At 71.5% G+C, this 57,499-nt stretch carries 49 protein-coding genes (1 of these 49 cut by a window edge); 22 read left to right on the top strand and 27 right to left on the bottom strand.

Annotation, left to right across the window (positions count from 1 at the left end; all coding sequences use genetic code 11):
• Positions 1–229, bottom strand: the 5' end (the start) of a protein-coding gene (gene glnA, locus ACFPQ9_RS41970) for a type I glutamate--ammonia ligase (protein WP_380865094.1). It extends 1,181 nt beyond the left edge of the window; only the first 229 of its 1,410 coding nucleotides appear in the window; it begins with the start codon at positions 227–229; its stop codon lies off the left edge, out of view.
• Between the two features lie 198 nt (positions 230–427).
• Here glnA and ACFPQ9_RS41965 point away from each other — a divergent pair, with 198 nt between their 5' ends.
• Positions 428–895 (top strand): RDD family protein, encoded by a 468-nt coding sequence (locus ACFPQ9_RS41965; RefSeq protein WP_380865092.1) that lies wholly within the window; start codon positions 428–430, stop codon positions 893–895.
• Positions 896–1,001: 106 nt separating this feature from the next.
• Here ACFPQ9_RS41965 and ACFPQ9_RS41960 read toward each other — a convergent pair whose 3' ends face one another.
• The 4 genes from ACFPQ9_RS41960 to lipB all read right to left on the bottom strand — a co-directional run bounded on the left by ACFPQ9_RS41960 (position 1,002) and on the right by lipB (position 4,097).
• Positions 1,002–1,703 (bottom strand): DUF4191 domain-containing protein, encoded by a 702-nt coding sequence (locus tag ACFPQ9_RS41960; RefSeq protein WP_380865089.1) that lies wholly within the window; start codon positions 1,701–1,703, stop codon positions 1,002–1,004.
• Between the two features lie 68 nt (positions 1,704–1,771).
• The gene (locus tag ACFPQ9_RS41955; protein ID WP_380865087.1) at positions 1,772–1,972 is read right to left on the bottom strand and encodes an SCO2195 family GlnR-regulated protein; all 201 of its coding nucleotides are present in this window, start codon (positions 1,970–1,972) and stop codon (positions 1,772–1,774) included.
• Positions 1,973–2,228: 256 nt separating this feature from the next.
• On the bottom strand, positions 2,229–3,194 hold the full coding sequence (lipA, locus tag ACFPQ9_RS41950) for a lipoyl synthase (RefSeq protein WP_380865085.1): 966 nt from the start codon (positions 3,192–3,194) through the stop codon (positions 2,229–2,231).
• 105 nt (positions 3,195–3,299) lie between these two features.
• Entirely contained in the window at positions 3,300–4,097 is a 798-nt protein-coding gene (gene lipB / locus ACFPQ9_RS41945; protein WP_380865083.1) for a lipoyl(octanoyl) transferase LipB, read from the bottom strand.
• Between the two features lie 282 nt (positions 4,098–4,379).
• On the opposite strand from lipB, the gene ACFPQ9_RS41940 reads away from it, so the two are divergent.
• A complete protein-coding gene (locus ACFPQ9_RS41940; RefSeq protein WP_380865081.1) occupies positions 4,380–5,819 on the top strand; it encodes a regulator in 1,440 nt (479 codons plus the stop codon).
• 108 nt (positions 5,820–5,927) lie between these two features.
• Here the strand turns inward: ACFPQ9_RS41940 and ACFPQ9_RS41935 are convergent, their stop codons facing one another.
• Positions 5,928–7,298 (bottom strand): NAD(P)/FAD-dependent oxidoreductase, encoded by a 1,371-nt coding sequence (locus tag ACFPQ9_RS41935; protein WP_380865078.1) that lies wholly within the window; start codon positions 7,296–7,298, stop codon positions 5,928–5,930.
• Between the two features lie 239 nt (positions 7,299–7,537).
• On the bottom strand, positions 7,538–8,446 hold the full coding sequence (locus tag ACFPQ9_RS41930) for a TIGR01777 family oxidoreductase (RefSeq protein WP_380865146.1): 909 nt from the start codon (positions 8,444–8,446) through the stop codon (positions 7,538–7,540).
• A gap of 79 nt (positions 8,447–8,525) precedes the next feature.
• On the opposite strand from ACFPQ9_RS41930, the gene ACFPQ9_RS41925 reads away from it, so the two are divergent.
• Positions 8,526–9,026: a GNAT family N-acetyltransferase gene (locus ACFPQ9_RS41925; RefSeq protein ID WP_380865077.1), complete on the top strand. Its 501-nt coding sequence runs from the start codon at positions 8,526–8,528 to the stop codon at positions 9,024–9,026.
• Between the two features lie 24 nt (positions 9,027–9,050).
• On the opposite strand, the gene ACFPQ9_RS41920 is transcribed toward ACFPQ9_RS41925, so the two are convergent.
• A complete protein-coding gene (locus tag ACFPQ9_RS41920) occupies positions 9,051–10,235 on the bottom strand; it encodes a MarP family serine protease (protein ID WP_380865074.1) in 1,185 nt (394 codons plus the stop codon).
• A 1,492-nt stretch (positions 10,236–11,727) separates the two neighbouring features.
• On the opposite strand from ACFPQ9_RS41920, the gene ACFPQ9_RS41915 reads away from it, so the two are divergent.
• On the top strand, positions 11,728–12,423 hold the full coding sequence (locus ACFPQ9_RS41915) for a peptidoglycan recognition protein family protein (protein ID WP_380865072.1): 696 nt from the start codon (positions 11,728–11,730) through the stop codon (positions 12,421–12,423).
• Between the two features lie 274 nt (positions 12,424–12,697).
• On the opposite strand, the gene ACFPQ9_RS41910 is transcribed toward ACFPQ9_RS41915, so the two are convergent.
• Entirely contained in the window at positions 12,698–13,837 is a 1,140-nt protein-coding gene (locus ACFPQ9_RS41910; protein ID WP_380865070.1) for a lipid II:glycine glycyltransferase FemX, read from the bottom strand.
• 166 nt (positions 13,838–14,003) lie between these two features.
• On the opposite strand from ACFPQ9_RS41910, the gene ACFPQ9_RS41905 reads away from it, so the two are divergent.
• Positions 14,004–14,213: a hypothetical protein gene (locus tag ACFPQ9_RS41905; RefSeq protein WP_380865068.1), complete on the top strand. Its 210-nt coding sequence runs from the start codon at positions 14,004–14,006 to the stop codon at positions 14,211–14,213.
• A gap of 11 nt (positions 14,214–14,224) precedes the next feature.
• Here the strand turns inward: ACFPQ9_RS41905 and ACFPQ9_RS41900 are convergent, their stop codons facing one another.
• From ACFPQ9_RS41900 to ACFPQ9_RS41870, 7 genes are all read right to left on the bottom strand, one after another.
• Complete coding sequence (locus ACFPQ9_RS41900; protein WP_380865145.1) at positions 14,225–14,743, bottom strand: DUF4240 domain-containing protein; 519 nt, start codon at positions 14,741–14,743, stop codon at positions 14,225–14,227.
• Between the two features lie 119 nt (positions 14,744–14,862).
• A complete protein-coding gene (locus tag ACFPQ9_RS41895; protein WP_380865066.1) occupies positions 14,863–15,843 on the bottom strand; it encodes a helix-turn-helix transcriptional regulator in 981 nt (326 codons plus the stop codon).
• Between the two features lie 75 nt (positions 15,844–15,918).
• A complete protein-coding gene (gene aceE, locus ACFPQ9_RS41890) occupies positions 15,919–18,621 on the bottom strand; it encodes a pyruvate dehydrogenase (acetyl-transferring), homodimeric type (protein WP_380865063.1) in 2,703 nt (900 codons plus the stop codon).
• A gap of 261 nt (positions 18,622–18,882) precedes the next feature.
• Positions 18,883–19,512 carry a GntR family transcriptional regulator gene (locus ACFPQ9_RS41885; protein WP_380865060.1) on the bottom strand — a complete coding sequence of 210 codons (630 nt, stop codon included), beginning with the start codon at positions 19,510–19,512 and terminating at the stop codon, positions 18,883–18,885.
• A gap of 366 nt (positions 19,513–19,878) precedes the next feature.
• On the bottom strand, positions 19,879–21,624 hold the full coding sequence (gene sucB / locus ACFPQ9_RS41880) for a 2-oxoglutarate dehydrogenase, E2 component, dihydrolipoamide succinyltransferase (protein WP_380865058.1): 1,746 nt from the start codon (positions 21,622–21,624) through the stop codon (positions 19,879–19,881).
• Between the two features lie 59 nt (positions 21,625–21,683).
• The gene (gene lpdA, locus ACFPQ9_RS41875) at positions 21,684–23,072 is read right to left on the bottom strand and encodes a dihydrolipoyl dehydrogenase (protein WP_380865056.1); all 1,389 of its coding nucleotides are present in this window, start codon (positions 23,070–23,072) and stop codon (positions 21,684–21,686) included.
• Positions 23,073–23,409: 337 nt separating this feature from the next.
• The gene (locus ACFPQ9_RS41870) at positions 23,410–24,951 is read right to left on the bottom strand and encodes a leucyl aminopeptidase (protein WP_380865054.1); all 1,542 of its coding nucleotides are present in this window, start codon (positions 24,949–24,951) and stop codon (positions 23,410–23,412) included.
• 352 nt (positions 24,952–25,303) lie between these two features.
• Between ACFPQ9_RS41870 and ACFPQ9_RS41865 the strand changes: the two genes are divergently transcribed.
• The 4 genes from ACFPQ9_RS41865 to ACFPQ9_RS41850 all read left to right on the top strand — a co-directional run bounded on the left by ACFPQ9_RS41865 (position 25,304) and on the right by ACFPQ9_RS41850 (position 31,116).
• Positions 25,304–27,337 (top strand): hypothetical protein, encoded by a 2,034-nt coding sequence (locus tag ACFPQ9_RS41865; RefSeq protein ID WP_380865052.1) that lies wholly within the window; start codon positions 25,304–25,306, stop codon positions 27,335–27,337.
• A gap of 145 nt (positions 27,338–27,482) precedes the next feature.
• Positions 27,483–29,003 (top strand): GT4 family glycosyltransferase PelF, encoded by a 1,521-nt coding sequence (gene pelF / locus ACFPQ9_RS41860; protein ID WP_380865049.1) that lies wholly within the window; start codon positions 27,483–27,485, stop codon positions 29,001–29,003.
• Positions 29,000–30,469: a hypothetical protein gene (locus tag ACFPQ9_RS41855; protein WP_380865046.1), complete on the top strand. Its 1,470-nt coding sequence runs from the start codon at positions 29,000–29,002 to the stop codon at positions 30,467–30,469. Before pelF ends, ACFPQ9_RS41855 begins: the two co-directional genes overlap by 4 nt.
• Entirely contained in the window at positions 30,466–31,116 is a 651-nt protein-coding gene (locus ACFPQ9_RS41850) for a spherulation-specific family 4 protein (protein WP_380865043.1), read from the top strand. Before ACFPQ9_RS41855 ends, ACFPQ9_RS41850 begins: the two co-directional genes overlap by 4 nt.
• A 17-nt stretch (positions 31,117–31,133) precedes the next feature.
• On the opposite strand, the gene ACFPQ9_RS41845 is transcribed toward ACFPQ9_RS41850, so the two are convergent.
• Complete coding sequence (locus tag ACFPQ9_RS41845; RefSeq protein ID WP_380865144.1) at positions 31,134–31,913, bottom strand: adenosylcobinamide-GDP ribazoletransferase; 780 nt, start codon at positions 31,911–31,913, stop codon at positions 31,134–31,136.
• A gap of 73 nt (positions 31,914–31,986) precedes the next feature.
• On the opposite strand from ACFPQ9_RS41845, the gene ACFPQ9_RS41840 reads away from it, so the two are divergent.
• Positions 31,987–32,751, top strand: a complete 765-nt coding sequence (locus ACFPQ9_RS41840) for a hypothetical protein (RefSeq protein ID WP_380865041.1) — start codon at positions 31,987–31,989, stop codon at positions 32,749–32,751.
• On the opposite strand, the gene ACFPQ9_RS41835 is transcribed toward ACFPQ9_RS41840, so the two are convergent.
• Together ACFPQ9_RS41835 and cobT are read right to left on the bottom strand one after the other, a co-directional pair.
• Positions 32,691–33,395: a hypothetical protein gene (locus tag ACFPQ9_RS41835; protein ID WP_380865038.1), complete on the bottom strand. Its 705-nt coding sequence runs from the start codon at positions 33,393–33,395 to the stop codon at positions 32,691–32,693. The two genes, ACFPQ9_RS41840 and ACFPQ9_RS41835, sit on opposite strands and share 61 nt — an antisense overlap.
• A gap of 62 nt (positions 33,396–33,457) precedes the next feature.
• On the bottom strand, positions 33,458–34,558 hold the full coding sequence (cobT, locus tag ACFPQ9_RS41830; RefSeq protein WP_380865036.1) for a nicotinate-nucleotide--dimethylbenzimidazole phosphoribosyltransferase: 1,101 nt from the start codon (positions 34,556–34,558) through the stop codon (positions 33,458–33,460).
• A 183-nt stretch (positions 34,559–34,741) separates the two neighbouring features.
• Between cobT and ACFPQ9_RS41825 the strand changes: the two genes are divergently transcribed.
• The gene (locus ACFPQ9_RS41825; RefSeq protein WP_380865033.1) at positions 34,742–35,548 is read left to right on the top strand and encodes a class I SAM-dependent methyltransferase; all 807 of its coding nucleotides are present in this window, start codon (positions 34,742–34,744) and stop codon (positions 35,546–35,548) included.
• A gap of 175 nt (positions 35,549–35,723) precedes the next feature.
• On the opposite strand, the gene ACFPQ9_RS41820 is transcribed toward ACFPQ9_RS41825, so the two are convergent.
• The gene (locus ACFPQ9_RS41820; RefSeq protein WP_380865030.1) at positions 35,724–36,926 is read right to left on the bottom strand and encodes a bifunctional adenosylcobinamide kinase/adenosylcobinamide-phosphate guanylyltransferase; all 1,203 of its coding nucleotides are present in this window, start codon (positions 36,924–36,926) and stop codon (positions 35,724–35,726) included.
• A 115-nt stretch (positions 36,927–37,041) separates the two neighbouring features.
• Between ACFPQ9_RS41820 and ACFPQ9_RS41815 the strand changes: the two genes are divergently transcribed.
• Positions 37,042–37,251 (top strand): hypothetical protein, encoded by a 210-nt coding sequence (locus ACFPQ9_RS41815; RefSeq protein ID WP_030967709.1) that lies wholly within the window; start codon positions 37,042–37,044, stop codon positions 37,249–37,251.
• A gap of 37 nt (positions 37,252–37,288) precedes the next feature.
• On the opposite strand, the gene ACFPQ9_RS41810 is transcribed toward ACFPQ9_RS41815, so the two are convergent.
• The 3 genes from ACFPQ9_RS41810 to ACFPQ9_RS41800 all read right to left on the bottom strand — a co-directional run bounded on the left by ACFPQ9_RS41810 (position 37,289) and on the right by ACFPQ9_RS41800 (position 39,887).
• Positions 37,289–38,368: a S1C family serine protease gene (locus tag ACFPQ9_RS41810; protein WP_380865027.1), complete on the bottom strand. Its 1,080-nt coding sequence runs from the start codon at positions 38,366–38,368 to the stop codon at positions 37,289–37,291.
• 56 nt (positions 38,369–38,424) lie between these two features.
• A complete protein-coding gene (locus ACFPQ9_RS41805) occupies positions 38,425–39,165 on the bottom strand; it encodes a class I SAM-dependent methyltransferase (protein ID WP_380865024.1) in 741 nt (246 codons plus the stop codon).
• Positions 39,166–39,248: 83 nt separating this feature from the next.
• A complete protein-coding gene (locus ACFPQ9_RS41800; protein ID WP_380865142.1) occupies positions 39,249–39,887 on the bottom strand; it encodes a DUF3043 domain-containing protein in 639 nt (212 codons plus the stop codon).
• Positions 39,888–40,188: 301 nt separating this feature from the next.
• Here ACFPQ9_RS41800 and ACFPQ9_RS41795 point away from each other — a divergent pair, with 301 nt between their 5' ends.
• The 6 genes from ACFPQ9_RS41795 to ACFPQ9_RS41770 all read left to right on the top strand — a co-directional run bounded on the left by ACFPQ9_RS41795 (position 40,189) and on the right by ACFPQ9_RS41770 (position 48,972).
• Complete coding sequence (locus ACFPQ9_RS41795) at positions 40,189–40,956, top strand: PspA/IM30 family protein (RefSeq protein ID WP_260609300.1); 768 nt, start codon at positions 40,189–40,191, stop codon at positions 40,954–40,956.
• Between the two features lie 42 nt (positions 40,957–40,998).
• On the top strand, positions 40,999–41,277 hold the full coding sequence (gene pspAA, locus ACFPQ9_RS41790) for a PspA-associated protein PspAA (RefSeq protein WP_380865140.1): 279 nt from the start codon (positions 40,999–41,001) through the stop codon (positions 41,275–41,277).
• A 74-nt stretch (positions 41,278–41,351) separates the two neighbouring features.
• A complete protein-coding gene (locus tag ACFPQ9_RS41785) occupies positions 41,352–42,569 on the top strand; it encodes a sensor histidine kinase (RefSeq protein WP_380865022.1) in 1,218 nt (405 codons plus the stop codon).
• An 82-nt stretch (positions 42,570–42,651) separates the two neighbouring features.
• The gene (locus tag ACFPQ9_RS41780) at positions 42,652–43,335 is read left to right on the top strand and encodes a response regulator (RefSeq protein ID WP_380865019.1); all 684 of its coding nucleotides are present in this window, start codon (positions 42,652–42,654) and stop codon (positions 43,333–43,335) included.
• Between the two features lie 145 nt (positions 43,336–43,480).
• Positions 43,481–46,609 (top strand): efflux RND transporter permease subunit, encoded by a 3,129-nt coding sequence (locus ACFPQ9_RS41775; RefSeq protein ID WP_380865017.1) that lies wholly within the window; start codon positions 43,481–43,483, stop codon positions 46,607–46,609.
• A 119-nt stretch (positions 46,610–46,728) separates the two neighbouring features.
• Positions 46,729–48,972, top strand: coding sequence for a serine/threonine-protein kinase (locus tag ACFPQ9_RS41770; RefSeq protein WP_380865014.1), 2,244 nt, complete (start codon positions 46,729–46,731; stop codon positions 48,970–48,972).
• A gap of 21 nt (positions 48,973–48,993) precedes the next feature.
• Here the strand turns inward: ACFPQ9_RS41770 and nadA are convergent, their stop codons facing one another.
• A complete protein-coding gene (nadA, locus tag ACFPQ9_RS41765) occupies positions 48,994–50,178 on the bottom strand; it encodes a quinolinate synthase NadA (RefSeq protein ID WP_380865013.1) in 1,185 nt (394 codons plus the stop codon).
• A 291-nt stretch (positions 50,179–50,469) separates the two neighbouring features.
• On the opposite strand from nadA, the gene ACFPQ9_RS41760 reads away from it, so the two are divergent.
• Positions 50,470–50,826, top strand: coding sequence for an iron-sulfur cluster assembly accessory protein (locus tag ACFPQ9_RS41760; protein ID WP_031487357.1), 357 nt, complete (start codon positions 50,470–50,472; stop codon positions 50,824–50,826).
• Positions 50,827–50,896: 70 nt separating this feature from the next.
• Here the strand turns inward: ACFPQ9_RS41760 and ACFPQ9_RS41755 are convergent, their stop codons facing one another.
• Both ACFPQ9_RS41755 and ACFPQ9_RS41750 read right to left on the bottom strand, forming a co-directional pair.
• Positions 50,897–52,762 (bottom strand): hypothetical protein, encoded by a 1,866-nt coding sequence (locus tag ACFPQ9_RS41755; RefSeq protein ID WP_380865011.1) that lies wholly within the window; start codon positions 52,760–52,762, stop codon positions 50,897–50,899.
• Positions 52,763–52,942: 180 nt separating this feature from the next.
• Positions 52,943–53,152, bottom strand: a complete 210-nt coding sequence (locus ACFPQ9_RS41750) for a hypothetical protein (RefSeq protein WP_380865009.1) — start codon at positions 53,150–53,152, stop codon at positions 52,943–52,945.
• Between the two features lie 130 nt (positions 53,153–53,282).
• Here ACFPQ9_RS41750 and ACFPQ9_RS41745 point away from each other — a divergent pair, with 130 nt between their 5' ends.
• A complete protein-coding gene (locus tag ACFPQ9_RS41745) occupies positions 53,283–54,257 on the top strand; it encodes a carbohydrate kinase family protein (RefSeq protein WP_380865007.1) in 975 nt (324 codons plus the stop codon).
• 58 nt (positions 54,258–54,315) lie between these two features.
• On the opposite strand, the gene ACFPQ9_RS41740 is transcribed toward ACFPQ9_RS41745, so the two are convergent.
• On the bottom strand, positions 54,316–55,692 hold the full coding sequence (locus tag ACFPQ9_RS41740) for a cysteine desulfurase/sulfurtransferase TusA family protein (RefSeq protein ID WP_380865005.1): 1,377 nt from the start codon (positions 55,690–55,692) through the stop codon (positions 54,316–54,318).
• A 288-nt stretch (positions 55,693–55,980) separates the two neighbouring features.
• On the opposite strand from ACFPQ9_RS41740, the gene ctaC reads away from it, so the two are divergent.
• Both ctaC and ACFPQ9_RS41730 read left to right on the top strand, forming a co-directional pair.
• The gene (ctaC, locus tag ACFPQ9_RS41735) at positions 55,981–56,946 is read left to right on the top strand and encodes an aa3-type cytochrome oxidase subunit II (RefSeq protein WP_380865003.1); all 966 of its coding nucleotides are present in this window, start codon (positions 55,981–55,983) and stop codon (positions 56,944–56,946) included.
• Positions 56,943–57,499: cbb3-type cytochrome c oxidase subunit I (locus ACFPQ9_RS41730; RefSeq protein WP_380865001.1), on the top strand; the 557-nt coding region annotated here is incomplete at its 3' end. The genes ctaC and ACFPQ9_RS41730, both read left to right, overlap by 4 nt.

Here is a 57,499-nt window from a genome sequence, read left to right as displayed (position 1 = left end):
CGACACGCGCGGTGGACAGGTCGGCACGGAGCGCCATGTCGGACTCGTGGATGGCCTGGAAGCCGCGGATCGAGGAGCCGTCGAACGCGAGCTCCTCGGCCGGGTCGAAGGCCGCGGCAGGGATCGTGAAGTGCTGCATCACGCCCGGCAGGTCGCAGAACCGGACGTCGATGAACTTGACGTCCTCGTCCGCGATGAACTTCTTGGCCTCGTCGGCGTTCTGGAACATCCAGCTCCTCCTACTCCCGACCCGTCGTGCCGGGGTGGTATGTCGTTCGTGCGGCCAGTGCGGTGGCACACGCTGCACTCGACCCTAGGGACGGGTGATTTCTCGGGCGTGACCCATTTGTTTCGCACACGTTAACCGGACATCCCACACCTCACCCCTCCTGTCCACATCCCAAAACGGGCGCAGTACCGTGGTCGCGTGGACAAGAGGCAAGCAATCGGATCCTGGCTCTCGGGCCCCCGCGCGGCCGCCGAGGACGCCGGTGTCGACTTCGGATACCGGGGTCAGCAGCTCGGTCTTCCGGAGGAGGGGCCGGGCTCCATCTCCCGCCCGGGGCGACGGCTCGGAGCGCTCGCCGTCGACTGGGGTCTGTGTGTCTTGATCGCATACGGTCTCATCACCGACGGCTACGGTCAGGCGACCAGCAACTGGGCCCTGCTGCTGTTCTTCGTGCTGGGCGTCCTGACCGTCGGCACGGTCGGCTTCACCCCGGGCAAGCGCCTCTTCGGCCTGCGCGTGGTCTCCCTGGACACCGGCACGGTCAACCCGCTGCGCGCCCTGCTGCGCACGGCCCTGCTCTGCGTCGCCGTGCCGGCCCTGATCTGGGACCGCGACGGCCGCGGCCTGCACGACCGCCTGGCGCGCACCGTGGAAGTCCGCATCTGACGGCGGTACCGCGAAGACGGCGGTACGACGAAGGGGGCGCCCGGAGCCACGCGGCGGTAGCCGCATATTGGCTGGGTCGGGCGCCCCCTTTCTCGTACAGGGGACATCAGCGAGCCTTCGGCCCGCCCTTCGGCAGCTTCATGCCCTTGGGCATGGGGCCCTTCGGCAACGGCATGTTGCTCATCAGGTCGCCCATGGCCTTGAGCCGGTCGTTGGTGGCGGTCACCTGGGGGCCGGTCAGCACCCGCGGCAGCTTCAGCATGGTGGTCCGCACCTTCTTCAGCTCGACCTGGCCCTCGCCCGTGCCCACGATCAGATCGTGCACCGGCACGTCCGCGACGATGCGGTTCATCTTCTTCTTCTCGGCGGCCAGCAGGGTCTTCACCCGGTTCGGGTTGCCCTCCGCGACCAGCACGATGCCGGCCTTGCCGACGGCCCGGTGGACCACGTCCTGGCTGCGGTTCATCGCCACCGCGGGCGTCGTCGTCCAGCCCCGTCCGATGTTGTCCAGCACGGCCGCTGCCGCGCCCGGCTGGCCTTCCATCTGACCGAATGCGGCCCGCTCGGCCCGGCGCCCGAACACGATCGCCGTCGCGAGGAAGGCGAGCAGCAGGCCCAGGATGCCGAGATAGATGGGGTGACCGATCAAGAAACCGATCGCGAGGAAGACACCGAAGGTGACGATTCCGACAGCCGCGAGTACAAGACCGATCTTCTTGTCGGCCCTGCGGGTCATCTTGTAGGTCAGAGCGATCTGCTTGAGTCGCCCGGGGTTCGCAGCGTCCGCTGCCGTGTCCTTCCTCGCCATGCCACGAAGTCTACGTGGCCGCACAAGCGCCTTCGACGGCAGCGCCCTCGGAGACGGGGGAGCGGGGGTCAGAGACGGGGAGCGGAGGACTGCTCGAGGACGCGCTCGGCCTCCACCCGGTCCTTGGCGCGGCGGCGGTCCTCCAGGACGGAGGTCCAGGCGTTGCGGCGTGCGGTGCGCTGTCCGCCGCTCATCAGCAGCGACTCGACGGCACGGAGTGCATCGGTGAACGACGGGATTGCGGTGGCGCGAACCGGCGCGGCCTGCATGGTGGAGGTCCCCCCTCGGGATGGCGGCTTCGGTGAGCGGTGCACGGGGTGTACAACCAGGGTCACTGATTGGTGTTACCAGGGCGTGACCGACCGGTCAAACACCAATGAAGCCTTAATGCGCCGTCGCAAAAGCTTGACGCGGCCCTGATGACGCCCCTATCTGCGGGGACGCCCAGGACCGCGTCAACTGGTCTTTACTGCGGGGTAGTTGCTTGTGCGCAGATTCACACGCGCACGGTGACACTCCGTGCCATCAGACGGCCTGGGAGGCGACGTACGAACCACGCTTCTCGATGGCCATCTGGTACAGCCGTCCGGCGCGGTAGGAGGAGCGCACCAGGGGGCCGGACATCACACCGGAGAAACCGATCTGCTCGGCCTCGTCCTTCAGCTCCACGAACTCCTGCGGCTTGACCCAGCGCTCCACGGGGTGGTGGCGCACGCTCGGGCGCAGGTACTGGGTGATGGTCACGAGCTCGCAGCCGGCGTCGTGCAGCTGCTTCAGCGCCTCGCTGACCTCCTCGCGAGTCTCGCCCATGCCGAGGATCAGGTTGGACTTGGTGACCAGGCCGTAGTCGCGGGCCTCGGTGATGACCTTCAGGGAGCGCTCGTAGCGGAAGCCGGGGCGGATCCGCTTGAAGATGCGCGGCACCGTCTCGACGTTGTGCGCGAAGACCTCGGGGCGGGAGGAGAAGACCTCGGCCAGCTGCTCGGGGACCGCGTTGAAGTCGGGGGCGAGGAGCTCGACCTTGGTGTGCCCGCCCTCGCGGCCGGCCGTCTGCGCGTGGATCTGGCGCACGGTCTCGGCGTACAGCCAGGCGCCGCCGTCCGCCAGGTCGTCGCGGGCGACGCCGGTGATGGTGGCGTAGTTCAGGTCCATGGTGACCACGGACTCACCGACGCGACGCGGCTCGTCGCGGTCGAGGGCCTCGGGCTTGCCGGTGTCGATCTGGCAGAAGTCGCAGCGCCGGGTGCACTGGTCGCCACCGATGAGGAAGGTCGCCTCCCGGTCCTCCCAGCACTCGTAGATGTTGGGGCAGCCGGCTTCCTGGCAGACCGTGTGCAGACCCTCGCTCTTCACGAGGCTCTGCATCTTCGTGTACTCGGGACCCATTTTCGCCCGGGTCTTGATCCACTCGGGCTTGCGCTCGATGGGGGTCTGGCTGTTGCGGACCTCCAGGCGCAGCATCTTGCGTCCGTCCGGTGAGACTGCGGACACGTCGGCTCCCTGTGCTTCGATTCGTCGGCGTACACCAGGGTACGCCCGTGTTTACTGAGCCCTGCCGTCAGGCCAACCCCATGGCCGCAGGACTGATTCCCGGCCTCAGACGGTCGCCTTCTCGATCTCCCGCGGCTTCAGCTCCGCGTTCTCCAGTACGTCCTTCAGGTGCCGCTCGACGACCGGCAGCACCTCGTCGATGGTGATGTCCCGGCCGAGCTCGTTCGCCAGCGAGGAGACCCCCGCGTCCCGGATCCCGCACGGGATGATCCGGTCGAACCACTTGTTGTCCGGGTTCACGTTCAGCGAGAAACCATGCATGGTCACGCCCTTGGCGACCCGGATCCCGATCGCCGCGATCTTGCGGTCCTCGCGCCGCTGGCCGGCGTTGGAGGGCGCGTACTCGGGGCCGTTCAGCCGCGCGTCGAACTCCTCGTCGGTGAGCCGGGGATCGAAGTCCAGGGCGAGGCCGCCGATCGCGGGTCGCTGCTCCACCGGGTCGCCGAGCACCCACACGCCGCTGCGGCCCTCGACGCGGGTGGTCTCCAGGCCGAACTCCGCGCACGTGCGGATCAGGGCGTCCTCCAGCCGCCGCACGTGCGCCACGACGTCCACCGGGCGGGGCAGCTTCTGGATCGGATAGCCGACCAGCTGGCCCGGGCCGTGCCAGGTGATCTTGCCGCCGCGGTCCACGTCGATGACCGGCGTGCCGTCGAGCGGCCGCTCGTTGTCCGCCGTGCGCCGGCCCGCCGTATAGACCGGAGGGTGTTCGAGCAGCAGGACCGTGTCGGAGATCTCGTCCGCGAACCGCGCCGCGTGCACCCGGCGCTGCTCGTCCCACGCCTGCTGGTACTCGACGGCCTCCGCGCCGAATCCCATGCGGACGAACCGCAACTCACTCACGGCAAGCGCCTCCCTGGAAGAGCCCAGAACGTCGTAAGGCACAAAGCGTGCCTACGCCACTGTACGACCGGCCCGTTCGAGTACGCCCCCGCGGCCCGCGTCAGCCCGGTGGGGCAATCCTCACACGATCGGATGAATGGGCGCCGAAATGTGCGATCGGCTGCTTACTCTCCGCTACATTCGCGCCGTTCGAGAGGCCAAAATGGCTGCTCACCGGCAATCCGGGCACTCGACGGCCGACAAGGCTCCGCGAGGCCCGAAAGGCAGGAGACCGCACCGCAGATGACGGAACGACCCGCGCAGCGCACTCCCAACCGCCAGCTCGCCGCGCTCATCGCAGAAGCGGGATTCTCCAACGCGGGTCTTGCCCGCCGGGTGGACCAGCTCGGTCTCGAACACGGGCTTGATCTGAGATACGACAAGACATCGGTCACCCGCTGGCTGCGCGGGCAGCAGCCGCGCGGCACGACCCCGGCCCTGATCGCCGAGGTCTTCACCCGGCGCCTGGGCCGCCGGCTCACCGCCCAGGACCTGGGCCTCGACGCGTGCGCGCCCGTGTACGCGGGCCTGGAGTTCGCCGCGACCCCCGAGGAGGCCGTCGACATCGTCAGCGGCCTGTGGCGCAAGGACTCCGGCAGCCACGCCGAACTGCGCAAGATCGCCTTCACCCCGGCCGGGCTCGTCGTACCCAGCCGGGACTGGCTGATCGGCCGCGCCGACGAGAAGGTCGCCCGCGGCGAACCGCTCACCCGCATCCCGGCCCAGGCCAGGCCCGGCGTCGTGCCCCGCCAGCGCAATCAGGCCGAGCGCGGCCCCGGGCAGAAGGTCACCGGGGGTGACATCGCCGCCCTGCGCTCGGTCGGCGAGCTGTTCCGCTCACTCGACGACATGTACGGCGGCGGCCACGCCCGGCAGGCACTGGTCCGCTACCTGGAGCACGAGTGCGAGCCGATGCTGCGCGGCACCTACGGCGAGCAGACCGGCCGGCGCCTGTTCGCGGCCGCCGCGGACCTGACCCGGCTCGCGGGCTGGACGTCGTACGACATCGCGGCGCACGGACTCGCGCAGCGCTACTTCGTGCAGTCGCTGCGGCTCGCGCAGGCCGCCGGGGACCGGCCCTACGGCTCCTACGTCCTCGTGACGATGAGCCGCCAGGCCGTCTACCTCGGGCACGGCCGGGAGGCCGTCCAGCTGGCGCGGGTGGCCCAGCAGGGCGTGGGCACGAGCGCGCCGCCGGTCGTCCAGGCGCTGCTCCACGCGTGCGAGGCGCGCGGGCACGGCGTCCTGGGCGAGGTGCGTGCCTGCACCGCCTCGCTGGTCCGGGCCGAGCGGTCCCTGGAGACGGCCCGGCCCGGCGACGACGTCCCGTACTGGGCGCGCTTCTTCGACGAGGCGCAGCTCGCCGACGAGTTCGGGCACTGCCACCGGGACCTGCAGCAGTTCCGGGCGGCGGCGCAGCATGCGGAGCGGTCGCTGCAGCTGCGTGCGCCCGCGTATGCGCGCAGCCGGTTGTTCAGCCGGGTGGTGCTGGCCTCTGCGAGGCTCGGGTTGGGTGAGCTTGATCAGGCCTGTGCGCTCGGGGCGGAGGCTGCGGGGGCGGCGGCGGAGATGCGGTCCGTGCGGGCGGTTGAGTATGTGCGGGACTTTGAGCGGAGGTTGGAGCCGTATCGGGATGCGGCGCCGGTGCGGGGGTATCGCGACAAGGTCGCCGCGTTGTTGTAGGGGGCTCCTCGCCGTAACTCCGACTGGCTGATTGCCGGGTGCGGGCCCGTTGTGGCTGATCGCGCAGTTCCCCGCGCCCCTTGAGGGGCGCGGGTGGACCCGGTGTTTTTATGCCGCTGCTCGTAACGGTTCCGCCCTGTGCAGGGAGCCCGCTGCTCCCAGGTCCGTCAGGATGGCCGCCGCCGCCCTGTGGGCCGAGTGGAGGGCGCCCTGGACCGTGCTGGTGTCGCGGTGGTCGCCGCAGACGTACAGGCCCGCCAGGAGGCGTACCGGGCGGCGCAGATCGTGCGGTGGGCGCATCGCCGGGACGGCCTCCGGGGTGTGCTGGACGGCGAGCGTCTCCCAGCGGGTCGTGGAGGTGCCGTAGAGGCGGGAGAGGTGCATCCGGACGGCCGTGTCGATGTCGGGCGGCGGGGTGCCCAGGACCGTCGAGGAGATGAGGGCACGGCCCGCCGGTGCGCGGGTCGGGTCGACCTGGCTGATCAGGGCCGTGTGGGCCACCGGGCCGCCCCGGTCGGCGTCGAGCAGGAGCGAGGCGCCGGTCGTGGGCGGCTCGTCCGTCGTGTGGTGGACGACCGTCACCGGGTGGAAGTCCGGTACGCGCAGGCCCGGCAGCAGTTCGGCGGCGGTCCGGGCGTCCGTCGCCACCAGCACGGCCCGGCACCGTATCTCGCCGTGCTCGGCGGTGGTCACGGAGGTCGTGGCGATGGACGTCACCCGCACCCCGGTGTGCACCGTGCCCGGTGGCAGCGCACGGGCCAGCAGCTCCGGCAGTGCCTCGGCGCCTCCCTCCGGCACACACAGCCGTCCGCTCGCGAAGGAGCGCAGCGCGAGGTCCGCGCACCGGCTGGACGTGGTCAGCTCGGGGTCGCACAGCAGGGCGGCCAGCAGCGGCCGCAGGAAGCCGTCGATCGTGCGGGCCGGGATGCCCCGCTCCGACAGGGCCCGGGCGGCCGGCAACTCGGGGCGGGCCAGCAGCCGTTCGACGGGGGACGAGGCGATACGGGCCAGCGCGGCGCCGAGCCGGGCCTGGTCGACGGCGGTGCCGAGGGGCGCGCCGGCGCGCACCCTGGGCGAGTTGCCCGCGCGTACGGATGCCGACCTGGGGGCGCTTGCCAGGGCGCGTACCGCGTGCAATGCGCCCCTTGCGCGCCGTGCGCCCATCGCGCTCGGCACCGCGCCCGCGCGCTGCCGGCGTCCGTCGCTGTGCAGCAGCACGCCCGGGGCGAAGGGGCGCAGCGCGAGTGCGTCGAGACCTGGGGTCAGACGGAGTTCCGGATACGACGTCGACAGGAGTTGTCCGATCCGGTCGAGTCGGAACCCGTCGACCTTCTCGGTCGACATGCGACCGCCCGGGTAAGGGGCGGCCTCCAGGACTGCGGTCGTTACTCCTGCGCTGGTCAGCCGATGCGCCGCGGAGAGTCCGGCGACCCCGGCTCCCACGATGACGACGTCCGCCTGGTACGCGGGCTCAAGCACGTGCCCCTCCTCGAGGTTGCGCGGCCGGTGGAGACGTCATGCCCCCAACAGGCTCCGGGGATACCCGAGTTCGGGACGAGGTTAGGGCCGTGATCGGTCAGGAACAGTCGCGCATCGGCAGGGCACGGTCGCACAGCGGTCGCATACGGCCCCGTATGGGCCCAGTCTTGGCCTCGCGCAGGCCTGCGTCGGACCCGCATCGCCCCCCCGGACAGGGAGCGCCGGCTGCCATCGTGCTGCTACCCCGCGGCCGCTGCCCGGATCGCCCCCTCGATCTCCGGGAACGCGAAGCTGAACCCCGACTTCAGCAGCCGCTCGGGCAGTACCCGCTGGCTGCCCAGCACATCCCCCGCCATCTCGCCGAGCACGGTCCGCAGCACCGGCGCGGGGACCGCGAACAGGGTCGGCCGGCGCAGCACGCGGCCCATGGCCTCGGTGACCTCACGGTTCGTCACCGGCTGCGGCGCGGTCACATTGAACGGTCCCGAAAGGCCGTCGGTGTCGATCAGATGCCGGATCGCGGCCACCTCGTCGTGCAGCGAGACGAACGACCAGTACTGCCGCCCGTCGCCCATCCGCCCGCCGAGCCCCGCCTTGAACAGCGGGAACAGCCGCCCCCAGGCCCCGCCCTCACGGGCCACCACCAGCCCCGTACGCGGGAACACCGTCCGTACGCCCGCCTCCTGGGCCGGGGCCGCCGCGCCCTCCCACTCGACGACCAGCGAGGGCAGGAAGCCCTCTCCGGCCGGGGCGCTCTCGTCGACGGCACGCTCCCCGGTCTCGCCGTAGTAGCCGATCGCACTGCCGCTCACGAAGACCCGCGGCCGCTCGTGCGGCTCCAGCGACGCCATGGCCTTCGCCAGCGCGGCCGTGCCCCGCACCCGGCCGCGCCGGAGCTTCGCCTTGTAGGCCTCCGTCCAGCGCCGTGAACCCACGTTCGCGCCCGCCAGATTGACGACCGCGGCGCACCCGGCGAGCCCCGCCGCGTCCACCGAACCGCCCTCCGGGTCCCACCGCACCTCGTTCCTGGACGTGGGCGCCCGGCGCACCAGCCGTACGACCTCGTGGCCGTCGGCCGTCAGGGAGCGCACGAGTGCCTCGCCGATGAGGCCGGAGGAGCCGGCGACCGCGATTCTTGAGAGTTCCATGACTTCCATGACCTCATCCTGCCGCTGACCGGATAAAACCCAGGTCGGGTTCGCGCTGCCGGGACTTAGGGTGGCGCTCATGCCCGAGCCCCACCAGTCGCCGTACATACGCATCGCGCTGCCGGACGACGAGGAGGAGCTGTCCCTCCTCGACCGTCGCACGTGGTCGCACCTGCACGCGGTCACGCCGCGCCCGCAGCCGCCCTACTCGCCGTTCTTCGACGGACGCCACGCCCCCGGCGACCATCTCGTCGCCGAACTGAACCGCCGTGTCGTCGGCTACGTCCGCCTCGGCTTCCCCACTCCGCTCGCCTCGAACGCGCATGTGCGCCAGATCCAGGGCCTGGCCGTCGCCGACGAGGCGCGGGGGCACGGGGTCGGCCGGGCGCTGATCCGCGCGGCCGTCGAGGAGGCCCGCCGCAGGGGCGCACGCCGCCTCACCCTGCGCGTCCTCGGCCACAACACACCCGCCCGCAAGCTGTACGAGTCCGAGGGGTTCGTGGTGGAAGGGGTGCTGCCCGAGGAGTTCTACCTGGACGGCCGCTATGTGGATGACGTGATCATGGGGCAGGGGCTCTGACGGCGGAGCGAGGACCTGGCGCGCTCACGAGGTGACCAGCTCGCCCGTGTCCACCGGCTCGGTCGCGTTCGCCGCGCGGCCCGCGTCGGAGGCGACCTCGGCCGCGGTCAGCACGTAGCCGGTCTCGTCGTCGGAGGTGGAGCGGGCGAAGACCACGCCGAACACCTTGCCGTCGGTGGTCAGCAGCGGGCCGCCGGAGTTGCCGGGGCGGACGGTGGAGCGGATCGAGTAGATCTCGCGGGTGACGGTGCCGTCGTTGTAGATGTTCTGGCCGGTCGCCTGCACGCGGTTCGCGACGGTCGCCGCCTGGAGGTTCAGGTCGCCGTCCTCCGGGTAGCCCGCCACGACCGCCGAGTCGCCGCGGGTGGCTTCGTCGTCGAACCGCAGGACGGGGGCGCGCAGTTCGGGCACGTACAGCACGGCCACGTCCCGTGCCGGGTCGAAGAGCACCACCCGTGACTCGTACGACCGCCCGACGCCGCCGATGCGGACGCTCGGCTCGTCGATGCCGGCCACCACGTGGGCGTTGGTCATCACGTGCCGCGGGGAGTAGACGAAGCCGCTGCCCTCGCGGCCCTGGGTGCCCGAGACGCCCTCGATCTTGACGGTGCTGAGCTTGGCGGCGTTCGTCGCGGCGGCCGTGACGCTGTCGCCGGAGGGCTTGGCGACCTCGGCCGTCGACTCGTTCTCGAACGGGTTGAAGACCTGTGGGAAGCCGGCCTCGGTGAGGGCGGAGGTGGCCCGTGAGAACCAGGCGGGGGTCGTGTCCGGCATGGCGCCCTGGACCGTGCCGAGCAGGCGGGAGTCGCGGATCGCCGAGGTGAGCAGCGGGGAGGAGGAGGCGGCGAGGACGCTGGCCGCCACCCAGGCCACGATCAGTACGGCCACCGAGTTGGCGACGGCACCGCCGACGCCGTCGGCGATCCTGAGCGGCCCGCGGTCCAACTCCCGGCGCAGCCGCAGGGCCAGCCGGCCGGCCAGCTCGTGCACCACCACGGCCGGGACCAGCACCGTGAGCACCGCGGTCACGGTGGCCTGCGTCGTACCCGGTGTGACCAGGTCCATCATCCACGGCAGGATCCATACGCCGATCACCGCGCCGCCGATGAAACCGGCGAGCGAGACGCAGCCGGCGAGCAGGCCGCGGCGGTAGCCGGACGCCGCGTAGGCCAGGATCACCAGCAACAGCAGGATGTCGAGCAGGTCCACAGAGCCGCCTTTCTCTAGGAACCCTTAGTACGCGCGGAAAGCCCCTGTTGATCAGCACACGGGCACGCGCCGCCCGGAACCGGCCACGCCGCGTGCACCTGGAGAAACGCCCCGGACCAGGACGATGGTTCCACGGGGTGTCACACCACACATCGCGGGCGGACCGGATCCGTCGGACAGTAGGACCATGCGTGTCTTCCGACGGGTCACCCGAAGGGTCCTCCGGCCAACACGGGGCAGACGAAGACCTCGCGCCGCACGAATACCGTGGGCTGCGCGGATGTGGGGGTTGGGGCGGGCTGCGCAGACGGTCTCCGACGGCACGGCGAGGGCTGCGGGGACGGATTCCGACGGCACGGCGAGGGCTGCGGGTACGGATTCCGACGGCAGGGCGAGGGCTGCGGGGGCACCGGCGACCGGGGCTGAGGGAGGAGTGGCCGCGCGGGACGAGGTGACCGGGGCTGAGGGGGGCGTGGCTGCGCGGGACGAGGTGACCGGGGCTGAGGGGGGCGTGGCTGCGCGGGACGAGGTGACCGGGGCTGAGGGGGGCGTGGCTGCGCGGGACGAGGTGACCGGTGCCGGCGGGAGCGTGGCCGCGCCGGCCGAGGCTTTGGGGGTGGAAGGGGCGCGGGAGGGGGCTCGCGGGGGTGGGGCAGGGCGTGTGGAGCGAGAGCGGGGGGCCGGGACTGGGCGAGGGGAGCGGGCGCCGGGGGCCGGGACAGAGCACGTGGAGCGGGCGCCGTCGGACATCGGCGCGGCCGGGGGCGAGGGAGAGCGGCCGGAACCGCGGGATCGCTTCGTCCTGCGGGGAGCGCCGACGCGGCCCTTGGCGCCGGAACAGCCGCCTCGGCAGGCCCTCGCGCCGGAACAGCCGCCTCGGCAGGCCCTCGCGCCGGAACGGTCGGCCCCGGAGACACAGCCTCTCGCGAGCGGCCCGCGATCTCCGGAACAGTCGGTCGCGGAGATAGAGCCCCTTGCGCCGGAGCGGTCGGTGCCGCAGGGACAGGCCCTTGCGCCCGAGCAGTCGGCCTCGCAGGCGCAGCACTCTGCGCAGGCGCAGCACTCCGCGCAGGACCACCCGGCCGGGCAGGACCAGCCCCCCGTCGCCTCGCAGGATCGGCCCGTCGCCCCGCAGGGTGGGTCCGTCGCCCCGCGGGGTGGGTCCGTTGCCCCCCAGGCCCGGTCCTCCGGCGTCCTGGCCTCCGTCGAGAGGCGGGCGCGGCGGCGGGTGCTTCGTGGGTGGCGTCGGGGGGCGGTCTCGGGTGGGCGGGTATGGGCTGGGCAGCGGGGGGCCGGCGGTGCGGCGCCCGCTCGGGGGTCGGTCCGCGCTCGTCGCCGGTTGCGGGCCCAGCGGTGGGATCGGATCCGGGCCCAGGGGCGAGCCGGAGCTCAGGGCCGGGTGGGGTGGTGGCGGAACGCTGACGGGGCCCGGATCTCGGGTGTGCTGGTTGTGTTGCTCGCCTGCGTACCCGGGCTTGCCGCCGCTCTGGCGATGCTGTTGAGCACACAGGGCGTCGAGCGGGGTGGCGCCGAGGAGGAACCGCCCGTCGCGGCTCGGCCCGTCGAGGCGTACAAGGCGCCTCGGCCGGAGATCGTGCCCAGGTCCGCCTGGCTGGACGGCGACGTCCGGCGCGCTCAGCCGCCCCCGCGCTACGACGACAAGGTCGTCGCCGTGTTCGTCCATCACACCGACTCGCCCAACGACTACGACTGCGCCGACGCGCCCCGCATCATCCGGTACGTGTACGCGGGCCAGACCGGCTCACGGGACTGGGACGACATCGGCTACAACTTCCTCGTCGACCGGTGCGGCACGATCTACGAGGGCCGTGCGGGCGGCGTGGACCGCGCCGTCACCGGCGCCCACACCCAGGGCTTCAACCACCGCACCACCGGCATCGCCGCCCTCGGCACCTTCACCGCCGGCGTCCCGGTCCCCAAGGCCATGACCGACGCTATCGCCGCGATCGCCGCGTGGAAGCTGGGGCTCTCCGAGACCGACCCCCGTGCGAGGGTCCCGCTGACCTCCAGCAACAGCCTGAGCCGCTACTCCGCCGGCACCACGGCCACCCTCCCGGCCATCGCCGGCCACAACGAGGGCTACATGACCAGCTGCCCCGGCGCGGCCCTCACCGCCCGCCTCCCGGACATCAGAGAAACAGCCGCCCGCCTCCAGGGCAGACCCTGACCGGCCCTGACCACGCGCCGCCCCCGCGCCCACCACCCCTTGACCCGCACCCCAGCTAGCAGACGCCAGCCGCGGGCTCGCCCGGGCCCACCGCTTTCCCACCTGCCCCCAGGAAGCAGGCGCCCACCGCATGCCGCTCCCCGCGCCCACCACCTCATGACCTGCGCCCCAGGAAGCAGGCGCCCACCGCATGCCGCCCCCGTGCCCGCCACCTCATGACCTGCGCCCCAGGAAGCAGGCGTCCACCGCATGCCGCCCCCGTGCCCGCCATCCCTCACCTGCGCCCCAGATAAACCCCCACCGCCCGCTGAAGCGCCTTCCCCTGGCTGCCTACCGGGCGTTCCCACTCGCCGAGGTATTCCACCGCGCGGCCGCCTGCTCCCGTCTTGAACAGTAGGCGGCCCAGCAGTCGGTCCTCGGTCAGGGTGGGGGTGATGGAGCGTAGGTCGTAGGTCCGCGCTCCCGATCGGCGGGCGTCGTCGAGCATGCGCCACAACAGGGCGCTGCTCGGGCGCAGTTCACGCCCCCGGCGCCCGGACGCGGCGTAGGAGTGCCAGATCCGGGAGCCGACGCTGATCATGAGCGCGGCGGAGAGGACCTCGCCGTCGTACTCGGCGAGATACACGCGCACCCGGTCGCCGTCCACGGCGTTCAGTGCCGCCCACAGGCGCTGGAAGTAGATCAGGGGCCGCGCCCGGAACCCGTCCCGTTCGGCGGTCGCGGTGTACAGGCGGTGGAACTCCGGCAGGTCCGCCGCCGTGCCCCAGGAGACCACGACCCCCGCCCGCTCGGCGATGCGCAGCGACTGCTCCCAGCGTGGCGCGAGAGCGTCCCGCAACTCGTCCGTCGAGCGGCCCGCCAGCGGCACCTGACAGCCGTAACGCGGCTGACCGAGGCCGAAACCGCTGCCGTTGCCGTCCGCGCACCGCCGCCACCCGAGCCGCCCCAGCCGCTCCGCGACGTCCAGCGCGTATCCGTCGAGGCCGTCCGCGGGCAGATCGTGCAGATGGCGTATCTCGGGGTCGGCGACGCCCGCCGCGACCGTGTCCGCCTCCCAGTGCCGTACGACCAGGGGCGGCCCCATCCGCAACGAGAACGCCCCGCGCCGCTCCACATGGGCGACCAGGGCGTCCAGCAGGCGGTCCACCCGCGGCGCCTGCCAGTCGATCCCCGGCCCGTCCGGGAGGTAGGCCAGACAGCGCCGGGTGCCGGGCAGCGGCCGGTACAGGACGAGCGCCGACGCGATCAGGACCTCCCCGGCGGGCCCGTCCTCGAACCAGCCGACGCTCTCCGCCCGCCAGTCGGGCTTCACATCGCCCCACTCGGGGATCTGGAGATGGCTCGCGTCGGGATACAGCCGCAAGTGGGACAGATGGTCCTCGCGCGTGATCTCCCGTACGTACGGGCTGGTCATGGACTGGATGCTCCTGTTCGGGGCGGCCACCGTACGCCGCAGATCACGCAACGGGTCAAGAGACCGCAGGTGAACCTTCTCCACAGGTTTCTCGTAACCGGCTCAAGGGCCCTCCCGAGGCGGCCTCCCTAACGTCATGTGCACGCACTGACCGGAGGTGGGGATCATGATCAGCAGCAACAACAGCGGGCCCGGCGGCAAGCGGGTCTGGACGGTCGTGTGCACGGTCGCGGCCGTCGTCCTGGGACCGGCCGCCGTCACGGCGTCCGCGCTGGACCAGGCCAACAAGGCGCCGATGCACCACGCCGTGAAGGCAGCCGAGCAGCCGCAGGGGTACATCCCTTCGGACCCGGGCCGCAGGCGGGTCGTGGTCTGAGCTCCCGGCGCTCAGTCCTTGAACCGCTCCCACAGTCTGGGGAACCGCGTCGCCAGCACCCGCGCGTTCTCGAAGTCCACCGGCGCGCCCTCCGGTTCCGGGGGCGCGGGCGGAATGCCGAGGTCGGGGGCGACGGTGCCGGTGAGCTGTTCGTAGGCCTCGTCCGCGGCGTAGCCGAGCTCCTCGCCGTCGCCGTCGAACTCCTCGTCGAAGTCGTCCAGCAGGTCGGCCAGCGAGTCGGGGTCGTGCACCCCGCCCTCGTACACCTCCCGGCCCTGGCCGATCAGCCAGCACCGGAAGAAGTCGAACGCGTCGTCGCTGGCCCCGTCCAGCAGGACCGAGGCGGCACCCCACAGGTCCCAGGTGTACGCGCGGTTGTAGCGGGCCTCGAAGTGACGGGCGAAGTCGAGCACCGCGTCGGGGTCCAGTTGGAGCAGCCGGTCCACGAGCAGGTCGGCCTGCTCCTCGGGGTCACCCTCGGCGCTCTCACGCGCCCCGTCCACCAGCTCCCAGAACTCCGTCTCGTCCATCACGGGTCAAGCATCGGGCCTGGGCGGGTGGGGCGCACGTGGAGTGTGGCGGATTGTTATGCGCTCACGGCTCATCGCTTACGGCTCATCGCTTACGGCTCACGGCTCACGCTCACCCCTCATCCGCCGTACAGCGCCGCCAGCCGTATCGCGTCGCCCGCGAAGCGCTCCCGCAGCGACCGCGGTTCCAGCACCTCGATCTCCGGCCCGAGCGAGGCGAGCTGGGTGTGGGCGACCTCCTCGGACTCCACCGGGAGCGTCAGGGTCACCCAGCCGCCCCCGTCCGGGGCGCCCGCCGCCTCCAGCGCCTGCCGCGCGGACTGCGGATCGACGGTGTACGGCAGCCTGCGCACCCCGTCCGGGGACACCCGCACCACGACCTCGGCCCGCAGAATGGACCGCGCGAACTGCTCGGCCCGCTCGTCCCAGAACTCCGGCAGGTCGAACTCCTCGTCCCGCTCGAACCGGCCGTCGGCGGCCGCCACGGCCGTGAACCGGTCGATGCGGTACACCCGGTACGACCCGTGCCCGGCGACCCGGGCGCACAGATACCAGACGCCCGCCTTCAGCACGAGCCCGTACGGCTCCAGCTCGCGCTCGGCCTCGCTCTCCGCCTCCCCGCGCCGGTAGCGGGCCACGATCCGCCGGTCGTCCCACACCGCGTCCGCGACCGCGGGCAGCAGCTCGGGGGTCTTCGGGTCCTTGAACCAGTTCGGTGCGTCGAGGTGGAAGCGCTGGGAGGCCGTACGGGAGGCGTCGCGCAGGGACGGCATCAGGGCGGCGGACACCTTCAGCCGGGCGGCGGAGGCGGCATCCTCAAGACCCATCTCCCGCAAGGCCCCCGGCACGCCGGACAGGAACAACGCCTCGGCCTCGTTCCGCCCGAGCCCGGTCAGCCGGGTCCGGTACCCGCCGATGAGCCGATACCCACCGGCCCGCCCGCGATCCGCGTACACGGGGACCCCGGCCTCGGACAGCGCCTGAGCGTCCCGTGTGACGGTCCGCTCGGACACCTCCAGCTCCCGCGCGAGTTCGGCGGCGGTCATGGAGGGCCGGGACTGAAGAAGCAGCACCATTTTGATGAGCCGGGCAGCACGCATGCGGTCATCATGCCGGGGCTCACCGACAACGAAGGGGTACGGCGGTCGCCGTACCCCTTCAGTGAGCGTCAGCCCTTACAGCCCGTACTTCTCCCGCGCTTCCTTCACCGCCGTCGCCTTGACCTCGCCCCGCTTCGCGAGCTGAGCGAGCGCCGCCACGACGATCGACTCGGCGTCGACGCCGAAGTGGCGGCGGGCCGCCTCACGGGTGTCGGAGAGGCCGAAGCCGTCGGCGCCCAGCGACGAGTAGTCCTGCTCGACCCACTGCGCGATCTGGTCCGGGACCTGGCGCATGTAGTCGGACACCGCGAGCACCGGGCCCTCGGCGCCGTGCAGCGCCTGACGGACGTACGGGACGCGCTCCTCGCCGCGCAGCAGCGCGGCGTCCGCCTCCAGGGCGTCGCGGCGCAGCTCCGTCCAGGACGTCGCCGACCAGACGTCGGCCGCCACGCCCCACTCCTCCGCGAGCAGCTTCTGCGCCTGGAGGGTCCAGTGGATCGCCGTACCGGAGCCGAGCAGCTGGATGCGCGGGGCGTTCGCGACCGGGGTGAGGCCCGCCGACTCCGCCGTGTTGAACCGGTACAGGCCCTTGACGATGCCCTCGTCGACCCCGGCCGCCGCCGGCTTCGCGGGCTGCGGGAGCGGCTCGTTGTATACGGTCAGGTAGTAGAAGACGTTCGGGTCCTCGCCCGGCGCGGCCTCGCCGTACATCCGGCGCAGACCGTCCTTGACGATCGCCGCGACCTCGTAGGCGAAGGCCGGGTCGTACGTCAGCGCCGCCGGGTTGGTCGCGGCGATGACGGGGGAGTGCCCGTCGGCGTGCTGCAGGCCCTCGCCCGTCAGGGTCGTACGGCCCGCCGTCGCACCGACGAGGAAGCCGCGGCCGAGCTGGTCGCCGAGCTGCCACATCTGGTCGGCGGTGCGCTGCCAGCCGAACATCGAGTAGAAGATGTAGAACGGGATCATCGCCTCGCCGTGCGTCGCGTACGCGGTGGACGCGGCGATGAAGTCGGCCATCGATCCGGCCTCGGTGATCCCCTCGTTGAGGATCTGGCCGTTCTTGGCCTCCTTGTAGTACATCAGCTGGTCACGGTCGACCGGCTCGTACGTCTGGCCCTTGGGGGAGTAGATCCCCAGGGACGGGAAGAGGCTCTCCATGCCGAAGGTGCGCGCCTCGTCGGGGACGATCGGCACCCAGCGCTTGCCGGACTCCTTGTCGCGGACCAGGTCCTTGATGAGGCGGACGAAGGCCATGGTGGTGGCCACGTTCTGGGAGCCGGAGCCCTTGTCGAAGGACGCGAACGCCTTCTCGGCCGGGGCCGGCAGCGGGGCCACCGGGTGGACACGGCGGGCCGGGGCCGGGCCGCCGAGGGCCGCGCGGCGCTCCTGGAGGTAGCGGACCTCGGCGGAGTCGGCGCCGGGGTGGCCGTAGGGCACGACCCCGTCGACGAAGTCGCTGTCCTTGATCGGCAGCTCAAGGAGGTCACGCATCGCCTTGAACTCGTCCACCGTCAGCTTCTTCATCTGGTGGTTGGCGTTCTTCGACGCGAAGCCCTCGCCGAGGGTGAAGCCCTTGACCGTCTGGGCCAGGATCACGGTCGGCGCGCCCTTGAACTCGACGGCGGCCTTGTAGGCGGCGTACACCTTGCGGGCCTCGTGGCCACCGCGGGAGAGGTGGAAGCACTCGAGGATCTTGTCGTCGCTCAGCAGCTTCGCCATCTCGGCCAGCGCGGGGTCGGCCCCGAAGAAGTCCTGGCGGATGTAGGCGGCGTCGCGGGTCTGGTACGTCTGCACCTGCGCGTCGGGTACCTCGCGCAGCCGGCGTACGAGAGCGCCGGTGGTGTCGAGCTGGAACAGCTCGTCCCAGGCCGAGCCCCACAGCGACTTGACGACGTTCCAGCCGGCGCCGCGGAACTGCGCCTCCAGCTCCTGCACGATCTTGAAGTTCGCGCGGACGGGACCGTCGAGACGCTGCAGGTTGCAGTTGATGACGAAGGTCAGGTTGTCCAGGCCCTCGCGGGAGGCCAGGGCGAGTGCCGCCGTGGACTCCGGCTCGTCCATCTCGCCGTCGCCGAGGAACGCCCAGACGTGGGAGTTGGAGACGTCCTTGATGCCGCGCGCGGTCAGATAGCGGTTGAAGCGCGCCTGGTAGATCGCGGAGAGCGGGCCGAGGCCCATGCTCACCGTCGGGAACTCCCACAGCCAGGGCAGCCGGCGCGGGTGCGGATACGACGGCAGGCCGTTGCCGCCCGCCTCCTGGCGGAAGTTGTCGAGGTGCGCCTCGGTGAGGCGGCCGTCGAGGAAGGCGCGGGCGTAGATGCCGGGGGAGGCGTGGCCCTGGATGTAGAGCTGGTCGCCGGACCCGTCGGCCTCCTTGCCCTTGAAGAAGTGGTTGAAGCCCGTCTCGTAGAGCCAGGCCGCGGAGGCGAAGGTGGCGATGTGGCCGCCGACGCCGTGTTTCGAGCCGCGGGTCACCATCGCGGCCGCGTTCCAGCGGTTCCACGCGGTGATACGGCGCTCCATCGCCTCGTCACCGGGCACGGACGGCTCGGCGGCGGTCGGGATGGTGTTGACGTAGTCGGTCTCGAGGAGCTTCGGCAGCGCGATGCCGCCCGCCTCGGCCCGCTCCAGCGTGCGGCGCATCAGGTATGCGGCCCGGTGCGGACCTGCCGCCTTGGCGACCGCGTCCAGCGAGGCCTGCCACTCGGCGGTCTCCTCCGGGTCACGGTCGGGGAGCTGGTCGAGCGCGCTCGGCTGGATGGCGTTGGGGTCGGTCATGTCGCCGCCTTCCTCAGTCGAAGGGGGTTCCCTCATCGGTAAGGGTTCGGGGGTGCCCTTTGTCTTTGGCAGGACAGGGCGGGGACCTCGGTGGAGGTCCGTCGGCGACAATAACTCGCTGATCGATGATCGATCAAAGGGTTGAGGGTGAAAACCTCTTGATCACGAGAAAGTCGGCACCCGGTGCCTTTCGGGCAGGCACCCGGTGCCGCGTTTTTTCAGGGTTTTCGCAGGTGGGGCTACGTTTGAGCGGGGTCGCGCTCAGGCCTCGTGCCGCGGGGCGCAGCCGAGCACATGCGCCTTGACGATCTCGGCGATCCGGGGGTCCCGGCGCCGGAAGGCCGCCACCAGCTCCTCGTGCTCCTCCGCGTACGACTGCTGCACGGTCCCCAGCCAGCGGATGGACAGCGCCGTGAAGACCTCGATGCCAAGGCCCTCCCAGGTGTGCAGCAGCACGGAGTTGCCCGCGGCGCGGACCATCTCACGGTGGAAGGCGACGGTGTGCCGCACCTGGGCCGTACCGTCGGAGTTGCGGTCGGCGTCGTACAGCGCGGTGACATGCGGATCCAGGGCCGAGCAGTCCTCGGCGAGGCGGTCGGCCGCGAGCTCGGCGGCGATGGCCTCCAGGCCGGCCCGGACCGGGTAGCTCTCCTCCAGGTCGGCGGCGGTCAGGCTGCGGACACGGACGCCCTTGTTCGGCGCGGACTCGATCAGGCGCAGGGACTCCAGCTCGCGCAGTGCCTCGCGTACGGGGGTCTGGCTGACCTCCAGCTCGGTGGCGATCCGTCGCTCGACGATCCGCTCTCCCGGCTGCCAGCGACCGCTGATGATCCCCTCCAGGATGTGCTCGCGGATCTGTTCGCGCAGCGAGTGGATGACGGGGGCGGTCATGAGGGCTCCTTAGGGCGCGTTGACGTTTAGACAATACGGCGGGTGCGCTCCGCTGGGAGGGCCGACAAGGGGGTCTTGGTGCAGGTGAGACGAGACTTACACGGGGTTGGGGTGGGGTGGGCGCCTAATGGGTGGGTTCGACTGGTGTCGGGCGGGTGCGGGTTGTGTGGGGCTGGTCGCGCAGTTCCCCGCGCCCCTTGAGTAGGTGCAGCGGACCCACCTCAAGGGGCGCGGGGAACTGCGCGAGCAACCACGAACCACGCGCACCCGCCCACTGGCGGACCGCACCGAGCTCTCAGGCGCCCCGAAAAGTGACGCCCCGCCCGGAGAAGTCCCGGACGGGGCGTCGTACTGCTTGATCGGCGATTACAGACCGAGCTCGACCTCGAACTCGCCGGCCTCCAGGATCGCCTTGACCGCCGTCAGGTAACGGGCCGCGTCGGCGCCGTCCACCAGGCGGTGGTCGTAGGAGAGGGTCAGGTAGGTCATGTCGCGGACGCCGATGACCGTGCCCTCCTCCGTCTCGATGACGGCCGGGCGCTTGACCGTGGCGCCGATGCCGAGGATCGCGACCTGGCCCGGCGGCACGATGATCGTGTCGAAGAGCGCACCGCGCGAACCGGTGTTGGAGATGGTGAAGGTCCCGCCGGACAGCTCGTCCGGGGTGATCTTGTTGCCGCGGACCTTGCCGGCCAGGTCGGCCGTGGCCTTGGCGATGCCGGCGATGTTCAGGTCGCCCGCACCCTTGATGACCGGGGTCATCAGGCCCTTCTCCGAGTCCACCGCGATCCCGATGTTCTCGGTGTCGAAGTAGGTGATCGTGCCCTCGGCCTCGTTGATCTTGGCGTTGATGACCGGGTGGGCCTTCAGCGCCTGGGCCGCCGCCTTCACGAAGAACGGCATCGGGGAGAGCTTGACGCCCTCACGCGCGGCGAACGAGTCCTTGGCCTGCGTGCGCAGCCGCATCAGACGGGTCACGTCGACCTCGACGACCGAGGACAGCTGCGCCTGCTCGTGCAGCGCCTTGACCATGTTGTCGCCGATGACCTTGCGGATGCGCGGCATCTTGACGGTCTGGCCGCGCAGAGGCGAGACCTCCAGGGCCGGCGCCTTCTTGGCGGCGGCCGGAGCCGCGGCGGCCGGAGCCGGGGCGGCGGCCTTCGCGGCCTCGGCGGCGGCGATGACGTCCTGCTTGCGGATACGGCCGCCGACACCCGTGCCCTTGACGGTGGCCAGGTCGACGCCGTTCTCGGCGGCGAGCTTGCGTACCAGCGGGGTGACGTAGGCGCCCTCGTCGGTCGCCTGGGCGGCGGCCGGGGTGACCGGAGCCGGAGCCGCCGGCGCGGGAGCCGGAGCCGCGGGAGCGACCGGAGCCGGGGCGGCAGCGGCGGGCGCGGCCGGAGCGGCGGGGGCGGCCGGGGCGGCGGAGGCCGGGGCAGCGGCGGCGGGGGCCGGAGCCGCCGGGGCCGGGGCAGCCGCCGGAGCGGCACCCGCGACGCCGATGACGGCCAGCTTGGCGCCGACCTCGGCCGTCTCGTCCTCGCCGACCACGATCTCCAGCAGGGTGCCGGAGGCGGGGGCGGGGATCTCGGTGTCGACCTTGTCGGTCGACACCTCGAGCAGCGGCTCGTCGGCCTCGACGCTGTCGCCGACCGACTTCAGCCAGCGGGTGACGGTGCCCTCGGTGACGGACTCGCCGAGCGCGGGCAGGACGACGTCCGTGCCCTCGGCGGAACCGCCGCCGGAGGTGGCCGCGGCGGTGGGCGCCGGAGCCGGGGCGGCCTGCTCGGTGGACGGGGCAGCGGCCTGCGGGGCCGGCTCGGGAGCCGCGGCGGGCTCGGCGGCCGGGGCCGGGGCGGCAGCGGGCGCGCCCGTGCCGTCGTCGATGACGGCCAGCTCGGCGCCGACCTCAACGGTCTCGTCCTCGGCGACCTTGATGGAGGCGAGGACACCGGCGGCGGGCGAGGGGATCTCGGTGTCGACCTTGTCGGTCGACACCTCGAGCAGCGGCTCGTCGGCCTCGACGCGCTCGCCCTCGGCCTTCAGCCAGCGGGTGACAGTGCCCTCGGTGACGCTCTCGCCGAGCGCCGGAAGGGTTACGGAAACCGCCATGGTTTCGGTTGCTCCTTACGAATTGCGGAAGTCTGTGTCGTCGCTTCGTCGACCGAGGGTCAGTCGTGCGAGTGGAGCGGCTTGCCGGCCAGGGCCAGGTGGGCCTCGCCGAGCGCTTCGTTCTGCGTCGGGTGGGCGTGGATGAGCTGGGCGACCTCGGCCGGCAGTGCCTCCCAGTTGTAGATCAGCTGGGCCTCGCCGACCTGCTCGCCCATACGGTCGCCGACCATGTGGACGCCGACCACCGCACCGTCCTTGACCTGGACGAGCTTGATCTCGCCCGCGGTGTTCAGGATCTTGCTCTTGCCGTTGCCCGCCAGGTTGTACTTCAGAGCGACGACCTTGTCCGCACCGTAGATCTCCTTGGCCTTGGCCTCGGTGATACCGACGGAGGCGACCTCCGGGTGGCAGTAGGTCACGCGGGGGACACCGTCGTAGTCGATCGGGACGGTCTTCAGACCGGCCAGACGCTCCGCAACCAGGATGCCCTCGGCGAAGCCGACGTGCGCGAGCTGGAGCGTCGGGACCAGGTCACCGACGGCGGAGATGGTCGGGACGTTCGTCCGCATGTACTCGTCGACCAGGACATAGCCGCGGTCCATGGCGACGCCCTGCTCCTCGTAACCGAGACCGGCGGAGACGGGCCCGCGGCCCACCGCCACCAGCAGGACCTCGGCCTCGAACTCCTTGCCGTCGGCGAGGGTGACCTTGACGCCGTCGGCGGTGTACTCGGCCTTCTGGAAGAAGGTGCCCAGGTTGAACTTGATGCCGCGCTTGCGGAACGCGCGCTCAAGAAGCTTGGAGGAGTTCTCGTCCTCGACCGGGACGAGGTGCTTCAGGCCCTCGATGACGGTGACCTCGGAGCCGAAGGACTTCCACGCCGAGGCGAACTCGACGCCGATGACACCGCCGCCCAGGATGATCGCGGACTTCGGCACGCGGTCCAGGACGAGGGCGTGGTCGGAGGAGATGATCCGGTTGCCGTCGATCTCCAGGCCCGGCAGCGACTTCGGCACGGAGCCGGTCGCCAGCAGGACATGGCGGCCCTGGACACGCTGTCCGTTCACGTCGACGGAGGTGGGGGAGGACAGCCGGCCCTCACCCTCGATGTACGTCACCTTGCGGGAGGCGACGAGACCCTGGAGGCCCTTGTACAGACCGGCGATCACGCCGTCCTTGTACTTGTGCACACCCGCGATGTCGATGCCCTCGAAGGTGGCCTTCACACCGAACTGCTCGCTCTCACGAGCCTGGTCGGCGACCTCGCCCGCGTGCAGCAGGGCCTTGGTGGGGATGCATCCCCGGTGCAGGCAGGTGCCGCCGACCTTGTCCTTCTCGATCAGGGCGACGTCCAGGCCCAGCTGCGCCCCGCGCAGGGCCGCGGCGTAACCACCGCTACCACCGCCGAGGATCACTAGGTCGAAAACGGTGCTGGCGTCGTTCGCCACGTCACGTCCTCCATGCATGTGCGCCGTACGCCGGTCAGCGTTGACCGGGCGGCGGCTGGTGTCCGGCCGCTCTTTCTTCGGCCCTGTGGTGGGGGCCCTGTCCTGCCGAGCCCCATCTTCGCACTTGTCCACACCGAACGAGACGCCGGGCCGGTGTGTGAGACGTCCCACCTTCAGCTTTCAAGCAAGGGCCGAGGTCACGTCCCAAGGGGCGCGGGGAACTGCGCGACAAGCCACATACGACTCGCAGCCGCCATAAAACGGAATGGACCGAGCTATACGGCGACGGGGCCCCGCCCTACCCGCGCGCGAGGCCCCGTCACCCAACAACCGAACGTCAGCCCAGATCACCGGCCGCCGTCAGCTCGGCCAGCCTGACCAGCGTCCGCACAGCGGACCCCGTACCGCCCTTGGGCGTGTACCCGAAGGGCCCGCCCTCGTTGAACGCCGGCCCCGCGATGTCCAGGTGCGCCCAGGTGATCCCCTCACCCACGAACTCCCGCAGGAACAGCCCCGCGACCAGCCCGCCGCCCATCCGCTCACCCATGTTGGCGATGTCGGCGGTGGGCGAGTCCATGCCCTTGCGCAGGTGCTCGGGCAGCGGCATCGGCCAGGACGGCTCGCCGACCTCCTCGGCGGCCTCCACCACCGCGGAGCGAAACGCTTCGTCGTTGGCCATCACACCGAACGTGCGGTTGCCGAGCGCCAGCACCATCGCCCCGGTCAGCGTCGCCACGTCCACGATCGCGTCCGGCTTCTCCAGCGACGCCGCCCACAGCGCGTCGGCGAGCACGAGCCGGCCCTCGGCGTCGGTGTTGAGCACCTCGACGGTCTTCCCGCTGTACATGCGCAGCACGTCACCGGGACGCACCGCGGACCCCGAGGGCATGTTCTCGGCCAGCGCCAGCCAGCCGGTGATGTTCACCTGGAGCCCGAGGCGCGCGGCGGCGACCACGGCGGCGAACACGGCGGCCGCGCCGCTCATGTCGCACTTCATCGTCTCGTTGTGCCCGGCCGGCTTCAGCGAGATGCCGCCCGAGTCGTAGGTGATGCCCTTGCCGACGAGCGCGAGGTGCTTGCTCGCCTTGGAGTGCGTGTACGACAGCTTGACCAGCCGCGGACCCGCCTGCGAGCCGGAGCCGACGCCGAGGATGCCGCCGTAGCCGCCCTTGGTCAGTGCCTTCTCGTCGAGCACCTGCACCTTGATGCCGTGCTCCTTGCCGGCCGCCGTGGCGATCGCGGCGAACGACTCGGGATTGAGGTCGTTGGGCGGGGTGTTGATCAGGTCGCGGGCGCGGTTGAGCTCCTCGGAGACGGCGGTGGCGCGCTCGAGGGCGGCCTTGTGCTCCTTGTCGCGGGGCTTGCCGCCGAGCAGCGCGGCCTCGGCGAGCGGGGCCTTGCCGTTCTTGCGGTCCCGGTCGCCGTTGCCGTTCTCCTTGTAGACGTCGAAGGCGTAGGCGCCGAGCAGCACGCCCTCGGCGACGGCGCCGATGTCACCGGAGTCGCCCAGCGGCAGCGCGAACGCGGCCTTCTTGGCACCGGCGAGGGCGCGGGCGGCGACACCGCCGGCCTTGCGCAGCACCTCGGCGTCGTAGTCGGCGTCCTTCTCGGGCTCGGCGCCCAGCCCCACCGCCAGCACGAGCGGCGCCTTGAAGCCGGTGGGGGCGGGGAGCTTCGTCACCTCGCCCTCGGCGCCGGAGGCACCGAGGGTCTCCAGGACGCCGGCGAGCCTGCCGTCGTACGCCTTGTCCACGGCCTCGGCGCCCGGCGCGACGACGAGTCCCCCGGACTTGGACGCGGCGTCCTTGGCGACACCGATCACGATCGCGTCGGCCCGCAGGCCGGGCACCGCGGCGGTGCTGAGAGTGAGAGCAGTCACGGTGGTGAAATCTCGCTTCCGATGTGAAGTTGCGATGGCCGAATGGTGTGGGTCGACCGGGCCCGACGGCCGACCCTAGTTCCGACCCATGGGTGCGGTGGCAGCGGGGCCTTCCCCGGTACGGCGAACACTCGGGACGAGCCTACGCTCGTGTGAGCGTTCGCTCATTCCTGCGGACGTTCACCTGTCAGTGGCGTCGCGGCCATTTTCTGATTCTCGCCACCGGTGAGCTGAGTCACACTCGTCTGGTTCCGGCGAGCCATCGCTCGCCGCTTTGCATGATTTCCACGGATCCTCCGCCGATTCACCGCAAGCGGCCACAAGAGGATCTTCTGGGGGGAAGGGACAATCAATGGCGCACACCGCGCACAGATGGAGAAATGCCGCCGCTGTCGCCGCGGCCGCCGGTCTGCTCACGCTGGGCCTCTCGGTGCCCGGCGCCGCGGCCGCCGTGGAACCGCGCGTCGATCTCAGGGTGCTGGTCGTGGACAACGGCGACAGCGCCGTCCGGGCCATCACCGACCAGCTGAAGAGCACCGGCATCCCGTACACCACCGTCGACCTGAACGCCGCGAACCGTCCGACCATCACGTCGGCGTTCCTCAGCGACACGGTGAACGGCAGGCCGCGTGCCAGGTTCCAGGGCGTGGTGCTGCCCAACGAGGCGCCGTTCGGGGCGGGTTCGGCCGAGCAGACCGCGCTGGAGGGCTACGAGCGGACGTACGGCATCCCACAGGTCGACGCCTATACCTGGGCCCACCCGGGTGTCGGCCTCGACTACACCACCGAGGGCGGCTGGGCCGGCACCCTCGACGGGCACGAGGCGGCCGTGACGACCGAGGGCAGGGGCGGGCCCTTCGGCTATCTCGACGGCGCCTTCGCCTTCGAGGACAACGACCCGACCGTATCGGAGAGTTACGGCTACGCGGCCCGGCCCCGCACGGGCTTCACCAGCTACGTCGACGTTCCCGTGCCGGGCGGCTCCGGGCGCGGCAGCCTGGTCGGCGAGTACAGCCACGACGGGCGCCGCGAGCTGGTGGTGACCTTCGCCTACAACCAGTACCAGCAGCAGTTCCGCGTCCTCGCGCGCGGCATCGTCGAATGGCTGACCCAGGGCATCCACCTCGGCCGGGCGCGCAACTACTTCGCGGTGCACGTCGACGACGTCTTCGCGCCCGACGCCCGCTGGGACACCGAGCGCAACTGCACGCCCGGCGACATCGACTGCGTGGGCGGTGGCGGCGAGGAGGCCGCGCCGATCCGGATGACCGCCGCGGACGCGACGTACGCCGCCCAGTGGCAGCGTGAGCACGGCTTCAAGCTGGACATGGTCTACAACGCCGGCTCCGGCGAGGAGTGGAAGACCGAGAACGGCGGCACCGACGCCCTCGCCGACCGGCTGCTCGCCGACAAGGCGCAGTACCGCTGGATCAACCACACCTACACGCACCCGTTCCTCGGCTGTGTCCAGGACACCTCGACCGTGCCGTGGAGCTGCGCGAAGAACGCGAACGGCACGACGCAGTACGTGAGCCGCTCGGAGATCTCGGCGCAGATCAGGAACAACCACAACTGGGGCGTGAGCAAGGGACTTCCGCTCGACCGCACGGAGCTCGTCACCGGCGAGCACTCGGGCCTGAAGACCCTGCCGCAGCAGCCCGACGACAACCCCAACCTGGCCGGCGCCCTCGCCGACAACGGCGTCAAGTGGATCGCCTCGGACAACTCCCGTGAGCCGGCCCAGCGTTCGGTCGGCGCCGCGCTCACCGTGCCCCGGTACCCGATGAACGTGTACTACAACACGGGCACCGCGCAGGAGATGGCCGACGAGTACAACTGGATCTACACCTCGACGGCCGACGGCGGCAGCGGCATCTGTGAGACCAACCCCGCCTCCACCTGTCTGCCCGAGCCGCTGGACACCGCCACCGGCTACGCCGACCACATCGTGCCGCAGGAGGCCCGCATCGCCCTCGGGCACGTGGTCGGCAACGACCCGCGTCCGCACTACGCCCACCAGTCCAACCTGGCCGAGGACCGCATCCTCTACCCCGTCCTTGACCGGGTCCTCGCCGACTACCAGGCGCTCTTCGCCGCGAACACCCCGGTGGAGAACCTCGCCCAGAGCGCCCTCGGCACCGAGCTCCAGCGCCGCGCAGCCTGGCAGAACGCCGTCACGCAGGGCTCCGTCACGGCGTACCGCATCGGCAGGACCGTCACCGTCACCGCCCCGACCGGGACACAGATCCCGGTGACCGCACCGGAGGGCACCGTCAAGCAGCTTCTGCTCGGCAGCACGGCATTCGGAACCCCGTACGCAGGCAGGCGCTCGGCCTGGACCACGCCGGCGCTGCTGCAGTCGGCCGTCACTTTGAAACTGCCGTAGCAACAACGCCCCGAAAGGGGCGCGGGGCTGTATTCGATCTGCGGCTGCCGCCGCGTGGGCGCGACCAGCCACGACGCGGCGGTAGCTGGAGTCCGCGGCGCAGTTCCCGCACATCATCCGCATCACAGGGGGGAGCCGGGCTGCGATGCGCCCTGGCCGTCACGTCACCATGCTCACCGAAGGCACCTATCCCCATGTCCACGGCGGCGTCAGCACCTGGTGCGACCAGCTCGTCAAGGGCATGCCGGAGGTCGACTTCCACATAGTCTCGCTCACCGGGACGGGCCGCGAACCCGTCACCTGGGAGCTGCCGCCGAACGTCCACCGGCACACCTCGGTACCCACCTGGGGCCCGCGTCCGGGCCGCAGACGAGCGCCGTACGGCCGGGCCCGGCGCCGTTTCACCGACTCCTACGAGCGGTTCCTGCTCTCCTTCCTCGACCCCGAGGCCCGCCGCGACTTCGGCGAGACGCTGGACGAGCTGGCCCAACTCGCCCGCGACGGACGCCTTTCGGCGGCCCTGCGCACGGAATCCGCGCTGCGGTCGCTGATGTGGATATGGACGATGCCGCATCTGCCGACCGCGGCCGCCCGCCCCACCGTGCACGACGCCCTGACCGCCACCGACCTGCTGGAACACGCCCTGCGTCCGCTGGGGATCCGTATCCCCGTGGACTCCGTCGCACACGCCGTCAGCAGCGGACTCGCGACCCTCCCGGCCCTCGCCGCCCGCAGGCTCGACGGCGTCCCCTTCCTCCTCACCGAGCACGGCATCTATCTGCGCGAGCGCTACCTCGGCTACCGCAGTGACGCCCAGCGCCGGCCCGTGAAGGCGTTCATGCTCGGCTTCTACCGCGCACTGAACTCCCACGGATACCGGACCGCCGACCTGATCACCCCCTGCAACCAGTACAACCGGCGCTGGGAGGAGCGCGGCGGCGCCGACGCCGACAGGATCCGCACCGTCTACAACGGCGTCGACCCGCACGCCTTCCCGCACGCCGGCCCCGAGCCCGAGGTCCCCACCCTCACCTGGTGCGGCCGCGTCGACCCCATCAAGGACCTGGAGACCCTGCTGCGGGCGTACGCCATGGTCCGCGCCGAACTCCCCGAGACCCGGCTGCGGCTGTTCGGCCCGGTCCCACCCGGCGGCGAGGCCTACCGCACCGAGCTGGAGAAGCTCGCCGCGGAACTCGGCGTGCGGGACGGCCTGACCTTCGAGGGTCGTATCACCGAGGTCTGGCGCGCCTACGCCGCAGGCCACCTGGTCATGCTGTCCTCCATCTCCGAAGGCTTCCCCTTCTCCATCATCGAGGCCATGTCCTGCGGCCGTACGACCGTCTCGACGGACGTCGGGGGAGTGCGCGAGGCCGTCGGCGACACCGGCCTCGTCGTCCCGCCGCGCGAGCCGGAGAAGATGGCCGCGGCCGCCCTCACCCTCCTCAAGGACGACGAACGGCGCCTGGAACTGGGGGAGTTGTCCCGCCGGCGGGTCATCGACCGCTTCACGCTGCGCCGCTCCGTGGACAACTTCCGGGCCATCTACGAGGAACTCGCGGGCAGCGCCGAGGTGTACGAGCCCACGCTGGAGACGGTCACCGACTGGACCCGCGAACTGCGTGACCCCTGGTACGAGAAGGTCGCGACGGACGGAACCGGCTGGTGAGCGGAAGCCTCTGGACGCCGCCCGGCGCCCACGCCGACGCCCTGCCCGCGATCCCCCGGCGGCGCGCGAGTCCCAGCTGGGCGCGGCCCGACCCCGTCGACGAACTCGCCACCCGCCTCGACGACTTCATAGCCGCCGCCGTCCACCCGGACGAGATCGCCGCGCTCCTGGAGTCCGACGGCCTCTCGGACGACCGGATACGCGAGCGCTACGGCGTGCGGGACTCCTTCGCCCTCGCCGAGGAACTGTACGAGCGGGTCGAGCGGCGCCACCCCGAGCCGGACGGCCCGGCCCACGACCCGTGGCGGGTGGGCCTGCTGGGCTGTCTCCTGCGGGGACTGGTCTTCGCCCTGCCCGGCCTCGGCTACGTCCTCGGGGCGCCGCTGCTCACGGGCACCCTGCCCCTGCTGGCCGCCGCCCTGGTCGGCTGGACCTGGAACCAGGGGCTGGCCCATCGGGCGTACTCCTGGCTGGGCCTGGGCGACCGGACGGCCGCCCGCCGCTCGTTGCTGCTCGGCGCGCCGGTCGGTGTCCTGCTGGGGGCCCTGGCCGCGTTCGCCGTGGCCGGCCCGGGTCAGCCGACGGCGGTGGCTTTCGCCGCCGGTCAGTCCTGCTACCTGGGCGCTGCGACGGTCCTGCTGGTCCTGGGCCGCGAACGGGCCTTGCTGGCCGCTTTGTTGCCGATGGTGGCGGGTGCGGGCTTCGCCCTGGTGGAACCCGTGCCGGACACCCTGAGACTCGTACTGCTGCTGTGCTCCATGCTCACGGCGGCAGTCCTCGGCCTCCTCGAAGTCGCGGCCGCAGTGCGCGTCCCAAGGGGGCGCGGGGCTGTTCTGAATGTGCGGCTGCCGCCGCGTGAGCGCGACAGGCCACGACGCGCCGGCAGTCGATCAACGACAATGGGCCGCACCCTCCCCGCATCCCTCCCCTACGCCCTGTTCGGCCTCGCCACCGGCGTCCTGGTGCTCCACGCCGCCCTGGGCAACGCCCCCGCCGGCGAGGCGACCGTCGCCCTCACCCTCAGCATGGGCCCCGCCGAGTGGCTGCTGTACCGCTTCCGCAGCCGTAGCCTGGCGGGCCTGCGCTCGACCAGCACCGCGCGGGCGTTCCGGCGGACGACGGTGCGCATGGCCGTGGAGTGCCTGGCCGCCTACCTCGCCGCCCTGCTCGCGCTCGGCCTCGCCACCTCGGCACTGTGGCCCGGGGCCCCCGGTGTCAGCGGCGTCCGCCTCGCCGGACTGCTCCTGCTGGGCGTGGTGTTGTGGACGGGCCTGCTGCTCCAGTCCTTCGGCGCGGTGCTCGGCGCGGCGGTGATCTGCTCCGCGGCGGCCCTCGCCCAGACACTCGCGCTGGTCACGCACACCGGCGGCACGCACTGGACAGGCCCGATCGTCCACGCGGCGGCGGCACTGGCCCAGGCCGTCCTCGTCTGCGTCCTGCTGGGGAGGGCGACCGCCCACCGATGAACGATCTGCTGATCCCGTACTACGAGCATCCGTCCGTCCGCCCCGCCGAATGGGACGCGATCATCGCGGCCGCGCCCCGGCTCCATGGGGTCGTACTGAACCCGGCCAGTGGCCCCGGCGACGCGTCCGACCCGGCGTTCGCCGAGGTCGCGGCCCGGCTGCGGGACGTGGACGTGCGGGTGCTCGGCTACGTCGACACCGACTACGGCCGCCGACCGCACGCCGAGGTCGTCCGTGACATCGCCCGGCACCGCGACTGGTACCGCGCCGACGGCGTCTTCCTCGACCAAGTCGCCACGAGCCGCGCGGAGTTCGCGGACTACCAGCGGCTCGCGAGGGCCGCCCGGAGCGCCGGCTGCGGCACGCTCGCCCTGAACCACGGCACGGAACCGGACCCGTCCTACGCCAGGATCGCCGACCTCCTGGTCACCTTCGAGGGCCCCTGGGCGTCGTACACCCGACTCGTCCGGCGGCACCGGCGGACGGCCTGCGGAGTGCGGCTGTGCCATCTGGTGTACGGCGTCCCGGCCGGCGTCGACCTGACGGAGGCGGCCCGGTCGCACGGTGCCTCGGTGCACTGCGCGGTGCCGGGCAGGGGCGCTCATCCATGGGGCACGCTGCCCTGTGCCGTGCACCGCCCGGGGTGAGCGGGGCGCGATCCCGGTCAGCCCAGGCAGAGCACGACGAGCGCGGTCGTCGCTGCCGTCTCCGCGAGGCCGCCGAAGACATCGCCGGTGACTCCGCCGAAGCGGCGCGTGCAGTGCCGCAGGAGCAGCTCGGCGGCGGCGAGGGCGGCGAGGACCGCGAGCGCGGTGCGGGCGAGGTCGTCCGTCCCGAGCAGTGCTCCCGCCGCGGCGGCGGCCCCGGTCACGGCCAGGGCGACGGCCGCCGCACCCCGCACCGGAACGACCCCGGCCACCGCCGCGCCCAGCCCCTCCGGCCGGGCCGCGGGCACGCCGGTGCGCGCGGCGAGGGTGAGGGCGAGGCGGGCGGCGACAGCCGAGACGACGGTGGCGAGGGCGCCCCGGGCCCATGAGTCGTCGTACAGCCGCGACAGCGCGGCCACCTGCGCGAGCAGCACGAACAGGAGGGTGATCACGCCGAACGGCCCGATGTCCGACTGCTTCATGATCCGCAGGGCGTCCTCGGCGGGCTTGCCGCTGCCGAGGCCGTCGGCGGTGTCGGCGAGCCCGTCGAGATGCAGCCCCCGGGTGAGTACGGCGGGGACGGCGGCGGCCGCGACGGCGGCGAGGAGCGGGCCGGCGCCGAGGAACAGCAGCACCAGCGCGAGCAGCGCGGCACCGCAGCCGAGGACCACCCCCACCAGCGGGGCGCAGAGCATCCCGCCGCGCGCCGCCTCCCGGTCCCAGCGGCTCACCCGGACGGGCAGCACGCTCAGGGTGCCGAAGGCGAAACGGAGACCGTGCAGGTGCGGCGGGGTCATGGACACGCCCGCAGAGTAGCCCGGACGTCGTCTCCGCCAGGCAGCCCGCCCCTGCCGGGAAGACACTGAGTACATGGGCGAGTGGTGGCAGGTCAACATCATCGAGCCGGGCAAGCTCCCGCTGCTCCTCGCCCTGACGGCGTTCGTGGTCACCTTCTTGGTCACCCGCCTCATCACCCGCCTCATCCGTGCGGGCAAGGGCCCCTTCCGCAACATCGAGACCGGCGCCGTCCACGTCCACCACGTCGTCCCCGGCGTCGTCCTCACCGTCATCGGCGGCTTCTGCGCGGTGGCCGGCGGGCAGCGCGGCTTCGGCTCGGCGGCGGCCGCCGTGATCTTCGGGGTGGGCGCGGGCCTGGTGATGGACGAGTTCGCGCTGATCCTGCACCTCGACGACGTCTACTGGACCAAGGAGGGCCGCAAGAGCGTCGAGGTGGTCGTGCTCACCGTCGCCCTGGTCGGCCTGCTCCTGATCGGCTTCGCGCCGTTCGGGGTCAACGATCTCAACGACAACGAGATGCAGAACCGCGGGACCGTGCTCAGCACGATCGCCGTGAACTTCCTGATCGCCCTGATCGCCCTGTTCAAGGGCAAGCCCAAGATCGCGCTCTTCGGGGTGATCATCCCCTTCGTCGCGCTGTTCGGCGCGATCCGGCTGGCCCGCCCGACGTCCCCCTGGGCGAAACGCTTCTACCGCCGCCGCCCGCGCGCCCGCGCCAAGGCGACGCTGCGCTCCTACCATCACGACCGGCGCTGGCTGGGCCCCAGCCGCAAGTTTCAGGACTGGATCGGCGGCGCCCCCGACGTGGAACCGGAGCGGGCCCTGGAACGCCGCTGACGCACCGCCGACACCGCGCACAGCACCAGCACCGCCGTGACGGCCGCGAGGTGCTCCTTCCCGGCCAGGTTCGGCTTCAGCGCGACCTCGACGACCATCGCCGCGATCACCACACCGGCCGTGACGTACGCCCCGTAGCGCCACCCGAGGAACACGGCCAGTCCCACGACCGCCGCCGACGGCCCCGTGTCCACGACCCGCGCGTCCGAGGCGGGCAGCCCGAACGGGCTGCCGGGTCCGATGGCGATGGCCACGCGCGCGTACAGGGTGCCGGCGAGGGTCGCGACGTAGGCGATGACGAGCGTGCGCCACCGGCCCAGGCACATCTCGGCGATCCCGAACGCGATCAGGACCTGGGCGAGCGCACCCCACACCGGCAGATCGAGCGCGGGCACGAACAGCGACAGCGGCGTCCGCAGCAGCGCCAGCCACAGCGGGTCCTCGGCCCGTACGGCGCCGAGATCCTGGACGATCCGGTACCCCCAGGACCGGTTCTGGACGACCTGGGTGAGCCCGGTCAGACAGACGGCCCCGACCGTCATGGGCGCGGCCCGCCACCGCCGCTCCACCACGGCCCGACGCACGGCGAGATACAGCGCCCCCCACTCGGCACGGGCCCAGCGACCGAGGGTGTCAACCGTCACAAGTTGGGATCATATGTCCACTCTCGTCACGATTCCCGGCGCCTTTCCCCTGACGTAGGGCTCTACTCGGCTTCCGGCGCCTCGGAATCCTCCGGCTTCGCCGGCTCCGCCACCTCTTCCGGCCGCTCCGGCAGCTCCGCCGCCAGCGCCGCGGCCGCCTGGACCGTCGGCAGCGCCAGCAGACCCCCGGCGCCCTCGCCGACCCGCACCCCGTGGTCGAGCAGCGGCTCCAGGGCCATCCGGTCCAGCGCCTTGGCCTGCCCCGGCTCCCCGCTGTCGTGCGCGGCCAGCCACCAGTCCGGCGCCCGGAACGCGATCCGCTGCCCCACCAGCGCACAGGCGGCCACCACGACCCCGTCCAGCACCACCGGCATCTTCCGCACCGCGGACTGCAGCAGGAACCCGGTGATCGCGGCGAGGTCGGCCCCGCCCACCGTCGCTAGCAGCTGGAGCTGGTCCCCGAGCACCGGCCGGGCCCGGCGCAGCGCGTCCCGGATCGCCGCGCACTTGCGCATCCACACGAGGTCGTCGATGGCGAGGCCACCCCGCCCGGTCACCACGGACGCGTCGGTCCCGCACAGCGCGGCGACCAGCACCCCCGCCGCCGTGGTCCCGCCGACGCTCACATCGCCCAGCACCACCAGATCCGTACCGGAGTCGCCCTCCTCGTCGGCGACCGCGACCCCGGCGCGGAAGGCCGCCTCGGCCTCCTCCGGCGTCAGCGCGTCCTCAATGTCGATACGGCCGCTGCCGCGCCGCACCCGATGCCGTACGACCGTCTCCGGGAGCGAGTCCGGATCGCAGTCCAGCGCCATGTCGACGACCCGCACCGGAACCCCGAGCCGCCGCGCCAGCACCGACACGGGCCGCCCGCCCGCCAGGATCTCCCGCACCAACTCCCCTGCGCCGCCCGCCGGCCGCGCCGACACGCCCAGCTCCGCGACGCCGTGGTCACCGGCGAACAGCACGACCCGCGGCCGCTCGATCGGCCGCACCGGCACCGCGGACTGCGCCGCCGCCAGCCACTCGCCCAGTTCGTCCAGGCGGCCCAGCGCCCCGGGCGGCACGATCTGACGCTCACGGCGCGCCTCGGCGTCACGGCGCACCCCACCGTCGGGGCGCTCGATCAGGTCGGAGAAGTCGTCGAGATTAAGCGAGCTCATTCGCCGAACAGTACCGGCACCGGTCGAACAGAACGCCGCCACATGGCCACCGCGGGCTTCGCCACGTCACCCCCGTATCCACGCCACGTCGTTGCACCCAAGATCTTCATCCCATACGTTCCGTTTTGCAATGGATTGTCGGGGCATGCTCGCACCGCCCTCGCCGTACGCCCGGGAGCCGCCATGACCGCGACCGCACCCCCCGAACGCCCCCACGCCGACTGCGCGTTCACCCCCGCCGGGTGCCGGGAACACACCTACGTCCCGCGCCACCTGGGACTCACCCGGCGCGGGCCGCGCCGGCTGCGCGCCGCGGCCCGCCTGGCGCTCGCCCTCCCCGAGCCGGAGAGCTGGCTGGATGTGGGCACCGGATACGCCCGCTTCCCGGAGACGGCGAAGGAGGTCTTCCCTTACACGTCGTTCGACGGCCTGGACCCGACCTACCGCGTCCTGCACGGGCGGCTGGCCGAACGGGTCGAGGAGGCCCATGTCGGCAGCCTCACCGACCCGCGCGTCACGGCCCGCCTGCGCGCCCGCTACGACGTCGTCAGCATGTTCCGCCACCTGGAACACGCCCGGGACCCCCGCGAGGAACTCCGCGCCGCCCTCGCGGCCCTGCGCCCAGGCGGCCACCTCATCCTCGAACTCCCCAACCCGCACTGTCTGTTCGCGGCCCTGCTCGGCAGACTCTGGGTCCCGCACAGCCCCCCGGGCCACATCCACCTGCTGCCCATGGACACCCTGTGCGAGGAACTCACGGCCCAGGGCTGCACCATCATCGCGACGGGCCACCGCACCGCGCACATCCCCTACGACCTGGCGGCCACGACCTCACTGATCCTGTCCCACCTGCTGCCGTCACTGCTGTCGGGCCTCGGCTCGCCCCTGGTGGCCGCGGCCTGGATCCTGGACCACCTCCTGGCCCCGTTCCTGCGCGCCACCCGCTTCTCGAACGCCTACAGAGTCATCGCCCGCAAGGACCCGACCTGAAACCCGAAACACCGCCGGCCGGGGCGCCCCTGAAGGGGCGCGGGGCTGTATCGATTTGCGGCTCCGCCGCGTGGGCGCGACAAGCCACGACGAGGCCGCAGACGCACGACGACAATCCGCGGCACCCTCCTCGGCGAACCCGGCGAACCCGGCGAACCCGGCGAACCAGTAGACGTCACCCGCGAAGCACAACCGCCTGTCCCGCCACCACCAGAACAACCTGCTCGCACTCACCCGCGAACGCGGCGTTGAGCCGCCCGAGCTCATCCCGATACCGCCGCCCCGACGCCGTGGCCGGCACGATCCCCGACCCCACCTCGTTCGACACGGCGACAACAGTCCGCCGTGTCGCCCTCACGGCCTGCGTAAGGGCCTGGACCCGCTCCCGGAGCGCCTTCTCCCCGCCGTCCGCCCAGACGGCGTCGTCCCACGCCCCGACGGAGTCCATCGCATCCGTCAGCCACAGCGACAGACAGTCGATCAGCAACGGCGCCCCACCCTCGGAGAGAAGCGGTACCAGGTCGCACGTCTCCGCCGTACGCCACGACCCCGGCCGCCGCTCCCGGTGCAGGGCCACCCGCGCGGCCCACTCGTTGTCACCGCCCCGCGTGCCCCCGGTCGCCACGTACAGCACATCCGGGAACGACTCCAGCCGCCGCTCCGCCTCGACCGACTTGCCCGACCGGGCACCGCCCACCACCAGGGTCCGCCGCGGCACGTCCGGCACGTCCTCGTACGCCCCCACTTCCAGCGTCGTCCCGTCCGGCACGGCCCGCGCGCCCGCCGCGGCCAGCCTGCGCCGCAACTCCGCGCCCGGCGCCGCGTCATGGTCCAGATGGACGGCGACGACGTCCGTCGTCGGCCCGACGGCCCCCACCGCCCGCAGCTTGGCCAGGGCGTCCGGCCGCCCCACCACATCGGCGACGACCATGTCGTACATCCCGTCGGACCCGTTCTCCAGCCCGGCCGGCGCACCCCCCGGCGGCAGATACAGCAGCCGCTGCCCGTCCGGCCCGGTCACCGCGTACCCGGTGCCCGGCGCGTCCATCGCCACCGCCCGCACCCGATGCCCCGTCAGCAGCGCCAACTCCCGCCCGTCCGGCACCCGCCCGGGCTGCGGCAGCCCGGCCGGCACCTCGACGGCGGGCCCGTCGTGCGGATGCGACAGCAGCACCTGCCGTACGTTGCCCAGCGAACGCCCGGCGCGTGCCGCCGCGAACGCCGCCCCGGGCGTCAGATCGAGCAGCAGCGCCCCGTCCACGAGCAGCGCTGTGGCCGCACGCGCGGCCCCACCGAGCGCACTGGCACACGCCGCGCACGGACAGTCGGGGCGGGGGAGTCCCGCGGGGGCACCGGTGCCGAGGAGAGTCAGTTCCACGCACTGATTTTCGCCGCTCGCCGTCCGTCCCGCGTGATGGAGGCCCCCTAAGGAGCAGACGCACACGAACCGCATACGCTGGTGCACTCAACGTGCTGACACCTTGGAGGCGTACATGGCGGCATGGACGTGGCGGTTCGAGAAGGCCGACGGGGCGGAGATCCAGCCCGCGGTGCAGCCCGAGGAGTTCACCACCCAGGGGGACGCCGAATCCTGGATCGGGGAGCACTGGAAGGCACTTCAGGAGGGCGGCGCGGACCAGGTGCGGCTGTTCGAGGACGCCACGGAGATCTACGGGCCGATGAGTCTGCACGCCGAGGCGTGACCGGACGGGGGGCGAGGGGCACACCCCTTCGCCCCCGTCACTGCTCACCCAGCGTCACATCGGCCTTGTTCTCGTCGCCGTCGCGGGTGTAGGTGACCGTCGTCCGGTCTCCCGGCTTGTCGCCGGCCAGTGCCTCGGACAGCGAGGTGATGGTGGTGATGTCCGTGTCCCCCAGCCGGGTGATGATGTCCCCGGGCCGCAGACCCGCCTCGTCGGCCGCCCCGCCCTCCTCCACCTCGACCACGGCCACGCCCGCCGCCTGAAAGTCGTCGTCGACGACCGTACGGCCGGTGATGCCGAGCGCCGCCCGGCCCGAGTCGGTGACCCTGCCGTCCTCGATGATCTGGTCGGCGATGTTGCGCACGGTCGACGCCGGGATCGCGAACCCGATGCCGGGCGCCGCGCTGTCCCCGACGTTGGGGTCGACGGCGGCCAGGGTCGGCACGCCGATGACCTCACTGTCGAGATTCACCAGGGCGCCGCCGCTGTTGCCGGGGTTGATGGCCGCCGACGTCTGCACCATGTTGGCGATGGTCGCGCCCGTACCGCCGTTACCGCCGCCCTCGGTGACGGTCCGTCCGGTCGCCGAGACGATGCCCTGCGTCACGCTGGACGACAGCCCGAGCGGCGAACCCATCGCCAGCACGATCTGCCCCACCTCGACCTTCGAGGAGTCCCCGAACTTCGCCGCCTTCAGCCCGTCCGGCGGGTCGTCCAGCTTGACCACGGCGAGGTCCTGCTGCGGGTAGGAGGACACCAGGTGCGCGGTGAGCTCGTTCTCGTTGTTGGCGGTCGTCACACGGAAGGTCTTCTCGTCGCCGACGACATGCGCGTTGGTGACGATGTGCCCCTCGTCGTCGTAGACCACGCCCGACCCCAGGTCCCGTCTGCCCTGGATCTGCACGACCGACGGCAGCACGTCCCTGATCACCCGCAGATAGCCGTCCTGGAGGTCGTCCACCGCCCGGACCGTCCGCGGCAGGGCGGCCTGGGTCGTCGAGTCCCCCTCGTCATGCGACGCAGGGGAGGACGAACAGGCGGAGAGGAGGCCGAGGCAGCACAGCAGGGCGAGGACCGCGACGACCGGTCGCCGGGTACGCAAACGGCGAGCATCCATGCCCCGAGTCTCGCCGCGGGGCAGGCGTCCGGCGCGTGCTGCTCACCCGAACGGGATCAGCCGCGCACTCCGCACAGATGCAGCAGCGCCGCCACGCTCCGATAGGGATCGGCCTTCCCGGCGCGTTCCTCGACCGCCAGCAGCGCCGTTACGTCCGCCGGGATCCCGGCCTCGTCCGCCGCCGTGTCGGTGAACACCCGCACCCCGTACCAGGCGTGCAGCGGCGCCCCGATCCCCGCGAGCGTCGCCGTCAGGTCCGACAGCCGGTCCGCCCGCACATCGGCTCCGGGCCGCACGGGGCTCCCGCCGTCGTCCGAGGTCGCCCGCGGATGGGGCAGCTGGGCGGTGGCGTCGAAGGCGGACAGCGCCGCGGACCAGTCCCCGGACAGCCCGGGCCGCATCGCGAGCGCGTCGCCGTTGCACACGAGCAGCGACAGCAGCCCGCCCGGCGCGAGCATCCGGGCCAGCCCGGCCAGCATCGGGTCGGGCTCCTCGATGTGCATCAGCACGCCGTGGCACAACACGACGTCGAAGCTGCCCGGCAGAAAGTGGACGCCGGTGTCCCGGCCGTCGCTCTGGACCAGCCGCACCCGCTCCCGGATCCCCTCCGGCTCGCCGGTCAGCTCCTCGCGGGCCGCCGCGATCAGCGTCGCGTCCTGCTCGACACCGGTCACCTGGTGCCCGGCGCGGGCCAGCCGCAGCGCCTGCGTACCGCCGCCCATCCCGACGTCGAGCACCCGCAGCCGCTGCCCGACCGGGAAGCGCCCGGCTATCTGCTCGTCGAGCTGCCGGGCCACCAGCTCCTGTCGTACGACTTCACGCAGCCCACCCGGCCTACTGAGCCGGGCATCGGCCGCGCCCCCGGGGACAGCAGCTGCGCTCAGGGCCGCTCTCCGCGCTTGACCTGCGGCTTCGGCAGCCGGAGCCGGCGCATCTGGAGGGAGCGCATCAGCGCGTAGGCGACGGCGCCGCGCTTGTTGTCGTCCGGGAAGCGCTCGGCGAGCCGCTTCTTGATCCGGAAGCCGGTGACGACCGAGTCCAGCACGATGAGGACGATCACGACCAGCCACAGCAGCAGCGCGATGTTCTGCAACGCGGGCACCTGCACCATGCTCAGCACGAGGATGACCACGGCCATCGGCAGGAAGAACTCCGCGATGTTGAAACGCGAGTCGATGAAGTCACGCGCGAACTTGCGGACCGGACCCTTGTCCCGGGCCGGCAGATACCGCTCGTCGCCCCCGGCCAGCGCCTGGCGCTGCTTCTCCAGGGCGGCACGGCGCTCCTCACGCCCGCGCTTGGCGGCCTCCTTGCGCGTCATCGACGTGTTGGCCACGCTGCGGCGCTGCGACTGGGCCGCACTGCGCTTGGGCGTGGGGCGGCCCTTCGGGGCCTCGGGGTGACGGGTCTCGTTGGAGTCGGTCACCAGCGCCTTGTCGGCGGACTGGGCCTTCTCTTCCTTCGCACGGCTACGGAACACAAAACCCAAGGGTACGGGGTGCCCGGGGTTGGACCCCAGCCCCGTGGGGAACGATCCGGCAACACCAGTCGTCGTAAGGGGACAGAGGGGACGTCGCAGACGGTTCGTCCGGCGGCCACGGGGGAGGCACGTGGGCGGCACCGGGTGGGCACCCGGGAGTCACCTACTCCTTACGCCGGAGCGGGATCGTGGGCAGTCGTCCTTGGGGATGAGCGCATCCGTCCCCGAACAGTGCGTCAATGGATGCAGGGCCCGTACTGTGGGTTCTGTCGCAGAGCTGGAGCTGGACGTCAGAAGGGGGCGCGCGAAGCCCATGAGCGGTGTCATGAAGCGTATGGGGATGATCTTCCGCGCGAAGGCGAACAAGGCCCTTGACCGGGCCGAGGACCCGCGCGAGACCCTCGATTACTCGTACCAGAAGCAGCTGGAGCTGCTCCAGAAGGTGCGCCGCGGCGTCGCCGACGTCGCCACGTCGCGCAAGCGCCTGGAGCTCCAGCTGAACCAACTCCAGCAGCAGTCGTCGAAGCTGGAGGACCAGGGCCGCAAGGCGCTCGCGCTGGGCCGTGAGGACCTGGCCCGCGAGGCGCTCTCGCGCCGCGCCGCCCTCCAGCAGCAGGTGACGGACCTGGAGACCCAGCACGCGACCTTGCAGGGCGAGGAGGAGAAGCTCACCCTCGCGGCCCAGCGGCTCCAGGCCAAGGTCGACGCCTTCCGCACGAAGAAGGAGACGATCAAGGCCACGTACACCGCGGCCCAGGCCCAGACCCGGATCGGCGAGGCGTTCTCCGGCATCTCCGAGGAGATGGGCGACGTCGGCCTGGCGATCCAGCGGGCCGAGGACAAGACCGCCCAGCTCCAGGCTCGCGCCGGAGCCATCGACGAGCTGCTCGCCTCGGGCGCCCTGGACGACCAGTCCGGTATGCACAAGGACGACATCCAGGCCGAGCTGGACCGGCTCTCCGGTGGTACGGATGTAGAGCTGGAACTGCAGCGCATGAAGGCGGAGCTGGCGGGAGGCCCGTCGGCCGGCCAGCAGGCCATCGAGGGCGGCTCGGGCCAGCAGTCCCAGCAGCAGCCGCAGGACACCCCGCGCTTCGACAAGCAGTAGCCGACGTCCGGGGCCCACGCCTAGGAGGGCGCGATGGGCGACATGATCGTCCGGATCATGGGTGAGGGGCAGGTGACGCTGTCCGACAGTCATCTGCCCGAGCTCAACAAGCTCGACGACGAGCTCCTCGCGGAGATGGAGAACGGCGACGGCCCCGGCTTCCGCCGCACCCTCACCGCACTCCTGTCCAAGGTCCGTGAACTGGGCGCGCCCCTGCCCGACGACTCCCTCGAACCGTCGGAACTGATCCTGCCGTCCCCGGACGCCACCTTGGAGGAGGTCCGGGAACTGCTGAGCGACGACGGTCTGATCCCGGGGTGAGCCCCTCCGACGTGAGAAACCTCCAGTTCGACCCCCGTTCCCACCCCCGCGGGCACGCCGTACCGTAATTCAGCGTGAGCACCCTCGAACGCGCCAGGCGGCACCTCAAGGCGCACCCCATGGCGCTGGACACGGCGCTGGCGACGGGTGTGCTCGCCTGCATGGTCGCCGGTTCGTTCGTGGACCCGCACGGGAAGTACGGGGTCACCTGGGCCCTGCGCACCCCGGACCTGCTCAGCCTCCTGCTCATCACCGTCGGCTCCACGGCCCTGGCCTTCCGCCGCCGCGCGCCCATGACGGTGCTCGCCGTCACCGGCGCGGTCTCCCTCGTGGAGTCCGTCACCGGTGACCCACGCGCCCCGGTCGCCATGTCCGCGGTCATCGCCCTCTACACCGTCGCCTCGACCACCGACCGCACCACCACCTGGCGCGTCGGCCTGCTCACCATCACCGTGCTCACCGGTGCGGCGATGCTCGCCGGCCCACTGCCCTGGTACGCCCAGGAGAACCTCGCGATCTTCGCCTGGACCGGCATCGGCGCAACCGCCGGCGACGCCGTCCGCAGCCGCCGCGCCGTGGTCGCCGCGATCCGTGAGCGCGCCGAACGGGCCGAGCGCACCCGCGAGGAGGAGGCCCGCCGCCGCGTCGCCGAGGAGCGGCTGCGTATCGCCCGGGACCTGCACGACGTCGTCGCCCACCACATCGCCCTGGTCAATGTGCAGGCCGGCGTCGCCGCCCATGTCATGGACCGGCGGCCCGACCAGGCCAAGGAGGCCCTCGCCCACGTACGCGAGGCGAGCCGCTCCGCGCTCAACGAACTGCGGGCCACGGTCGGCCTGCTGCGGCAGTCCGGCGATCCCGAGGCGCCCACCGAACCCGCCCCCGGCCTCGACCGCCTCGACGAACTCGCGGGCACCTTCCGCAACGCCGGCCTCCCGGTCGAGGTCGCCCGTGCCGACCAGGGCACCACCCTGCCGGCCGCCGTGGACCTGGCCGCCTACCGGGTCATCCAGGAGGCGCTGACCAATGTGCAGAAGCACGCGGGCACGGACGCCAAGGCCGAGGTGAGCGTCGTACGGGTGGGGCCGAACGTCGAGATCACCGTCCTCGACAACGGCGCCGGCGACGACGACCCGACCGAGGGCGGCGGTCACGGACTGCTCGGCATGCGCGAACGCGTCACCGCCCTGCGCGGCACCCTCACCACCGGCCCCCGCTACGGCGGCGGCTTCCGCGTCCATGCGATCCTGCCGGTCAAGAGCCGGACCCGCGCCGCGGAGGACGCCGTATGACGATGCCGCGGAACTCACCAGCCCCCCGCGGCAGTTGTCGTATCACCAAGCCGTCCGTACCGCGCCCCGCTGAGGACTCCGCATGACCATCCGCGTCCTGCTCGCCGACGACCAGGCCCTGCTCCGCAGCGCCTTTCGCGTGCTGGTCGACTCCGAGCCCGACATGGAGGTCGTCGGTGAGGCGTCCGACGGGGCGGAGGCGGTGCGGCTCGCCAAGGAGCGGGGCGCGGACGTCGTCCTGATGGACATCCGGATGCCCGGCATCGACGGCCTCGCCGCCACCCGCATGATCAGCGCCGACCCGGCCCTCGCCCATGTCCGCGTGGTCATCCTCACCACCTTCGAAGTCGACGACTACGTCGTGCAGTCCCTGCGCGCCGGCGCCTCCGGCTTCCTGGGCAAGGGCTCCGAACCCGAGGAACTCCTCAGCGCCATCCGCGTCGCCGCGGGCGGCGAGGCGCTGCTGTCCCCGGCCGCGACCAAGGGCCTCATCGCCCGTTTCCTCGCCCAGGGCGACGGCGCCGACGACGACCGCGACCCGGCGCGCGCCGAACGGCTCGACGCCCTCACCGGCCGTGAGCGCGAGGTCTTGGTCCAGGTCGCCGGCGGGCACTCCAACGACGAGATCGCCGAGCGCCTGGAGGTCAGCCCGCTGACCGTGAAGACGCACGTCAACCGGGCCATGTCCAAGCTCGGCGCCCGCGACCGGGCCCAGCTCGTGGTGATCGCGTACGAGTCGGGGCTGGTACGTCCAAGGGTGGAGTGAACTCCACCGGGCGTACTGCGGCCGGAGTATGCGCCGTATAAGGAAATGGACCTGGGGCCTACGAAACCGGGCTTCTGGATGGCTCAGGGTGTAGGGGCGGACGCTTCCCGCTTCTGCCGCTCACAGAAGAGAGAGACCCTCACCCATGTCCTGGCTGTCCCGATTCAGCCTCGCCCAACGCGCCCTGATAGGCCTGATCTCGATCATCGCGATCGCTTTCGGCGCGATCGCGATACCCCAGCTCAAGCAGCAGCTCCTGCCCTCCATCGAACTGCCCATGGTGTCGGTCCTCGCGCCGTACCAGGGCGCGTCGCCGGACGTGGTCGAGAAGCAGGTCGTCGAGCCGATCGAGGACAGCCTCGAAGCCGTCGACGGCATCACCGGCGTCACCTCCACGGCCAGCGAGGGCAACGCCGTCATCATGGCGTCCTTCGACTACGGCCCCGACACCCAGCAGCTGGTCGCCGACGTCCAGCAGGCCGTCAACCGGGCCCGCGTCCAGCTGCCCGACGACGTGGACCCGCAGGTCATCGCCGGTTCCACGGACGACATCCCGACCGTCGTCCTCGCGGTCACCTCCAGCAAGGACCAGCAGGCCCTGGCCGACCAGCTCGACCGGACCCTCGTGCCGGACCTGAAGGACATCGACGGTGTCGGCCAGGTCACCGTCGACGGTGTGCGCGACCTCCAGGTCACCGTCACGCCCGACGACGCCAAGCTGGCGAAGTCCGGTCTGACCGCGCAGTCCGTCTCCCAGGCCCTTCAGGCGGGCGGCGCCACCGTGCCGGCCGGCTCCTTCGACGAGGACGGCAGCAACCGCACCGTCCAGGTCGGCGGCGGCTTCACCTCGCTGAAGCAGATCGAGGACCTGATGGTGAGCGGCGAGCCCGGCGCCGGCAAGAAGCCGGTCCGCCTCGGCTCCGTCGCCTCCGTGAAGCAGGAGCAGGCCCCGGCCGACTCCCTCACCCGCACCGACGGCAAGCCGTCCCTCGCGGTCGCGGTCACCATGGACCGCGACGGCAGCGCGGTCGCCATCTCGGACGCCGTCGAGGACAAGCTTCCGGAGATCCGGGCGGACCTCGGCTCGGACGCCACGGTCACCGTGGTCAGCGACCAGGGCCCGGCCGTGAAGAAGTCCATCGACGGTCTGACCACGGAGGGCGCGCTCGGTCTGCTCTTCGCGGTGCTGATCATCCTGGTCTTCCTGGCGTCGATCCGCTCGACGCTGGTCACCGCGGTGAGCATCCCGCTCTCCGTCGTGCTGGCCCTGATCGTCCTGTGGACCAGGGACCTCTCCCTGAACATGCTGACGCTCGGCGCGCTCACCATCGCCATCGGCCGGGTCGTCGACGACTCGATCGTGGTCCTGGAGAACATCAAGCGGCACCTCGGCTACGGCGAGGAGCGCGAGGACGCCATCATCAAGGCGGTCCGCGAGGTCGCCGGCGCGGTGACCTCCTCGACGCTCACCACGGTCGCGGTGTTCCTGCCGATCGGCCTGGTCGGCGGCATGGTGGGCGAGCTGTTCGGCTCGTTCAGCCTGACCGTGACGGCCGCGCTCCTTGCGTCGCTGCTGGTGTCGCTGACGGTCGTGCCCGTCCTGTCGTACTGGTTCCTGCGCGCCCCGAAGGGCACCCCCGAGGACGCCGACGAGGCGCGCCGGATCGCCGAGGAGAAGGAGGCGAAGAGCAGGCTCCAGCGCATCTACGTCCCCGTCCTGCGGTTCGCGACGCGGCGCCGGCTGACCAGCGTGCTGCTGGCGATCGTCATCCTGGTCGGCACGTTCGGCATGGCGCCGCTGCTGAAGACGAACTTCTTCGACCAGGGCGAGCAGGAAGTCCTCACCGTCAAGCAGGAGCTCAAGCCCGGCACCAGCCTGGCCGCGACCGACGAGCAGGCCAAGAAGGTCGAGCGGCTCCTCGCCGACACCAAGGGCGTCAAGGACTACCAGGTCACCATCGGCTCGTCCGGCTTCATGGCGGCCTTCGGCGGCGGCACCGACACCAATCAGGCGTCGTACCAGGTGATGCTGGAGGATTCCGCGTCCTTCGACGACGTCCAGGACCGCATCGAGACGGGCCTGAAGAAGCTCGACGGCGTCGGCACCACCACCATCGCCGCCGGTGACGGCTTCGGCGCCCAGGACCTGAGCGTCGTCGTGAAGGCGGCCGACGGGGACGTGCTGCGCAAAGCGTCCGAGCAGGTCCGCGAGGCGGTGGCGGGGCTGGACGACGTCACCGACGTCACCAGTGACCTGGCGCAGAGCGTGCCGCGCATCTCGGTGAAGGCCAACGACAAGGCGGCCGCGGCGGGCTTCAACGACCAGACCCTCGGTCTCGCCGTCGCCCAGGCGGTGCGCGGCAACACGGCCGCCCAGGCGACCCTGGACGACACCGAGCGCGACATCGTCATCCGGTCGGCCAAGCCGGCGACGACGCTGAAGCAGCTCGAGGGCCTGCGTCTGGGCCCGGTGAAGCTGGGTGACATCGCGGACGTGAAGCTGGTGGACGGCCCGGTCTCCATGACCCGGATCGACGGGCAGCGCGCGGCCACCATCACCGCGAAGCCGACCGGCGACAACACAGGCGCGGTGAGCGCGGACCTCCAGTCGAAGATCGACCAGCTGACGCTCCCGGCGGGTGCGACGGCCTCGATCGGCGGTGTCTCCGAGGACCAGGACGAGGCGTTCGCCAACCTGGGCCTGGCGATGCTGGCGGCCATCGCGATCGTCTTCATGCTGCTGGTGGCGACGTTCCGCTCGCTGGCGCAGCCGCTGATCCTGCTGGTGTCGATCCCGTTCGCGGCGACCGGCGCGATCGGCCTCCTGGTGGCGACCGGCACCCCGATGGGCGTCCCCGCGATGATCGGCATGCTGATGCTGATCGGCATCGTGGTGACGAACGCGATCGTGCTCATCGACCTCATCAACCAGTACCGCAAGCAGGGTTACGGCGTCGTCGAGGCGGTGATCGAGGGTGGCCGGCACCGGCTGCGCCCGATCCTCATGACGGCCCTGGCGACGATCTTCGCCCTGCTGCCGATGGCCCTGGGCGTCACCGGCGAGGGCGGCTTCATCGCCCAGCCGCTGGCCGTGGTGGTGATCGGCGGTCTGATCACGTCGACCCTGCTGACCCTGCTCCTCGTGCCGACGCTCTACGCGATGCTGGAGCTCCGCAAAGAGCGCCGGGCCAAGAAGCGCGCGGCGAAGCGGGCGAAGAAGGCCGGCACCCCGCCGACTCCGTCCGCGGACGAGCCGGAGCCGGCGGGCGTCTGATCAGGCGCCCTCGGTGGCCGGGTCCCGAACCGCACGGTGCGGTTCGGGACCCGGCCACCGTCGTTTCCGCGTTACGTATCCTGAGCCCCGGACTGCATCACGGGGGAGGGGTACCGGGCGTGCCGCTGCACAAGGACGATCCGAAGTCGGTCGGTGGGTACAGGCTCGTCGGCCGGCTCGGATCCGGGGGCATGGGCGTCGTCTACCGGGGCCGGGCACGCTCGGGGCGTGAGGTCGCCGTCAAGGTGGTGCACGCGCAGTACGCCGAGGACGCCGTCTTCCGCGCCCGCTTCCGGCAGGAGATCGACGCCGTCCGCAAGGTCAGCGGTGCCTTCACCGCCCCGGTGCTGGACGCCGACGCCGACGCGGTACGGCCCTGGATGGCGACCCAGTACGTGCCCGGACCCTCCCTCGCCGCCCGGATCCGCGACGGGGGCCCGCTCAAGGGGGCCGAACTGCGGCGCCTGGCGCTCGGGTTGGTCGAGGCGCTGCGGGACATCCACCGGGCGGGTGTCGTCCACCGCGACCTCAAGCCCGCCAACGTCCTGATGGCCGAGGACGGCCCCCGCGTCATCGACTTCGGCATCTCCCGCGCGGCCGAGAACCACAACACCCTGACCGAGACAGGCCAGATGATCGGCACCCCGCCGTTCATGTCGCCGGAACAGCTCACCGACGCCCGCTCGGTGGGCCCCGCCTCCGACGTCTTCTCCATGGGTGCCCTCCTCGTCTACTCGATCGCCGGCCGGGGCCCGTTCGACGCCGACAGCCCCTACCTCACCGCCTACCGCGTGGTCCACGACGCCCCCGTCCTGGACGGCGTGCCGCAGCCCCTCCATGGGGTCCTGGAACGCTGCCTGACCAAGGAACCCGCGGACCGGCCCGGACTGGACGAACTGGCACGGGAGTTCGTGGCCGTGCTGCCGGAGCCGGGCGAGGACGACCGCGCCACCGTGACGCTGCGCACGGACGAGGTGGCCATGGTCCGCACCCGGCCCGCCGCGGCCGCCGGCCCCGCGGCCCCCGTTCGACGCCGCGGACGAGTACGCCCGTGGGCCACGGCCGGCACGGTCGGCGCCCTCGCCCTCGGGCTGACGGGATATCTGCTGATGGGGCCCGGGTTCGGGGACGACGACGCCAAGACGGGCGCCGACACCGCCGCGCCCTCCCGGTGGGCGGCGCTGCCGTCCGGCTGGAAGCCCTGGCAGACGACGGTGGACGCCACCGCCGCACGCGGTGTGAAGAAGGGGACGGCCCGCGCGAGCGGGCTCGGCGGCGGTCCGCAGTGCCGGCTGTACGAAGGCGCCGTCTACTGTGCGGGTGACGGTGTCCTGCCCATGCGCCTCGACGGCCCGACCGGACGGACCGCCTGGCGGGCCGACGCGGTGCCGTCCGGCCGGAGCCAGGGCACGTACACCTTCTCGGTCCTCGGTGTCGTGGACGACGCGATGCTGGTCCAGCAGGAATACACCCCCGTCGCGGGAGGAGACTCCGGCACCACGATCGCCGCCCTCGACACCGGGACCGGTGAGCCGCTCTGGCATCGCACCCTGACCGGCGGTTCCATGGGCGCGACGGTCTCCGGCGGTCTCGTGGTCCTGCCGGCCGGCGGCGAAGGCGCGGTGGCCGCCCGCTCGCCGCGCACCGGCGCCGTGCGCTGGACGGCGACGCTGCCGGCCGGGCAGTACTGCGACCCGACAGGCGTCGGGGCGGACCTCCTCCTGCGGTGCGGCCCGGAGATGGCGCCCTCCAAGGACGCGCTGCTCCTGACCCTGGACCGGGCGGACGGCACGGCGCGGCGTCTGACGGTGCCCAATCGCGGCAACCTCGTCGGGACGTACGACCGCCGTCTGCTCTTCCTCGACCTGGCCGAGGACGAACAGGGGAACGTGTCGGGGGACGGCGTCCAGGGGCCGTTCTCACGGATCCGGCTGATCGACCCGGACACCGGGGAGGCCCGTACGACGGAGCTGGCGGAGGAGTTCGAGGGCCGTGTCACGCTGGCGGACGGCACGCTGTGGTTCGCCGCGTCATCCGGCCAGGTGACCGCCGCTTCGGCCCGGACGGGCGAGCGGCTGTGGCAGACCCGGACCAGCCTGGAGCAGCCGAGCGGAGTGACCTACGACCCGCGCGCCCGTGTGGTCTACCTGGCCAGCGCGAGCGGCCGGGTCGCCGCCCTCGACACGAAGAAGGGCACGCGGCTGTGGGAGACCCTGCCGCGTGCCCGGCGGGTGACGAGCCAGGGAGGCATGTCGCAGACCAAGGTGCTGCTCCACAAGGGCGCCCTGATCGTCGCCACCCCGGACGGCGATGTCTTCACCCTCGACCCCGCCCACCCCGACCGCACACCGGTGTCGGGGTGAGCACGGGGCCCACGGCACGACCTACGGCAGCGCCAGCATCCGCTCCAGCGCCAGCTTCGCGAACGCCTCGGTCTCCTTGTCGACCTCGATCCGGTTGACCAGGTTGCCCTCGGCCAGCGACTCCAGCGCCCAGACCAGGTGCGGCAGGTCGATGCGGTTCATCGTCGAGCAGAAGCAGACCGTCTTGTCGAGGAAGACGATCTCCTTGCCCTCGGGCGCGAAACGGTTCGCCAGGCGCCGTACGAGATTCAGCTCGGTCCCGATGGCCCACTTGGAGCCGGCCGGGGCGGCCTCCAGGGCCTTGATGATGTACTCGGTCGAGCCGACGTAGTCCGCCGCGGCCACGACCTCGTGCTTGCACTCGGGGTGGACCAGGACGTTCACGCCCGGGATGCGCTCGCGCACGTCGTTCACCGAGTCCAGGCTGAAGCGGCCGTGCACCGAGCAGTGGCCGCGCCACAGGATCATCTTCGCGGCGCGCAGCTCGTCGGCCGTCAGCCCGCCGTTCGGCTTGTGCGGGTTGTAGACGACGCAGTCCTCCAGGGACATGCCCATGTCGCGCACCGCGGTGTTGCGGCCGAGGTGCTGGTCCGGCAGGAAGAGCACCTTCTCGCCCTGCTCGAAGGCCCACTCCAGCGCGCGCTCGGCGTTGGAGGAGGTGCAGATCGTGCCGCCGTGCTTGCCCGTGAACGCCTTGATGTCGGCGGACGAGTTCATGTACGACACCGGCACGACCTGCTCGGCTATCCCGGCCTCGGTCAGCACGTCCCAGCACTCGGCGACCTGCTCGGCGGTGGCCATGTCGGCCATGGAGCAGCCGGCGGCGAGGTCGGGCAGGACGACCTTCTGGTCGTCGGAGGTCAGGATGTCGGCGGACTCCGCCATGAAGTGCACGCCGCAGAACACGATGTACTCGGCCTCCGGGCGCGCGGCCGCGTCCCGGGCCAGCTTGAACGAGTCACCGGTCACGTCCGCGAACTGGATGACCTCGTCGCGCTGGTAGTGGTGGCCGAGCACGAAGACCTTGCTGCCGAGCTTTTCCTTGGCGGCGCGGGCGCGCTCGACCAGGTCCGGGTCGGACGGCGAGGGAAGGTCGCCGGGGCACTCGACGCCGCGCTCGCTCCTGGGGTCGGCCTCACGGCCGAGGAGCAGCAGGGCAAGGGGCGTCGGCTGTACGTCGAGCTCCTGGGTCTGGGCGGTGGTCACGACACGCACCCTTTCTGTTCTGCGGGAGGTTTTGCGGGAGTGCTTTTCGTCGTTCTGACGTTATCTATCATAACCCGGTTCACGTCACTTTGACGATGGCCATTGCGTCGATGTGACGTGAATCCCGCAATCCCGGCGTCGGGCCCCATTGGGTCGCTGTTCGCTTCGTCGCGCGTGTGCGAGCATGAATGGACAGTCGAAAAGACAAGTTGCTCGGCCCGGAATGAATCCGTGGCACCGGCGGTTGCACACGTCGGCAAGCAGTCTCCGTACAACCCGGGAGAGATGTAGATGTCCGTATCGGACGAGACCAGCACCGCCACCGACGGCATCATCCTGAGTGACGCCGCCGCGGCCAAGGTCAAGGCACTGCTCGACCAGGAGGGCCGCGACGACCTGGCGCTGCGCGTCGCCGTTCAGCCCGGTGGCTGCTCCGGCCTGCGTTACCAGCTGTTCTTCGACGAGCGCTCGCTCGACGGGGACGTCGTCAAGGACTTCGGCGGTGTCAAGGTCGTCACCGACCGCATGAGCGCCCCGTACCTGGGCGGCGCGTCCATCGACTTCGTCGACACCATCGAGAAGCAGGGCTTCACGATCGACAACCCGAACGCGACGGGCTCCTGCGCCTGCGGCGACTCCTTCAACTGAGGCACGCCCCTGCGCGAAAAGGCGGCGACCCCCTCCGACGGGGCCGCCGCCTTTCCTTGTCCGGGAACCCTTACCGGGCCCCGGACGACCGGGGTGCGTCCGGGAGCGTCCCGGGCTTCTCCAGCGGGACCGCCCGGCCGTCCGTGCCCACGACCTTCCGGTCCCCGAGCGGCTCGTCGAGCTGCACCGTCTCGTGGAACACCTTGGCGATCAGGATGCAGACCTCGTCCGGCTGTGAGGTCTCGGTCACCCGGACCGTCACCTCGTCACCGCTCTCGCTCGCGGTCACCTTGTAGTCGGCGCACACGCCGCCGGTGAAGGCGACGGTCAGCTCCGAGCCGTCGGCCGTGTAGGCGTCCACGCCCACGTTCCGGATGACCGGCGACGCCGTCGAGTCGTCCTTCGGCCCGGACGGCCGCGGGCTGGGCTGCTCGGACGGCTCCTGCGTCGGTGTGGACGAGGCCAGATACTGCGGGTCGATCGCCGGGTACGTCACCGTGAAGCTGTCCTGCGCGCCCTGCGACCGCACCTCGAACAGCCAGGAGGGAACCAGCGCCTGCCGGGTGTCCACGTAGTGCGAGGCCAGCCCGAACACGGCCTTCTCCACGGTGATGGTGTCCTGCGCCGGGGGCGTCCCCGTCGACCCGGACGCCGACATCGACGCCTCAGCACCGCAGGGCGCCTCCATGCGGTCCTTCAGCGGTACGGGGCTGGCGCAGCCGCCGATGCCCATGCGGTGGTCGGCCTTCGGAGTCGCGTTCATCAGCCCGAGCGTCTTCTCGGCGCTCAGCACGGGGTACGTGTCCCCCTTCACCGGCGCCTTCAACTGGCCACTTCCGCCGACCACTTCGCCCTGGGCATTCACGGTCACCCCGGTCGTCCAGCCGTACGTGGGCAGGCCCCCGACCACCGGATCGGCGTTCACCACCCGCTGGGCGCCCATGACCTGGCCCGCGTCGAGCTTCGCGTCATCCTGACCGACCGCCTTGAGGACCGGTGCGGCCGCCTTCTTCGCCACGTCCTCGCTCACCGGGTCGCCGGCAGTGTCGGCGGGACCCTTCGCGCACACGGTGGTGCTCTCGCAGTTGTCCGTGCCCGGCGCGTACCGGTAGAAGGTCCAGGTCCCCGGCGCCTGCTTGTTCACCTGAAGGCTGGGCCCCGCCCCGTCCGACGCGCCGACCTTCCAGGTCTGCCCCTGCGCCACCGGCGCACCGTCCACCCCGAGCGCCTCGGCCAGCCGGGCCACCTCGTCCGCGCCGACCTCGCCGTCTGCCCGGTACACCGCCGCCGACCCGGGCCCGTCCGGCAGATCGCCGTCGGGCTTGTAGGTGGCGCCGTACGGGTTGGGCTCCCCGGGCGCGATGCCGCCGGTGCCGGCGCGACCGCCCTCGGTGTAGCCGTCGAGGTGCAGCGGCGGGGGAGTGTCACCGCCGGACGCCCCGGACGCCGTACCGCCGTCCGAGCCGCCGGACGCGTTCGCGGCGAGATAGGCCCCACCGCCCCCGACGAGCAGTACGGCCGCGGCGACGGAGGCGATGATCGCGGGGGACCGGCGACGGGCGCCGCCGTGCACGTCGTCCGGCTCGTGGACGGGGGTGGCGTCGTCGGCGGGGACCTCGGCGGCGGCCGCGACGGGAGCACCGGGCACGGCGGATCCGGCATCCGCGGCGACATCCTCGGAGTCCTCCGAGGCGCTGTCCCGGCCGGAAGCGGACTCCTCGCCCGAGGCATCCGAGGCACCCGAGGCACCCGCGTCGCGCGACGCCTCCTCGTCCCCGGCGACGGTCCCCTCGACTTCGCCGTCAGCAGCTCCGCCTGCCGTCCCACTCTCGGCGGCGAGCCCGTCGGCACCGGCGGCGGTCTGCTCCGCCCGTGCCTCCTCCGCGTCCCTGCCGGAGGCGCCCGCGTCGTCGTTGTCGGGTCGCTCGGTGTTCACCGCATCGCTCCTTCGGCTGCGCACATGTCCCATGACCCTGACCAGACCCTGTCAAAAGGGTGGTCCGCCGGGTCGTATCCCGCATCCCCTTTACGGGGGACGCCGATGGGACGCAGCGGGGGAGCGCACGGTTCCCTGAAAAGGCGCCGACCGGGCCCCGGAGTTCTACCGGCCTCCCGGTCAGTCCCCGTAGTCGGACATGGCGTCCAGCAGGCGCGCCGACCTCGGCGGCACGGTGACCCCGTGGATGAGTGAGGGGGAGACCGGGCGGGAAAGGACCCGGTCGGGAGCGGCCCAGTGCGGAGCCATCCGCGCACAGTCACCCAGCAGTGACGCCAGGTCGACCTCCGGGTCGGCCGGAGCGGAGGCGCAGACCTCGATTTTCGTCATAGCGGCACCGTACGCACGCTTGAGCCCGTGAAGAAAGATCTACTATCAGGTATTTTTGGCTGCTTCTGTGTCCCGGTCACGAACGGTAGCGTGGATTGTCAATTCCACCTCCCCGCAGGAGACCTCAGCCGTGCGCATCGCAGTCACCGGCTCCATCGCCACCGACCACCTCATGACCTTCCCCGGCCGGTTCGCCGACCAGTTCGTCGCGGACCAGCTGCACACGGTCTCGCTGTCGTTCCTGGTCGACAACCTGGACGTACGCCGGGGCGGCGTAGGCGCGAACATCGCCTTCGGCATGGGTCAGCTGGGCACGAAGCCGATCCTCGTCGGCGCCGCGGGCTCCGACTTCGACGAGTACCGGGCCTGGCTCGACCGGCACGGAGTCGACACCGGTTCGGTCCGTATCTCCGAGACCCTGCACACCGCCCGCTTCGTCTGCACCACCGACGCGGACCACAACCAGATCGGCTCCTTCTACACGGGCGCGATGAGCGAGGCCCGGCTGATCGAGCTGAAGACCGTCGCGGACCGCGTGGGCGGTCTCGACCTGGTCCTCATCGGCGCCGACGACCCCGAGGGCATGCTCCGCCACACCGAGGAGTGCCGCTCCCGCTCGATCCCCTTCGCCGCGGACTTCTCCCAGCAGATCGCCCGGATGGACGGCGACGAGATCCGGATACTGCTGGACGGCGCGACCTACCTCTTCTCCAACGAGTACGAGAAGGGGCTCATCGAGTCCAAGACCGGCTGGTCGGACGAGGAGATCCTGTCCAGGGTCGGCCACCGCGTCACCACCCTCGGCTCGCGCGGCGTACGCATCGAGCGGGCCGGCCACGACCCGATCGAGGTCGGCTGCCCCGAGGAGGAGCGCAAGGCCGACCCCACCGGCGTCGGCGACGCCTTCCGCGCGGGGTTCCTCTCCGGCCTCGCCTGGAACGTCTCCCTCGAGCGGGCCGCGCAGATCGGCTGCATGCTGGCGACGCTCGTCATCGAGACGGTGGGCACGCAGGAGTACCAGCTGCGGCGCGTGCACTTCATGGACCGGTTCACCAAGGCGTACGGGCATGACGCCGGCGAGGAAGTTCGGGCTCACCTGGGCTGAGTTTTCGGGTGCGGGCGCGTGGGGGCTGGTCGCGCAGTTCCCCGCGCCCCTGGGTGGGTCACGTCATCCGGCGGACCGTGTACGCCGTTCCTTTCTCCGCCGGCTCCTCGCCCACGTACTCCTGCCCGCGCATCTCGCACCACGCCGGGATGTCCAGCCGGGCCGCCTCGTCATCGGCGAGGACGCGGACCAGCCCGCCCACCGGGACCTCGCCGATGACCTTGGCGAGGTCGATGACGGGGATCGGGCAGAGCTTGCCGAGGGAGTCCACCACCAGCACGTCGTCCCGCACGACAGTTTCGGCGACCGGGGCGCCCACCTTTTCCCGCACCCCCGCGACCGCCCCCGGCAGCACCTCCAGGAACCGCTCCACGTCCTCCTCCGACGTCCCGAACGGCAGCGACACCCGCACGTTCCCCTCGCTCAGCACCCCCATCGCCTTCAGCACATGGCTGGGCGTCAGCGTGCTGCTCGTACAGGACGAGCCGGACGAAACCGAGAAACCGGCACGGTCCAGCTCGTGCAGCAATGTCTCCCCGTCGACATAAAGACAGGAGAAGGTGACGATCCCGGGCAGCCGGCGCGCCGGATCGCCGACCACCTCCACGTCCGGCACCAGCCGCGGCACCCGCGCCCGGATCCGTTCCGTCAGCTCCCGCAGCCGTACCGCCTCTTGGGCCGCCTCCGCCCGCACCGCCCGCAGCGAGGCCGCCGCGGCGACGATCGCCGGGATGTTCTCGAACCCGGCCGCCCGCCCCGACTCCCGCTCGTCCGCGGGCCCTTGCGCGGCGAACCGTACCCCCTTGCGCACGACGAGCAGCCCGACCCCCGAAGGGCCACCCCACTTGTGGGCACTCCCGGTCAGCACGGACCAGTCGCCCTCGACCCGCCCCCAGCCCAGTGACTGCGCCGCGTCCACCAGCAACGGCACCCCGGCCTCCCGGCACACGGCGGCCACCTCGGCCACCGGCTGCTCGGTGCCCACCTCGTGATTGGCCGACTGAAGACACGCGAGCGCGGTCTCCGGACGGAGGGCATCCGCGTACGCCTCCACGCTCACGGCCCCTGCACGGTCCACCGCCACCTGCGTGACCACCCCGCCCCCGGCCTCGTGCGCGTCAGCCGCATGGAGCACAGAGGAGTGTTCGACGGCGGACACGATCAGGTGACGCCCGACCCGGCGGCGTCCTGCCAGCACCCCGGCGACACCGGTGTGCACGGCCCGAGTACCGGATGACGTGAACACCAGCTCGTCCGCCCGACACCCCACAGCCTCGGCAGCCGCCTCCCGAGCCGCGTCCAACAGCATCCGGGCCTTACGGCCTTCTCGATACAGACGTGCGGGATCAGCCCACCCGTCGTCGAACGAGGCCTGAAGCGCCTGCCGAGCAACAGCATGAAGAGGAGCACTGGAAGCAGCGTCAAAGTAGCCCACACGGCAACGCTAAACCGCCGGTCACGACAACGTCCCAAAAGGGGCGCGGGGCGGTGACATTTGCGGCTCCGCCGCGGGGCGCGACAAGCCACAAACAACCCGCAGCCGCCAATCAAGCGAACCCCCCACCTCACTAGGCCCCCCTCCCCGCGAACCCTCGGAGAGCGTCGGCTAGGGTTTGGTCCGCATAAACATCCAAACCCCTGCCCGACGCAGGGCGGCGACCGACCAGCGAGAAGGCCAGGCCGCAGCCGATCCGCGCGGGCGAGACTCTCGGGAAGGCGCTACGTGAGTCCCAACGGCTCCGACCGCTCGCCGCGGCGCCCGATGCGGCGGAAGCTGCTGCAAGGCATGACCGCGGGCCTGGTCCTGGCGACAGCCACCGGTTGCTCGTACAACTGGGAAGACTTCCCCCGCCTTGGTATGCCCACCCCGACCACGGAAGAGGCTCCGCGGATCCTCTCCCTGTGGCAGGGTTCCTGGGCGGCTGCGCTCGCCGTCGGCGTGCTGGTGTGGGGTCTGATCCTGTGGAGCGCCATGTTCCACCGGCGCAGCCGCACCAAGGTCGAGGTACCTCCGCAGACCCGGTACAACATGCCGATCGAGGCGCTGTACACGGTGGTCCCGCTCATCATCGTCTCGGTCCTGTTCTACTTCACGGCCCGCGACGAGTCGAAGCTCCTCAGCCTCAAGGACAAGCCCGACGTCACCGTCAACGTCGTCGGCTTCCAGTGGAGCTGGGCCTTCAACTACGTCCAGCCCGTCGAAGGTTCGACCGGCGACGCGAAGACCGACAAGAACCTGGCCGCCATTCCGGACCGGTTCAAGGAGGACTTCCCGGCGAACGCGGGCGGTGTCTACGACGCCGGCACCCCCGGCACCCGGAACCCGCAGACCGGCAACCCGGGTCCCACCCTGTGGCTGCCCAAGGGCAAGACGGTCCGCTTCGTCCTCACCTCGCGTGACGTCATCCACTCCTTCTGGGTGGTGCCGTTCCTGATGAAGCAGGACGTCATCCCGGGCCACACCAACGCCTTCGAGGTGACCCCCAACAAGGAGGGCACCTTCCTGGGCAAGTGCGCCGAGCTGTGCGGCGTCGACCACTCCCGGATGCTGTTCAACGTGAAGGTCGTCTCCCCCGAGCGCTACGAGCAGCACCTCAAGGACCTCGCCAAGAAGGGGCAGACCGGTTACGTTCCCGCCGGCATCGCGCAGACGAGCCACGAGAAGAACCGGGAGACGAACAACCTGTGAGCATCCTCAACGAACCCCAGGGTGCCGCGGCAGCTGAGGACTCGTACGAGAACGAGCTGCCGGTCCGGCGCAGGCAACCCGGCAACGTCGTGGTCAAGTGGCTCACCACCACCGACCACAAGACGATCGGAACGCTGTACCTCGTCACGTCGTTCGCGTTCTTCGTGATCGGTGGCGTGATGGCGCTGTTCATGCGCGCCGAGCTCGCCCGGCCCGGTCTGCAGATCATGTCGAACGAGCAGTTCAACCAGGCGTTCACGATGCACGGCACGATCATGCTGCTGATGTTCGCGACGCCGCTGTTCGCCGGCTTCACGAACTGGATCATGCCGCTCCAGATCGGCGCGCCGGACGTGGCCTTCCCCCGGCTGAACATGTTCGCCTACTGGCTCTACCTGTTCGGCTCGCTCATCGCGGTGGGCGGCTTCCTCACCCCCGACGGTGCCGCCGACTTCGGCTGGTTCGCCTACAGCCCGCTGTCGGACGCGGTCCGCTCGCCCGGCATCGGCGCCGACCTGTGGATCATGGGCCTGGCCTTCTCCGGCTTCGGCAC

Origin of the sequence: Streptomyces coerulescens (assembly GCF_042657965.1) — a bacterium.
Classification (GTDB): domain Bacteria; phylum Actinomycetota; class Actinomycetes; order Streptomycetales; family Streptomycetaceae; genus Streptomyces; species Streptomyces coerulescens.
This window is presented reverse-complemented; position numbering and strand designations above follow the sequence as displayed.

Excerpts from the sequence above, each read along its gene's own strand:
- ACFPQ9_RS41760 (WP_031487357.1), top strand. The coding sequence starts at position 50,470 with ATGTCCGTATCGGACGAGACCAGCACCGCCACCGACGGCATCATCCTG.
- ACFPQ9_RS41840 (WP_380865041.1), top strand. The coding sequence starts at position 31,987 with ATGGGCGAGTGGTGGCAGGTCAACATCATCGAGCCGGGCAAGCTCCCG.
- ACFPQ9_RS41895 (WP_380865066.1), bottom strand. The coding sequence starts at position 15,843 with ATGCGTGCTGCCCGGCTCATCAAAATGGTGCTGCTTCTTCAGTCCCGG.
- ACFPQ9_RS41905 (WP_380865068.1), top strand. The coding sequence starts at position 14,004 with ATGATCAGCAGCAACAACAGCGGGCCCGGCGGCAAGCGGGTCTGGACG.
- cobT (WP_380865036.1), bottom strand. The coding sequence starts at position 34,558 with ATGAGCTCGCTTAATCTCGACGACTTCTCCGACCTGATCGAGCGCCCC.
- pelF (WP_380865049.1), top strand. The coding sequence starts at position 27,483 with ATGCGCCCTGGCCGTCACGTCACCATGCTCACCGAAGGCACCTATCCC.
- ACFPQ9_RS41845 (WP_380865144.1), bottom strand. The coding sequence starts at position 31,913 with ATGACCCCGCCGCACCTGCACGGTCTCCGTTTCGCCTTCGGCACCCTG.
- ACFPQ9_RS41885 (WP_380865060.1), bottom strand. The coding sequence starts at position 19,512 with ATGACCGCCCCCGTCATCCACTCGCTGCGCGAACAGATCCGCGAGCAC.
- ACFPQ9_RS41915 (WP_380865072.1), top strand. The coding sequence starts at position 11,728 with ATGCTGTTGAGCACACAGGGCGTCGAGCGGGGTGGCGCCGAGGAGGAA.
- ACFPQ9_RS41930 (WP_380865146.1), bottom strand. The coding sequence starts at position 8,446 with ATGGAACTCTCAAGAATCGCGGTCGCCGGCTCCTCCGGCCTCATCGGC.
- ACFPQ9_RS41780 (WP_380865019.1), top strand. The coding sequence starts at position 42,652 with ATGACCATCCGCGTCCTGCTCGCCGACGACCAGGCCCTGCTCCGCAGC.
- ACFPQ9_RS41960 (WP_380865089.1), bottom strand. The coding sequence starts at position 1,703 with ATGGCGAGGAAGGACACGGCAGCGGACGCTGCGAACCCCGGGCGACTC.
- ACFPQ9_RS41825 (WP_380865033.1), top strand. The coding sequence starts at position 34,742 with ATGACCGCGACCGCACCCCCCGAACGCCCCCACGCCGACTGCGCGTTC.
- pspAA (WP_380865140.1), top strand. The coding sequence starts at position 40,999 with ATGATCGTCCGGATCATGGGTGAGGGGCAGGTGACGCTGTCCGACAGT.
- ACFPQ9_RS41750 (WP_380865009.1), bottom strand. The coding sequence starts at position 53,152 with ATGACGAAAATCGAGGTCTGCGCCTCCGCTCCGGCCGACCCGGAGGTC.
- ACFPQ9_RS41955 (WP_380865087.1), bottom strand. The coding sequence starts at position 1,972 with ATGCAGGCCGCGCCGGTTCGCGCCACCGCAATCCCGTCGTTCACCGAT.
- ACFPQ9_RS41940 (WP_380865081.1), top strand. The coding sequence starts at position 4,380 with ATGACGGAACGACCCGCGCAGCGCACTCCCAACCGCCAGCTCGCCGCG.
- ACFPQ9_RS41925 (WP_380865077.1), top strand. The coding sequence starts at position 8,526 with ATGCCCGAGCCCCACCAGTCGCCGTACATACGCATCGCGCTGCCGGAC.
- sucB (WP_380865058.1), bottom strand. The coding sequence starts at position 21,624 with ATGGCGGTTTCCGTAACCCTTCCGGCGCTCGGCGAGAGCGTCACCGAG.
- ACFPQ9_RS41865 (WP_380865052.1), top strand. The coding sequence starts at position 25,304 with ATGGCGCACACCGCGCACAGATGGAGAAATGCCGCCGCTGTCGCCGCG.
- ACFPQ9_RS41900 (WP_380865145.1), bottom strand. The coding sequence starts at position 14,743 with ATGGACGAGACGGAGTTCTGGGAGCTGGTGGACGGGGCGCGTGAGAGC.
- ACFPQ9_RS41795 (WP_260609300.1), top strand. The coding sequence starts at position 40,189 with ATGATCTTCCGCGCGAAGGCGAACAAGGCCCTTGACCGGGCCGAGGAC.
- ACFPQ9_RS41810 (WP_380865027.1), bottom strand. The coding sequence starts at position 38,368 with ATGGATGCTCGCCGTTTGCGTACCCGGCGACCGGTCGTCGCGGTCCTC.
- ACFPQ9_RS41850 (WP_380865043.1), top strand. The coding sequence starts at position 30,466 with ATGAACGATCTGCTGATCCCGTACTACGAGCATCCGTCCGTCCGCCCC.
- aceE (WP_380865063.1), bottom strand. The coding sequence starts at position 18,621 with ATGACCGACCCCAACGCCATCCAGCCGAGCGCGCTCGACCAGCTCCCC.
- ACFPQ9_RS41910 (WP_380865070.1), bottom strand. The coding sequence starts at position 13,837 with ATGACCAGCCCGTACGTACGGGAGATCACGCGCGAGGACCATCTGTCC.
- ACFPQ9_RS41775 (WP_380865017.1), top strand. The coding sequence starts at position 43,481 with ATGTCCTGGCTGTCCCGATTCAGCCTCGCCCAACGCGCCCTGATAGGC.
- ACFPQ9_RS41815 (WP_030967709.1), top strand. The coding sequence starts at position 37,042 with ATGGCGGCATGGACGTGGCGGTTCGAGAAGGCCGACGGGGCGGAGATC.